This window comes from Frigidibacter sp. ROC022 (genome assembly GCF_024723735.1).
In the GTDB taxonomy this organism is placed as follows: domain Bacteria; phylum Pseudomonadota; class Alphaproteobacteria; order Rhodobacterales; family Rhodobacteraceae; genus SLM-1.
The window spans coordinates 337,748-394,547 of the sequence record NZ_JANQDU010000004.1; the positions used below are offsets into that span (position 1 = coordinate 337,748).

At 65.7% G+C, this 56,800-nt stretch carries 52 protein-coding genes (2 of these 52 cut by a window edge); 34 read left to right on the top strand and 18 right to left on the bottom strand.

The window, feature by feature from the left end:
* The 5 genes from NUW50_RS17610 to NUW50_RS17630 form a co-directional block, all read left to right on the top strand.
* Positions 1-807 carry the 3' portion of an ABC transporter substrate-binding protein gene (locus tag NUW50_RS17610; protein ID WP_258290475.1) on the top strand. The gene continues 432 nt to the left of window position 1, outside the view, so only the last 807 of its 1,239 coding nucleotides appear in the window; its start codon lies beyond the left edge, outside the window; it ends in the stop codon at positions 805-807.
* 62 nt (positions 808-869) lie between these two features.
* Positions 870-1,799 (top strand): carbohydrate ABC transporter permease, encoded by a 930-nt coding sequence (locus NUW50_RS17615; protein WP_258290476.1) that lies wholly within the window; start codon positions 870-872, stop codon positions 1,797-1,799.
* Entirely contained in the window at positions 1,796-2,668 is an 873-nt protein-coding gene (locus tag NUW50_RS17620) for a carbohydrate ABC transporter permease (protein ID WP_258290477.1), read from the top strand. Before NUW50_RS17615 ends, NUW50_RS17620 begins: the two co-directional genes overlap by 4 nt.
* Positions 2,669-2,698: 30 nt before the next feature.
* Positions 2,699-4,228, top strand: coding sequence for a DUF5060 domain-containing protein (locus NUW50_RS17625; protein WP_258290478.1), 1,530 nt, complete (start codon positions 2,699-2,701; stop codon positions 4,226-4,228).
* Between the two features lie 10 nt (positions 4,229-4,238).
* Positions 4,239-5,339 (top strand): ABC transporter ATP-binding protein, encoded by a 1,101-nt coding sequence (locus NUW50_RS17630; RefSeq protein ID WP_258290479.1) that lies wholly within the window; start codon positions 4,239-4,241, stop codon positions 5,337-5,339.
* Between the two features lie 2 nt (positions 5,340-5,341).
* Here the strand turns inward: NUW50_RS17630 and NUW50_RS17635 are convergent, their stop codons facing one another.
* The 4 genes from NUW50_RS17635 to NUW50_RS17650 are packed head-to-tail and all read right to left on the bottom strand — an operon-like array spanning position 5,342 to position 10,092.
* Positions 5,342-6,808, bottom strand: coding sequence for an FGGY-family carbohydrate kinase (locus NUW50_RS17635; RefSeq protein WP_258290480.1), 1,467 nt, complete (start codon positions 6,806-6,808; stop codon positions 5,342-5,344).
* A gap of 1 nt (position 6,809) precedes the next feature.
* The gene (locus NUW50_RS17640) at positions 6,810-7,766 is read right to left on the bottom strand and encodes a transketolase family protein (RefSeq protein WP_258290481.1); all 957 of its coding nucleotides are present in this window, start codon (positions 7,764-7,766) and stop codon (positions 6,810-6,812) included.
* Positions 7,766-8,611, bottom strand: coding sequence for a transketolase (locus NUW50_RS17645; protein ID WP_258290482.1), 846 nt, complete (start codon positions 8,609-8,611; stop codon positions 7,766-7,768). Before NUW50_RS17645 ends, NUW50_RS17640 begins: the two co-directional genes overlap by 1 nt.
* 14 nt (positions 8,612-8,625) lie before the next feature.
* Entirely contained in the window at positions 8,626-10,092 is a 1,467-nt protein-coding gene (locus tag NUW50_RS17650; RefSeq protein ID WP_258290483.1) for an L-fucose/L-arabinose isomerase family protein, read from the bottom strand.
* Positions 10,093-10,440: 348 nt separating this feature from the next.
* On the opposite strand from NUW50_RS17650, the gene NUW50_RS17655 reads away from it, so the two are divergent.
* The 5 genes from NUW50_RS17655 to NUW50_RS17675 all read left to right on the top strand — a co-directional run bounded on the left by NUW50_RS17655 (position 10,441) and on the right by NUW50_RS17675 (position 15,591).
* Positions 10,441-11,382, top strand: a complete 942-nt coding sequence (locus NUW50_RS17655) for a D-ribose ABC transporter substrate-binding protein (RefSeq protein ID WP_258290626.1) — start codon at positions 10,441-10,443, stop codon at positions 11,380-11,382.
* A 62-nt stretch (positions 11,383-11,444) separates the two neighbouring features.
* Positions 11,445-12,092 (top strand): DUF2291 family protein, encoded by a 648-nt coding sequence (locus NUW50_RS17660; RefSeq protein ID WP_258290484.1) that lies wholly within the window; start codon positions 11,445-11,447, stop codon positions 12,090-12,092.
* Entirely contained in the window at positions 12,089-13,618 is a 1,530-nt protein-coding gene (locus tag NUW50_RS17665; protein WP_258290485.1) for a sugar ABC transporter ATP-binding protein, read from the top strand. The genes NUW50_RS17660 and NUW50_RS17665 overlap by 4 nt, the downstream gene beginning before the upstream one ends.
* Positions 13,618-14,673 carry an ABC transporter permease gene (locus NUW50_RS17670; protein ID WP_258290486.1) on the top strand — a complete coding sequence of 352 codons (1,056 nt, stop codon included), beginning with the start codon at positions 13,618-13,620 and terminating at the stop codon, positions 14,671-14,673. The genes NUW50_RS17665 and NUW50_RS17670 overlap by 1 nt, the downstream gene beginning before the upstream one ends.
* 108 nt (positions 14,674-14,781) lie before the next feature.
* Positions 14,782-15,591, top strand: a complete 810-nt coding sequence (locus tag NUW50_RS17675) for a DeoR/GlpR family DNA-binding transcription regulator (RefSeq protein WP_258290487.1) — start codon at positions 14,782-14,784, stop codon at positions 15,589-15,591.
* A 22-nt stretch (positions 15,592-15,613) separates the two neighbouring features.
* Here the strand turns inward: NUW50_RS17675 and NUW50_RS17680 are convergent, their stop codons facing one another.
* Together NUW50_RS17680 and NUW50_RS17685 are read right to left on the bottom strand one after the other, a co-directional pair.
* Positions 15,614-16,249, bottom strand: coding sequence for a ChrR family anti-sigma-E factor (locus tag NUW50_RS17680; RefSeq protein ID WP_258290488.1), 636 nt, complete (start codon positions 16,247-16,249; stop codon positions 15,614-15,616).
* Position 16,250: 1 nt separating this feature from the next.
* Positions 16,251-16,817 (bottom strand): sigma-70 family RNA polymerase sigma factor, encoded by a 567-nt coding sequence (locus NUW50_RS17685; RefSeq protein ID WP_258290489.1) that lies wholly within the window; start codon positions 16,815-16,817, stop codon positions 16,251-16,253.
* A 160-nt stretch (positions 16,818-16,977) separates the two neighbouring features.
* Here NUW50_RS17685 and NUW50_RS17690 point away from each other — a divergent pair, with 160 nt between their 5' ends.
* The 10 genes from NUW50_RS17690 to NUW50_RS17735 all read left to right on the top strand — a co-directional run bounded on the left by NUW50_RS17690 (position 16,978) and on the right by NUW50_RS17735 (position 25,622).
* A complete protein-coding gene (locus tag NUW50_RS17690; protein WP_258290490.1) occupies positions 16,978-18,258 on the top strand; it encodes an NAD(P)/FAD-dependent oxidoreductase in 1,281 nt (426 codons plus the stop codon).
* Positions 18,255-19,010: a DUF1365 domain-containing protein gene (locus tag NUW50_RS17695; protein WP_258290491.1), complete on the top strand. Its 756-nt coding sequence runs from the start codon at positions 18,255-18,257 to the stop codon at positions 19,008-19,010. The genes NUW50_RS17690 and NUW50_RS17695 overlap by 4 nt, the downstream gene beginning before the upstream one ends.
* Positions 19,010-20,167: an SAM-dependent methyltransferase gene (locus NUW50_RS17700; protein WP_258290492.1), complete on the top strand. Its 1,158-nt coding sequence runs from the start codon at positions 19,010-19,012 to the stop codon at positions 20,165-20,167. The genes NUW50_RS17695 and NUW50_RS17700 overlap by 1 nt, the downstream gene beginning before the upstream one ends.
* Positions 20,160-20,897: an SDR family NAD(P)-dependent oxidoreductase gene (locus NUW50_RS17705; protein ID WP_258290493.1), complete on the top strand. Its 738-nt coding sequence runs from the start codon at positions 20,160-20,162 to the stop codon at positions 20,895-20,897. Before NUW50_RS17700 ends, NUW50_RS17705 begins: the two co-directional genes overlap by 8 nt.
* Before the next feature lie 34 nt (positions 20,898-20,931).
* A complete protein-coding gene (locus tag NUW50_RS17710; RefSeq protein WP_258290494.1) occupies positions 20,932-21,330 on the top strand; it encodes a DUF2177 family protein in 399 nt (132 codons plus the stop codon).
* A gap of 98 nt (positions 21,331-21,428) precedes the next feature.
* The gene (locus NUW50_RS17715) at positions 21,429-21,824 is read left to right on the top strand and encodes an Hpt domain-containing protein (RefSeq protein ID WP_258290495.1); all 396 of its coding nucleotides are present in this window, start codon (positions 21,429-21,431) and stop codon (positions 21,822-21,824) included.
* A 96-nt stretch (positions 21,825-21,920) separates the two neighbouring features.
* The gene (locus tag NUW50_RS17720) at positions 21,921-22,595 is read left to right on the top strand and encodes a CerR family C-terminal domain-containing protein (protein WP_258290496.1); all 675 of its coding nucleotides are present in this window, start codon (positions 21,921-21,923) and stop codon (positions 22,593-22,595) included.
* Complete coding sequence (locus NUW50_RS17725) at positions 22,592-23,560, top strand: HlyD family secretion protein (RefSeq protein WP_258290497.1); 969 nt, start codon at positions 22,592-22,594, stop codon at positions 23,558-23,560. The genes NUW50_RS17720 and NUW50_RS17725 overlap by 4 nt, the downstream gene beginning before the upstream one ends.
* The gene (locus tag NUW50_RS17730) at positions 23,557-24,489 is read left to right on the top strand and encodes an ABC transporter ATP-binding protein (protein ID WP_258290498.1); all 933 of its coding nucleotides are present in this window, start codon (positions 23,557-23,559) and stop codon (positions 24,487-24,489) included. Before NUW50_RS17725 ends, NUW50_RS17730 begins: the two co-directional genes overlap by 4 nt.
* Positions 24,486-25,622: an ABC transporter permease gene (locus tag NUW50_RS17735; RefSeq protein ID WP_258290499.1), complete on the top strand. Its 1,137-nt coding sequence runs from the start codon at positions 24,486-24,488 to the stop codon at positions 25,620-25,622. The genes NUW50_RS17730 and NUW50_RS17735 overlap by 4 nt, the downstream gene beginning before the upstream one ends.
* A 148-nt stretch (positions 25,623-25,770) precedes the next feature.
* Here the strand turns inward: NUW50_RS17735 and NUW50_RS17740 are convergent, their stop codons facing one another.
* From NUW50_RS17740 to glpD, 7 genes are all read right to left on the bottom strand, one after another.
* Entirely contained in the window at positions 25,771-27,504 is a 1,734-nt protein-coding gene (locus tag NUW50_RS17740; RefSeq protein WP_258290500.1) for an ABC transporter substrate-binding protein, read from the bottom strand.
* Positions 27,505-27,584: 80 nt separating this feature from the next.
* Positions 27,585-27,857, bottom strand: coding sequence for a DUF2160 domain-containing protein (locus tag NUW50_RS17745; protein WP_258290501.1), 273 nt, complete (start codon positions 27,855-27,857; stop codon positions 27,585-27,587).
* Positions 27,858-27,859: 2 nt separating this feature from the next.
* On the bottom strand, positions 27,860-28,636 hold the full coding sequence (locus NUW50_RS17750; protein WP_258290627.1) for a carbohydrate ABC transporter permease: 777 nt from the start codon (positions 28,634-28,636) through the stop codon (positions 27,860-27,862).
* 71 nt (positions 28,637-28,707) lie between these two features.
* Complete coding sequence (locus tag NUW50_RS17755) at positions 28,708-29,580, bottom strand: carbohydrate ABC transporter permease (protein WP_258290502.1); 873 nt, start codon at positions 29,578-29,580, stop codon at positions 28,708-28,710.
* Positions 29,580-30,656, bottom strand: a complete 1,077-nt coding sequence (locus NUW50_RS17760) for an ABC transporter ATP-binding protein (RefSeq protein ID WP_258290503.1) — start codon at positions 30,654-30,656, stop codon at positions 29,580-29,582. Before NUW50_RS17760 ends, NUW50_RS17755 begins: the two co-directional genes overlap by 1 nt.
* Before the next feature lie 13 nt (positions 30,657-30,669).
* Positions 30,670-31,758: an ABC transporter ATP-binding protein gene (locus tag NUW50_RS17765; RefSeq protein WP_258290504.1), complete on the bottom strand. Its 1,089-nt coding sequence runs from the start codon at positions 31,756-31,758 to the stop codon at positions 30,670-30,672.
* Positions 31,759-31,776: 18 nt separating this feature from the next.
* A complete protein-coding gene (gene glpD, locus NUW50_RS17770; RefSeq protein ID WP_258290505.1) occupies positions 31,777-33,363 on the bottom strand; it encodes a glycerol-3-phosphate dehydrogenase in 1,587 nt (528 codons plus the stop codon).
* Positions 33,364-33,525: 162 nt separating this feature from the next.
* Between glpD and NUW50_RS17775 the strand changes: the two genes are divergently transcribed.
* Positions 33,526-34,293, top strand: coding sequence for a DeoR/GlpR family DNA-binding transcription regulator (locus NUW50_RS17775; RefSeq protein ID WP_258290506.1), 768 nt, complete (start codon positions 33,526-33,528; stop codon positions 34,291-34,293).
* Between the two features lie 226 nt (positions 34,294-34,519).
* Complete coding sequence (locus NUW50_RS17780) at positions 34,520-35,356, top strand: IclR family transcriptional regulator (protein ID WP_258290507.1); 837 nt, start codon at positions 34,520-34,522, stop codon at positions 35,354-35,356.
* 85 nt (positions 35,357-35,441) lie between these two features.
* On the opposite strand, the gene NUW50_RS17785 is transcribed toward NUW50_RS17780, so the two are convergent.
* Positions 35,442-36,365, bottom strand: coding sequence for a D-amino acid aminotransferase (locus tag NUW50_RS17785; RefSeq protein ID WP_258290508.1), 924 nt, complete (start codon positions 36,363-36,365; stop codon positions 35,442-35,444).
* Between the two features lie 320 nt (positions 36,366-36,685).
* Here NUW50_RS17785 and NUW50_RS17790 point away from each other — a divergent pair, with 320 nt between their 5' ends.
* The 7 genes from NUW50_RS17790 to NUW50_RS17820 all read left to right on the top strand — a co-directional run bounded on the left by NUW50_RS17790 (position 36,686) and on the right by NUW50_RS17820 (position 46,653).
* Complete coding sequence (locus tag NUW50_RS17790; RefSeq protein WP_258290509.1) at positions 36,686-38,176, top strand: SulP family inorganic anion transporter; 1,491 nt, start codon at positions 36,686-36,688, stop codon at positions 38,174-38,176.
* Between the two features lie 28 nt (positions 38,177-38,204).
* Entirely contained in the window at positions 38,205-39,056 is an 852-nt protein-coding gene (locus NUW50_RS17795) for a universal stress protein (RefSeq protein WP_258290510.1), read from the top strand.
* Between the two features lie 208 nt (positions 39,057-39,264).
* A complete protein-coding gene (locus NUW50_RS17800) occupies positions 39,265-40,221 on the top strand; it encodes an ABC transporter substrate-binding protein (RefSeq protein ID WP_258290511.1) in 957 nt (318 codons plus the stop codon).
* Positions 40,222-40,295: 74 nt separating this feature from the next.
* Complete coding sequence (locus tag NUW50_RS17805; RefSeq protein WP_258290512.1) at positions 40,296-41,324, top strand: quaternary amine ABC transporter ATP-binding protein; 1,029 nt, start codon at positions 40,296-40,298, stop codon at positions 41,322-41,324.
* Between the two features lie 3 nt (positions 41,325-41,327).
* Positions 41,328-43,343 carry an ABC transporter permease gene (locus NUW50_RS17810; protein ID WP_258290513.1) on the top strand — a complete coding sequence of 672 codons (2,016 nt, stop codon included), beginning with the start codon at positions 41,328-41,330 and terminating at the stop codon, positions 43,341-43,343.
* Complete coding sequence (locus tag NUW50_RS17815; RefSeq protein ID WP_258290514.1) at positions 43,340-44,218, top strand: phosphotransferase; 879 nt, start codon at positions 43,340-43,342, stop codon at positions 44,216-44,218. Before NUW50_RS17810 ends, NUW50_RS17815 begins: the two co-directional genes overlap by 4 nt.
* Positions 44,215-46,653 (top strand): GcvT family protein, encoded by a 2,439-nt coding sequence (locus tag NUW50_RS17820; RefSeq protein ID WP_258290515.1) that lies wholly within the window; start codon positions 44,215-44,217, stop codon positions 46,651-46,653. The genes NUW50_RS17815 and NUW50_RS17820 overlap by 4 nt, the downstream gene beginning before the upstream one ends.
* 9 nt (positions 46,654-46,662) lie before the next feature.
* Here NUW50_RS17820 and NUW50_RS17825 read toward each other — a convergent pair whose 3' ends face one another.
* The gene (locus tag NUW50_RS17825) at positions 46,663-47,325 is read right to left on the bottom strand and encodes a class I SAM-dependent DNA methyltransferase (RefSeq protein ID WP_258290516.1); all 663 of its coding nucleotides are present in this window, start codon (positions 47,323-47,325) and stop codon (positions 46,663-46,665) included.
* A gap of 94 nt (positions 47,326-47,419) precedes the next feature.
* Here NUW50_RS17825 and NUW50_RS17830 point away from each other — a divergent pair, with 94 nt between their 5' ends.
* Positions 47,420-48,331, top strand: a complete 912-nt coding sequence (locus tag NUW50_RS17830) for a choline/ethanolamine kinase family protein (protein ID WP_258290517.1) — start codon at positions 47,420-47,422, stop codon at positions 48,329-48,331.
* Between the two features lie 10 nt (positions 48,332-48,341).
* Here NUW50_RS17830 and NUW50_RS17835 read toward each other — a convergent pair whose 3' ends face one another.
* A complete protein-coding gene (locus NUW50_RS17835) occupies positions 48,342-48,728 on the bottom strand; it encodes a DUF302 domain-containing protein (protein WP_258290518.1) in 387 nt (128 codons plus the stop codon).
* 203 nt (positions 48,729-48,931) lie between these two features.
* On the opposite strand from NUW50_RS17835, the gene NUW50_RS17840 reads away from it, so the two are divergent.
* Positions 48,932-49,873 carry a 2-hydroxyacid dehydrogenase gene (locus NUW50_RS17840; protein WP_258290519.1) on the top strand — a complete coding sequence of 314 codons (942 nt, stop codon included), beginning with the start codon at positions 48,932-48,934 and terminating at the stop codon, positions 49,871-49,873.
* A 19-nt stretch (positions 49,874-49,892) separates the two neighbouring features.
* Here NUW50_RS17840 and rhaI read toward each other — a convergent pair whose 3' ends face one another.
* A complete protein-coding gene (rhaI, locus tag NUW50_RS17845; RefSeq protein WP_258290520.1) occupies positions 49,893-51,167 on the bottom strand; it encodes an L-rhamnose catabolism isomerase in 1,275 nt (424 codons plus the stop codon).
* Positions 51,168-51,190: 23 nt separating this feature from the next.
* Positions 51,191-53,293: a bifunctional rhamnulose-1-phosphate aldolase/short-chain dehydrogenase gene (locus tag NUW50_RS17850; protein ID WP_258290521.1), complete on the bottom strand. Its 2,103-nt coding sequence runs from the start codon at positions 53,291-53,293 to the stop codon at positions 51,191-51,193.
* Positions 53,294-53,479: 186 nt separating this feature from the next.
* Between NUW50_RS17850 and NUW50_RS17855 the strand changes: the two genes are divergently transcribed.
* The 3 genes from NUW50_RS17855 to NUW50_RS17865 form a co-directional block, all read left to right on the top strand.
* Entirely contained in the window at positions 53,480-54,283 is an 804-nt protein-coding gene (locus NUW50_RS17855; RefSeq protein ID WP_258290522.1) for a DeoR/GlpR family DNA-binding transcription regulator, read from the top strand.
* A gap of 58 nt (positions 54,284-54,341) precedes the next feature.
* Positions 54,342-55,331: a rhamnose ABC transporter substrate-binding protein gene (gene rhaS, locus NUW50_RS17860; protein ID WP_258290523.1), complete on the top strand. Its 990-nt coding sequence runs from the start codon at positions 54,342-54,344 to the stop codon at positions 55,329-55,331.
* A 74-nt stretch (positions 55,332-55,405) separates the two neighbouring features.
* Positions 55,406-56,800 carry the 5' portion of a sugar ABC transporter ATP-binding protein gene (locus NUW50_RS17865; RefSeq protein ID WP_258290524.1) on the top strand. Its footprint extends 144 nt past the window's final position, so the window shows 1,395 of its 1,539 coding nt (coding positions 1-1,395); it begins with the start codon at positions 55,406-55,408; its stop codon lies off the right edge, out of view.

Consider the following 56,800-nt stretch of genomic DNA (forward strand, 5'->3'; position numbering starts at 1 on the left):
GCCGTCTACTACAACAAGTCGCTCTACGAGAAAGCCGGCATCACCTCGGAACCGCAGACCTATGAAGAACTGGTGGCGGCTGCGGAAAAGCTGAAGGAGGCGGGGATCCCGGCCTTTACCTTCGGCGGTACCGTCAACTGGCATGTCATGCGCCTGATGGATGTGCTGCTGGAAACCACCTGCGGTGCCGAAACGCATGATGCCCTGACCGGCATGACGCTCGACTGGAGCACCACGCCCTGCGCGACGGAAGCCTTCCAGGAACTCAAGATGTGGTCGGAGAACTACATTCTGTCGCCCTTCATGGGCATCGACAATCGCCAGTCCACCAGCCTGTTCCTGTCGGGCCGCGCGGCGATGATGCTGGAAGGCGACTGGCAGGTGAATGTCATCAAGGAAGGCGCCAATCTCGACGACTTTGCCGTCTATCCCTTCCCGACCGGGACGGGGCGGCTCTATGGCTTTGCCGAGTATCTCTACATCTCGACCAAATCGAAGAACCCCGATCTGGCGGCGGAGTTCCTGGACATGTTCAGTTCGACCGAGTTCCAGGAAGAGATCAAGGGGGCCTTCGGCGCGCTTTCGGTCAACAAGTCGGTGGAACTGGGCGACGACGTTCCGGATCTCTACAAGACCTGGAAAGAGATCTTCGCCACGGCCAACGGTACCTTCGTCAATGGCGATCAGGCCTTCCCGCTGGATGTCACCACGGAATATTTCCGGATCATCAACGAGGTGGCTTCGGGCAACATGGAGCCGCAGGCGGCTGCGACGGCCATGCAGGTCTTCATCAGCAATCGCTCCTGACCTGAACGAGGCCCGCGGCCATCTTTGGCTCGCGGGCCACTCTCCGACAAGGCTGTCTGCCGATGCGCAGCGCCACTGCCCAGGCTCGTCACATGTCGCGGATATCGCACCTGCAATCTCCGAGGGCTCAGGCCCTCATTCTGCTGGCGCCTGCCATTGGCATCTACACGATCTTCGCGATCTGGCCGATGATCGAGGTCGTGATCCTCAGCTTCCAGCGCTGGAACGGATTGGACGCGGACCGGGTCTGGGCCGGCCTCGAGAACTACAGATACATTTTCGCCGATGATCCGGTCTACTGGATCGCGTTCAAGAACACGGTGATCTGGACGGTGCTGTCGGTGATCTTTCCGCCCCTGGTCGGGCTGCTGCTGGCACTGGGACTGAACGAGAAGATGTTCGCGCGCGGCGCTATGCGGGCGATCTACTATCTGCCCGTCATCATCGCCCCGATCGCCGTCGCGACGATGTGGCGCTGGATGTATGACCCTTTCTTCGGTCTCTTCAACCAGATCATGACCGGCATGGGGCTGCAGGGTTGGATTCAGGACTGGCTCGGCGACCGTGACGTGGCCCTCTACTCGATGTTCATCGCCTACATCTGGCAGCATGTCGGGTTTTCGATGGTGCTGTTCCTGGCCGGGCTGCAGGGCGTCGACCGAAGCCTGGTCGAGGCAGCCCGGATCGACGGCGCAAGCCGTTGGCAGGTGTTCCGCTATGTCACGCTGCCGGCGCTGCAGGTGACGATGACCATCGTCATCGTGCTGTCCACGATTTCCTCTCTCAAGGCCTTCGACATCGTCTATGGCATGACCGGCGGGGGCCCGGCGCAATCGACCCAGATGCTGGCGATGTGGGCCTTTACCCAATCCATGCAGATATTCGACTTTGGCCGCGGTTCCGCGATTTCGGTGACCCTGCTGCTGATCACCCTGGCGGTCGTCGTGCCCTACCTGCGCTGGTCGCAGAAACGCGAGGATGCTGCCCGATGAGCGCCACGACCACCTTTGAAGAGGACAACATCACCCCGGCGCGTCGTCGCGACCCGCTGCTGGTCGTTCTCTGGGTCGCGCTGGTGACGGTGGCGGCGATCTGGGTCGCCCCCTTCGTCTTCATCACTTTCACGGCGATGAAGTCCAATAGCGACGTGATGACCACATCGGCCTTCTCGCCGCCCACCGATATCGCCTGGGAGAACTTCTCGGGGGCCTGGAAGAAAGGCAACTTTTCCAACACCTTTCTCAACAGCGTCATCATCACCGCCGTCAAGGTTCCACTGGGGTTGCTGATTTCGGCGATGGCGGCCTATGCGCTGGCCCGGATCCGGCTTCGCTGGGGCAGGTTCCTGCTGGTCTTCGTCCTGTTCGGCGCGATGATCCCGTTCCAGGTCATGCTGGCGCCTCTGTTCACCTTGGTTAACAGTCTGGGCCTGATCGATACCTATATCGGCGTGATCCTGCCCTACCTGGCCTTCGGCGTGCCTTATCAGGTCTTCATCCTGCACGGCTTCTTCCGCGCCGTCCCGAAAGAGCTGAGCGAGGCCGCGCTGATCGATGGCGCGTCGCATTTCACCGTATTCCGGCGCATCTTCCTGCCGATTTCGCTGCCGGTCCTGGCGGCGCTGCTGATCCTCGACTTCGTGGCCACCTGGAACGAATTCGCAATGGCCCTGGTGCTGCTGCAGAACAAGAACATGTGGACGCTGCCGCTGGGGCTGATGTCCTTTCAGGGCCAGTTCTCGAACAGCTACGGGCAACTCAACGCCGCCATCGTGATGACCGTCCTGCCGGCCGTCATCGTTTACCTGATCTTCCAGAGGTATTTCGTGAGCGGCCTGACGTCGGGCGCGGTGAAGGGCTAATTGTGTTAACAAAACCAAGGAGATAAACGGATGAGCCGTCAGACAATAGCGTGCTGGGACATCTATGAATTCAGCGCCCAGGGCCCGTCAGGAGGCAATCCGTTTCTTGATGTGAGCTTCGACGCCGAGTTCAGTCTGGGAAACCGGCGCATCAAGGTGCCGGGCTTCTATGACGGGGATGGCACCTACCGCGTGCGCTTTTGCCCGGACACGACGGGCGACTGGGACATGCGCACTTACTCGGATGCCGAGGAACTGGACGGGTTGACCGACGGCTTCACGGTGACCGAGGCGCGGAAAGGTGTTCACGGGCCGGTCCGGGTCCGCAACCGGTACCACTTCGCCTATGCCGATGGCACAGCCTACAAGCCCTTCGGCACCACCTGCTATGCGTGGACCCATCAGCCGCTGGAGATGCAGGCAGAGACTCTGAAGACGCTGGAAACCGCCGGCTTCAACAAGATCCGAATGGGCGTGTTTCCGAAGAGCTATCCCTACAACGCCAACCCCGCGCTGCATGCCATTTTCGAGAAGACGGGCCCGGGCGAGGCCGAGATGGACTTTGACCGGCCCAATCCCGAAGCTTTCCGCCATTTCGAGACCCAGATCGGCAAGTTGGCCGAGATGGGCATCGAGGCCGATGTCATCCTGTTCCACCCCTATGACCGCTGGGGCTATGCCGACATGTCGGCTGAACAGGATTGCCGGTTTCTCAAGTATCTGGCCGCCCGGATTTCGGCCTATCGCAACGTCTGGTGGTCGCTGGCAAACGAATATGACTTCCTGCTGAACACCAAGCCGATGGAGCTTTGGCATCGGTTCTTCCATGTTCTGGAAGAGAACGATCACCTTCAGCACCTGCGCTCGATCCACAACGGCAATCCAGCGCTGAACTACGATCACCGCCTGCCCTGGGTGACCCATGTCTGCATTCAGCATTGGGACGTGAAGCAGACCCCGCTGTGGCGTGATGCCTATGGCAAGCCGGTCATCAACGACGAGCCCGAATATGAAGGCAATCTGTACCAGAGCTGGGGGAACATATCCGCCGAAGAGCTGACCCATCGGTTCTGGATCACCACGGTTCGGGGCGGTTATGCCGGGCATGGCGAGACCTACAACGACCCCGATGACCTGATCTGGTGGGCGAAGGGCGGCAAGCTGCATGGCGAGGCCTGGAAACGGATCAAGTTCCTGCGCGAGTTGCTGGAACAGGATGTCGAACACGGGCTGGAGCCCATGGGATCATACTACGCGTTCCCATTCGGTCGTATCTCGGCGGGTATGGACGGGGAGAACGGCACCCGGTTCATCTATTTCGGCGAGCATCAGCCGGCGCGTTGGACCACCGGCCTGCCGGCCGATGGCGGAGAATACGATGTCGATCTGATTGACACCTGGGCCATGACCATCGAGCCGGCCAAGATCGTCGAAGCGCATGTGCCGCCGCCGACCCGGCATGGCAACGTCACCCGCGGTGGCGTCGCCGATGCCGATTTCGGTGTGGAACTGCCGGGCCGCCCGCGGCTCGCGCTGCGCATTCGTCCGCGTCAAACCTAGGGAGATCGCGATGGCGACGGTTCAGGTCCGGGACCTCAAGAAATCCTATGGTGCCGCCGAGGTCATCCATGGGGTCTCGATGGATATCTCGCATGGCGAGTTTGTCATACTCGTCGGCCCTTCGGGCTGCGGAAAATCCACGTTGTTGCGAATGATCGCAGGGCTGGAGGATATCTCGGGCGGCACTGTTTCGATCGGCGACCGGGTGGTCAACGCCCTGTCGCCGAAAGAACGCAACATCGCGATGGTGTTTCAGAACTACGCGCTCTATCCGCAGATGACCGTGGCGCAGAACCTGGGCTTCTCGCTGGAAATCTCAAGCGTTCCCAAGGCCACGATCCGCCAGAAGGTCGCCGATGCCGCCGAAATCCTGGGATTGACGTCCTTGCTCGACCGCAAGCCGTCGCAGCTGTCGGGCGGGCAGCGGCAGCGTGTCGCCATGGGCCGCGCCATCGTCCGTGACCCGGATGTGTTTCTGTTCGATGAACCGCTGTCGAATCTCGACGCAAAACTCCGGGTCAGGATGCGCGCCGAAATCAAGGCCCTGCATCAGCGTCTTGGCACGACCGTCGTCTATGTCACGCATGACCAGGTCGAAGCGATGACCATGGCCGACCGCATCGTGGTGCTGCGGGCCGGAAGCATCGAGCAGGTCGGGGCGCCTCTGGACCTCTATGACGAACCGGCGAACATGTTTGTTGCCGGATTCCTTGGGTCCCCGTCGATGAATTTCCTCAAGGGAGAGCTGGTGCCCGGCTCGGCGGCTCGGATGCAGCTCGAGTCCGGCGAAACGCTGGCGCTGGCGGCGCGGCCGGAAGGCGTGGTTTCAGATGTTGTTCTGGGCCTTCGGCCGCAGGACATGGCGATCGACCCCGAAAGGGGCACCCCCGCGAAGGTCATGGTCGTTGAACCGACGGGAAGCGACACGCATGTTCTGGCGATGATCGGCGATACCGAAATCGCCTGTGTCCTGGACGGGCGGCCCGGGATCGCCGCCGGCGAGATGGTGCCGCTGTCATTCGCGTCCGACAAGGTGCATTTCTTCGACCCGAAGACCGAGGCGCGCCTGACGACAACCGGCCTGAGCCGGGCCGGGGCAGGCCCGGCCTGAGCTCAGGCGCGCAGCGCCCGCCGGATTGCCGCCTGCCATTGCTCCAGGATCGCGCTGCGGTTCTCGGGCGCGCGGGGGTCGAACCGGTCCTCGTGGGTGTCCGGGTCCGGGGACAGGGCGTGGCCGATCGTCTCGAAGGCCATTGCCGCCGCGCCCATCGCCCCGATCTCGGCCAGGTCGCGGCGCAGCACGCGCCGGTCCAGCAGGTCGGCCTGCAATTGCATCAGGAATGGGTTGGCCGAGGCGCCGCCATCGGCGCGCAGCTCGTCCAGCGTCCGGCCGATGTCCCGTTCCATCGCGGTGAAGACATCCGCGACCTGCAGGGCAATCGCCTCGAAGGTCGCGCGGGCCAGATGTGCCGGCTTGCTGCCCAGCGTCAGCCCCTCGACCGATCCGGTGGCGCGGTCGTTCCAGTGCGGCGCGCCGAGGCCGGCCAGCGCCGGAACGAATGTCACGCCGCCGGAGTCCGGCACCGTTTCGGCCAGGTCCGACAGGGCGCGGGCATCGTCCAATCCCATCATCGTCGCCATGTAGGCCGCGGCCTGGGCAGAGACGGTGATGTTGCCTTCGATCGCGTGGGCGGTCCCGGCCCGCGTCGTCCAGGCGATCGTCCCCGACAATCCGTGCCGCGAGGCGATGCGCTCGGGCGTCAGGGTCATCAGGGACGAGCCGGTGCCATAGGTGGCCTTGACGATGCCGGGACCGCGAACACCGTGCCCGTAGAGCGCGGCATGGCTGTCGCCCAGCATCGCCAGGATCGGCACGCCGGCGGGAAGGGCGCAGGCGTCTTCGTCCGTCTCGCCGAAGCGGCTGTCCGAGGCCATCGGGCGCGGCAGAACCTCCAGCGGTGCGCCGAAGATGCGGCCCAACTCGGCGTCCCATTCCAGCGTCTCGGTATTGAACAGCTGGGTGCGCGAGGCGTTCGAATGGTCGGTGGCGAAACTCTTGCCGCCGGTCAGGTTCCACAGCAGCCAGGAGTCGACGGTGCCGGCACGCAGCTTTCCCGCCTGAAGCAGGGCCGCGGCCTCGGGGACTTCCCGCACCACCCATGCCAGCTTGCTGGCCGGAAACAGCGGGTTGATCGCCAGGCCGGTGGCGGCCTCGACCACCGGGTTCATTCCGCCCGAATGCAGCGCGGCGCAGGCTTCGGCGGTGCGGCGGCATTGCCAGAGGATCGCGGGGGCGGCCGGGGCGCCGGTCTCGGCATCCCAGGTCACCAATGTCTCGCGCTGGTTGGCAATCGCGATCCCGGCAACCTCGACCCCGGGTTGCTGGCGCAGGAGATCCGCGATGACCGTCTGCACGCTCTGCCAGATCTCCAGCGCCGATTGCTGGGCCCAGCCCGGTGCCGGGTAGTCCGAGGCCAGCGGTGCCGAGGCGCGGGCCAGAACCGTTCCATCGGCCGAGACCAGCAATGCCTTCGAGTTCGTGGTCCCCTGGTCGATGGCCAGAATGCAGGGGCTGCCCATGTCAGGCCTTCCGGGACAGGGCGCGGCGGGCGGCGGCGGCAATGCCGCTGGCGCTCAACCCGAAATGGTCGAACAGCCATTCGACCGATCCGGTCGGCACAAAGCCCGGAAAACCGACCATCTCGATCGGCACCGGTTGGTTGCGGCTGGTCAGCTCGGCCACCGCGCCGCCCAGGCCGCCGCGCACGCTGGCTTCTTCGACGGTGACGATTGCGCCGGTCTTGGCAGCCGCCAGCACGGCCTCTTCATCCAGCGGGTTGATCGTGGCCATGTTCAGAACCCGCGCCTCGATCCCTTCACCGGCCAGCGCCTCGGCTGCCGCCAGTGCCAGGTGGACGGTGGTTCCGCAGGCGATGATCGCGACATGGCCGCCGGTCCGCAGGGTTTCGGCCTTGCCGACCCGGAACTCGCGGTTCGGCCGGGACAGTTCCGGCACCGGCATCCGGCTGACGCGGATGAAGACCGGCCCTTCATGCGCCGCCGCCCAACGCACCGCCTCGGAGGTTTCCCAGGGGTCGGAGGGCACGATCAGTGTCAGGTTGTTGAGCACCCGCAGCCAGGCCAGATCCTCGATCGAGTGATGCGTCGGGCCGAGCTCGCCATAGGCGATCCCCGAGGATTGGCCGACCAGCTTCACATTGTAGTTGGAATAGGCCACATCCGCCTTGATCTGCTCCAGCGCCCGCCCGGTCAGAAAGCAGGAGGCACCCGAGACAAAGGGGATGCGCCCGCCGTTCGCCAACCCGGCGCCGACGCCGACCATGGTCTGTTCGGCGATGCCGACATTGATCAGCCGGTCGGGAAAGGCCTTCTGGAACCCGCCCAGCTTGGACGAGCCGACCGAGTCGTTGACCACCGCGACGATCCGCGGATCGGCGGCGGCCAGCTCCTCGAGCGTCTGCACGAATGCATTGCGACAGTCGAAGGTGGCGGCTGGTTTGGGTGCGGGGTCGGCCATCAGACCAGCTCCTCCATCGCGATGTTGAACTGCTCGGTATTGGGAATGCCGTGGTGCCATGACGCCTGGTTCTCCATGAAGGACACGCCCTTTCCCTTGACGGTATTGGCGATCACGCAAAGCGGCTTTTCCCGGGCCCCCACGGGCGCGCCCAACACATCCAGAAGCGCGGCATGGTCGTGACCATCCACCATTTCGACATGCCAGCCAAAGGCGCGGAACTTGTCGTCCAGCGGGTCCAGGCCGTTGGTTGCCTCGGTCTCGGCGCCCTGCTGCAGCCGGTTGCGATCGACGATCAGGGTCAGGTTGCGCAGCTTGCGGTGCCCGGCGGTCATCGCGGATTCCCAGTTCGAGCCTTCCTGCAATTCGCCGTCCCCGGTCAGCACATAGGTCCGATAGCCGGCGCCGGTGACCTGGCCCGCGATCGCGATTCCGGTGGCCACCGGCACGCCGTGCCCCAACGGGCCGGTATTGGTCTCGACCCCCGGCAGGTAGTTGCGGTTCGGGTGCCCGTTCAGCATCGATTCCGGTTGCATGTAGCTGTTCAGCCAGTCCTCGGGAAAATAGCCCGCCGCTGCCAGCGCCGTGTAGAGCGCCCCGGTGGCATGGCCTTTCGACATGATGAAGCGGTCGCGCCCTTCCCAGGCAGGCTGGGCCGGATCGTAGCGCAGAACCCCGAAATACAGCGTTGCCAATGTGTCGATGGCCGAGAAGTCGCCGCCGGGGTGGCCCAGTCGCGCCTCATAGACCATGCGAAAGGCCCGGCGGCGCATCCAGAGCGCCTTTTCCCGGATCATCGGCAGCGGATCGTTCGGATGCGTCACGGTCGAATGTTGAGACGTCATGGCATTATCCCTCATCAGAACCGACGCGGCATGGTCAACTCGGGGTCCGGTTCGATGCCATGGGCATAGATCGGCCAGCCGAGATAGCGGGTCACGGCCTCGTTGACGACATCGGCATGATGTCCGCGCACCATGGCGACGTGATGCTCGAACCCGTTTTGCGTGATGAAGCGCATCAACTGGCGCAGGCGGTCCACCTTGGTGACGGCGATACCACCATCCATCGGGAAGGGATCGTCGGTGAACTCACCCTCTCCCAGATAGCATTTGAGGGCGCCGGCCCGGTCGTCGGAGGACAGCCGGAAGTAGGTCATCGGACCCGACTTCACCTTGCCCTTGACCGCGCCGAAGCATTTCGAGCGCCCGATGGTCTCGCCCAGCACGTCCAGTTCGCCGATTTCGGGCGAGTCACCGATGAAGCTCTTCGGGAAGTTGCCGCAATGGGTGCAGACGCATTTGTCGGCGTCGCTGCCGTAGTTGTTGTTCCAGTCCAGGATCGCCGGCGGTGCGCCCGAGGCCAGGGCCAGCGCATACATCGAGACGGCGCCCATGATATCGACCTCGCAGGCCGAGGGCATCAGTTCCTCACCCATCATCGACATCGTGACGCAGGTAGCGCAGCCGAAGTTGTCCTGAAGGCTGCGCCAGCACTGGATCGCACTTGCGTCGCATTCGTTCTCTTCGATCCAGCGATTCACCGCGAGGGTCCATTTCGCCTGGCGCGTGATCTGCTCGGGCTGGATATGGGCCGGGATCGTTCCATAGGCCTTGATCCGTTCCATCTTCTCGATCATCGCCGGGTCGGTATCGGAAATCGCCTCGGCCGCCCCCATCATTTCTGACAGGTCCACCGTCACCACGGTGATCCCGGCCGCCTGCAGCAGCTTCTCGCTGTAACGCATGGTCTGGAACGCGCCGGTCCGCGCCCCGATCGCGCCGAGCCGCGCCCCGGTCAGCCCGCGCACGGTGCGGCAGACCCTTGCAAACCGCTCCAGATCGGCGCCGAATTCGGCGCTGTCGGTGTCGCAGGTGTGGTTGGTCGTCTCGGTGAACGGGACCCCGTATTGCCAGAAATTGTTGCTGACCGACAGCTTGCCGCAGAAGGCGTCGCGGCGTTCGTGCACCGAGACCTTGTCGATCTCGTCATTGCTGGCCTGCAGCAGGATCGGCACGTTCAGCTTGGCGCGATTGACCAGTTCGGCCACCGCGATCTCGTCGCCGAAATTCGGCAGGCAGATCACCAGCCCGTCGATTCGGTCACGATGCGCCTTGAAGTGGTCTGCATAGAGCTGTGCGTCAGGGATCGACTGCACGGCGCCGTTGACCGTCGCTTCGAAGGGGAGCGTCACGGCGTCGATTCCCAGTCTCTCGAGATGGGCAAGAACATCCTCGCGCGCCTGGCGGCATGGTGCGCCGTTGAAAAAGGCACGGCTGCCGATAACCACACCCAATGTGACTTTGCGGCGAATGGTCAGCGCCATAGGTCCTCCCTCCCTGGATAGGCGAAACATTCGGTCAGGCTTGGCGCTGCCAAAGTTCCGTTCGTTTTCGTATATTATCGTATATAGAGGTTTTTTCGGACAGGCAACCACCTCATCGCGGCCGATTTGTCACCCGGAAATCACGGGCCATGTCGCGGGCCGAGCTGCTACGAAGCTTTGTTTTATTGGCCGTTTCGGGAGCCGGCGCCCGGGGACGGGGGGAATCAAACCGATTTGGAAGTTTCCCTGACAAAGCGAATTTACTTGACACCAAACGAAAGTGCTCGCCAACATATGGCCGGAGGAACCGTGCCCAATCCGAGCACGGCCACGATCTGGGAGGATTTCATGAATTTCAAGCGCCGCCTACTTCTGTCTGCAATCGCGGTGACCGTATCGGGCGCGATGCCCCTGATGGCCAGTGCCGCAGACCTGATCGCAATCATCACCCCCGGCCATGACAACCCGTTCTTCAAGGCCGAGGCCGACGGTGCCGATGCCCGCGCCAAGGAGCTGGGCTACGAAACGCTGGTTCTGGTGCATGACGATGACGCCAACAAGCAGGCCGAACTGATCGACAGCGCCATCGCTGCCGGGGCCAAGGCGATCATCCTGGACAACGCCGGTGCCGACGCTTCGGTCGCCGCGGTCCAGAAGGCCAAGGATGCCGGCATCCCGTCGTTCCTGATCGACCGCGAGATCACCAAGAGCGGTGTCGCGGTCAGCCAGATCGTCTCGAACAACTATCAGGGCGCACAGCTGGGCGCCGAAGAGTTCGTCAAGCTGATGGGTGAAGAGGGCGAATACGCCGAACTGGTCGGCAAGGAATCGGATACCAACGCCAAGATCCGCTCGTCCGGCTATCACGACATCATCGACCAGTATCCGGACCTCAAGATGGTCGCCCAGCAATCGGCGAACTGGTCGCAGACCGAAGCCTACACGATCATGGAAACGGTCCTGCAGGCCAATCCCAACATCAAGGGGGTGATCTCGGGCAATGACACGATGGCGATGGGCGCTTGGGCCGCGCTGGAGGCCGCGGGCCGGACCGATGTGATCGTCGTCGGATTTGACGGATCGAACGACGTGCGCGATTCGATCCTGAAGGGCGGCATCAAGGCGACGGTGTTGCAGCCCGCCTATCGGCAGGCCCAGTTGGCGGTCGAACAGGCCGACCAATACATCAAGACCGGCTCGACCGGGCTTGAGGAAAAGCAACTCATGGACTGCGTTCTGGTAAATGGTGACAACGCCGGGAAGCTCGAAACTTTCGCGTTGAGCGAGTAAGCGCAGAAGGTCGGACCCGCACTTGCTCCCTTGTGCGGGTCCGATACTGCAAAGGCCATGACATGATACGAACCCTGGTGCTTTCGATTTGCCTGGCAGCAACGCTGACCGGGCTGTCTGCCTGCAAGATCGTCAAGAACGACACCGGCGCCGAAGGCGCCATTCCGCCCGGGCCGGAAGGTGATGCGGCACGGATCGCGGCGCTTCTGGAAGAGACCTATGAAGCCAGGCTGGTGCCGCATGTCACCGACACGGCGACCGATATTTCGGCGCTGCGCAGTGCTCTGGCGGGCGGGCTGGATGCGGCAGGGGAGGCACATGGGGTGCGCGCCACCGGCGAGGGCAGCGCCTGGAGCTTTGCGGTCAAGGGCAGCGGCACCGTGGTCGAGCAGAACCGGAAGAGCCGCGCCGCGACCCTGGGGCTGGATACCGATGCCGACGGCAAGCCGGATACCACGCTGCAACTGGGGCCGGTGGTCAAGGGCACCGCGCTGCGCGATGTCGCGCCCTTCTATGTCTTCACGGATTTCCGCGATCAGATCGAATTCGCCCGGCTGGCCCGGGCGCTGAACGACAGGGCGGTCGGCGACCTGTCCCTGCCCGAAGGCGATCTGACCGGGCGCAGCGTGACCTTCCTCGGTGCCTTCGCGGCACGCTCGGCCAGCGATCCGATCCTGGTCGTGCCCCTGTCGATCGAGGTGAGTCCGTGACCGAGACCCATCCGATCGGTCTGTCCATTCGTGGCGGCACCAAGGTGTATCCCGGGACGCGGGCGCTGAAAGCGGTCGATTTCGATCTCCGCATGGGGGCCGTCAACGTGCTGGTCGGCGAGAATGGCGCCGGCAAGTCCACGATGATGAAGGTCATCGCCGGGGTCGAGTCGCTGACCGAGGGCAGCATCGAGATGGACGGCAAGCCCGTCCGGTTCCGCGACAAGGCGGATGCGGTGCGGCATGGCATCGGCATCGTGTTTCAGGAACTGAACCTGTTTCCGAACATGACGGTTGCCGAGAACATCTTCATCGCGCGCGAGAAGACCCGCGGCGGGATCGACATTGACCGTCAGGCGCAGAACCGGAAGACCCGGGAGCTGATGGAGCGTCTGGAGCAGAAGATCGATCCCGACACGCCGGTCGGTGAGTTGCGGATCGGGCAGCAGCAGATCGTCGAGATCGCCAAGAGCCTGGCGCAGGACGCCCGCATCCTGATCCTGGACGAACCGACCTCGGCCCTGTCCTCGACCGAGGTCGAGGTGCTGTTCCGGGTCATCGCCGATCTCAAGGCGCATGGGGTCGGGATCGTCTATATCTCGCACCGGCTGGAAGAGCTGATCCGGGTCGGCGACTACATCACCGTGCTGCGTGACGGGGTGGTGACGGGATCGCGGCCGATGAAGGGCGTCGATCTGGACTGGATCGTCCGCAACATGATCGGCGCGGCGTCCAAGGACTTCCCGCGGGCCGAGGCGACCCGGTTCGGAGAGGAGGTCTTTCGGGCCGAGGACGTGACGCTGCCCCGGGTCGGCGGCGGCTTCGCGGTCAACCATCTCTCGCTGTCGCTGCGGGCCGGGGAAATCCTGGGCCTCTACGGGTTGATGGGGGCAGGGCGGAGCGAGTTCCTCGAATGCATCATGACCCAGCACCCCGAGGCGACGGGGCGCTATTACATCGACGGAGAGCTTCTGCCGGACCGGGGCGTCGCCGGCCGGATTCAGCAGGGAATCGCGCTGATCCCCGAGGACCGCAAGCGGGACGGACTGATCCAGATCATGGCGATCCGCGAGAACATCACCCTGTCCTCGCTGCGTGATTTCACCCGGGTGTTCGATCTGAACCTGCGGGCGGAAGCCGCGGGCGCGATGGAGTTCGTCCGCCGTCTTGCGATCAAGATCGGCTCGCCGGAAAACCCCGTCTCCAGCCTCTCGGGCGGCAACCAGCAGAAGGTGGTGATCGGCAAGGCGCTGATGACCCGGCCGAAGGTGCTGCTGATGGACGAGCCGTCGCGCGGCATCGACATCGGCGCCAAGGCCGAGGTGTTCCGGATGATGCGCCGTCTTGCCGCCGAGGGTCTGGGGATCATCTTCGTGACCTCGGACCTGGATGAAGTCATGGCCCTGTCGGACCGGATCATCGTGATGGCCAATGGCCGCGCGATCGAGACATTCGACGGAATCGAAGCAGACCCGGCTCGGGTCATTGCCGCCGCGGCGCCCAAGCGCGCAAAGGAAACCATCTGATGACCGTGACCCTCTCGACCCCGAAGACCTTCAACGGCTCCGCCGCACTGCTGACCTTTCTGCAACTCAGAACCTTCGTGGCCCTCGGGCTGGTCTTTGCCTTCTTCGCGCTGGCGGCGCCGAATTTCCTGTCGGCCGCCAATGTCGTGATCATGTCCAAGCATGTGGCGCTGAACGCCTTCCTGGCCATCGGCATGACCTTCGTCATCATCACCGGGGGAATCGACCTGTCGGTCGGTTCGATCGTCGGGCTTTGCGCCATGGTCGCGGGCTGGCTGGTCCTGTACGGGATCGACCCGGGCTACGGCTGGTCGATCCAGTTCAACACGATCGAGATCTGCCTGATCGTCATGGCGGTCGGGATCGGGGTCGGGCTGATCAACGGGATACTGATCACCCAGCTGGCCGTCGCGCCGTTCATCGCGACGCTTGGCACGCTCTACATCGCGCGCGGGGCGGCGCTGCTGCTGTCCGGCGGCAGCACCTTTCCCAACCTCGTCGGCAACCCGGAATACGGGTCCGACACCTTCGGCCAGCTGGGGGCGGGCAGCATGCTGGGTATCCCGGTCTCGATCTGGCTGATGATCGCGGTTGTCCTGGCGGCCTCCTATGTCGCCAAGCGCACGCCCCTGGGGCGGCACATCTATGCGGTCGGCGGCAACGAGCGCGGCGCCGCCCTGTCGGGGGTCAAGGTCACCCGGGTCAAGATCGCGGTCTACATGTTCTCGGGGTTCTGCGCCGCCCTGGTCGGGCTGATCATCGCCTCGCAGCTTCAGGCCGCGCATCCTGCGACCGGCGAGACCTTCGAACTGAACGCGATTGCCGCCGCGGTGCTGGGCGGAACCTCGATGTCCGGCGGCCGCGGCAAGATACTCGGAACCGTGGTCGGCGCCTTCGTGATCGGCATCCTGTCCGACGGGCTGGTGATGATGGGGGTCTCGTCCTTCTGGCAGACCGTCATCAAGGGACTGGTCATCATCGCCGCGGTCGTCATCGACCAGGCACAACAGAAACTCCAGGCACGGGTCGTCCTGCAACAACAGGCCGCAGGCTAGGCATCGAACGGTGGGTCTTTCCGGCCTGAAGTTCTTCCTTTAGGAGAGCACTATGCGTGAGTTGCCTTCGGTTGTTTCTTAAGATTTGGGTTGCAAAGGATCAGGTGCTTGGAGACGAAACCAAACGAACATCGCGGCGAAGCACTGACAGGACTTCTGTCCGAGCCGCGGCGCCGGCGCATTCTGGAGTGGCTCCAGGAAGAGGGCAGCGCCCGGGTACGCGAACTGGCTGCGGCGTTCCAGGTGTCCGAGGCGACGATCCGCCAGGATCTGGAGAAGCTGGAAGGCGAGGGGTTCATCACCCGCGAACATGGCGGCGCCTTCCTGAACACCGTGCCGTCGCAGGTCGGGGCGATGACCCTGCACCATACCGAGAACATGGATCTGAAGCGCAAGATCGGCGCCTGCGCCGCAGCGCTGGTCGAGAATGGCGAGACGATCATCCTGGATGCCGGCACCACGACGACCGAAGTCGCCACCCGGCTGGTCAACCGCAAGAACCTGACGGTCATCACCAACGCGCTGAACATCGCGATGATCCTCGGCGCGGTGCCGGGCTTTGCCGTCCATATGCCGGGGGGGCAGTTCAAGGCGCCGACGCTGTCGCTTTCGGGGGACAAGTCGGTCGAGTACTTCCGCAACATCTTCGCCGGCAAGCTCTTTCTTGCGACCGCGGGCGTGGCGATCGACGCCGGGCTGACCTATCCCAGCTTCGCCGATCTGCAACTCAAGGAAGCGATGATCAAGGCTGCCAGCCATGTCTATCTGGTGGCGGATTCGACCAAGATCAACCGATCCTCCTTTACCCGGCTCGGTGCGCTGGAAGTGGTGAACACCTTCATCACGGATGACGGGATCAGCGACCGCGACGCCAAGGAGTTCGAACGCCGCGGCATCGCGATCCTGATCGCGAAATAGGCGGCGCGGCGACCCCCGACGCTCAGATCCGGAACAACGGCTGCAGCAGGCGCGGGATCAGCGCGTTGAACCGCAGCGGTGCGTCGGTGGCGGCCAGGCAGATGCAGGCCGGGCCGGGCTCGGCGATCGGTGTGTGCTCCAGTGACTGATCGGCAACCTCGACATCGCCAACCGCAAACCGCCCGGTTTCGTCGCGGAAGCTTCCCTCCAGCACCAGGGTCAGTTCCAGCCCGTTGTGGCTGTGATCCGGTACGGCCTGGCCGGGCGGAATCGACAGCAACCGGACCGAGCCGTCGCGATCCGCCGCCAGGATGCTTTGCCGGACCCCCAGGCCGAGCGATTTCCAGCGGGGCGGCTTGCCCTTCAGGGCTTCGACCACCGGGCCGGGGAAGACGCCCGAGCGCTGGAAACGCGGCTCCGGCACGAAGGGGGCATCGAGCAGATCGAGAACGCCGGACTTCAGCCGATCCGAGACCGGCTCGGCGCCGACCGAGTCCAGGACCACGCCGCCGGCGGCCTGATGTGCCTCGACGGTGGCCCGGCAGTCGAGGCACAGCGACACATGCGCCGCCACGACCAGTGAATAGGCCTGCGGCAGGTTGCCCGTGGCATAGGCCGCCAGCAGGGCGTCCGGGATATGATGGGTGATCGCGGTCATCTCAGCGCAGTTCCTTCAACTCGTGCCGCAGGCGGTCCAGGCCCAGCCGGATGCGGGATTTTATCGTGCCCAGCGGCAGGCCGGTCTGGCTGCTGATCTCCTGATGGGTCAACTCGCCCAGATAGGCTTTCTCGATCATCTCGCGCTGGTTCGGTTTCAGCCGGGTCAGCGCCTGTTTCAACTGGCCGGCTTCCTGTTCGACCGCCAGCATCTGGCCGGGATCGGGCCCGGTCTCCGGGTCTTGGTCCAGTTCTTCGGGCCGGGGCCGCCGATCTTTGCGGATCATGTCGATCTGGCGGTTTCGGGTGATCTGATAGATCCAGGCCGACACCTGCGCCCGGGCCGGGTCGAACTGGCCGGCCTTGCGCCAGATGGTCAACATGACCTCCTGCACGATTTCCTCGGCCTGCGCCGGGCTGGTCCCCGAGCGCATCACGAAGCCCTTCAGGCGCGGCGCGAAATGGTCGAACAGCGCCGCGAAGGCCGCCCGGTCGCGCTGGTCGCGCACCGCCAGCATCAAGAGCGTCTCCGGCGAGATCTGGACGGAAGGGTCTGTCACCTGTTCCATGTCCTTTCGAGACCGCGGCGCGGGGCGGCAGAGGGGCGGGTCGGTATCTTCGCTTGCAATCAACATAGCCACGATACGGGGCCCGAGGTAAGTCGGATCATAAATTGATCCGATTTCCCGACCCGCGCGTAACAGGTGCGTATCTCAAGCCGGAGCCAGAATGTCCCGCGACGCCATGCCCATCCGCCCGCAACGCATCGCCATCATCGGCGGTGGCGTTTCCGGGCTCGCCGCGGCCTATCTTCTGGCGCCGCACCATGCGGTGACGCTTTTCGAGGCGGCGCCGACCCTTGGTGGCCATGCGCGCACGGTTCTGGCCGGTCGGCATGGCGAGCAGCCGGTCGATACCGGGTTCATCGTCTTCAACTATGCCAACTATCCGCATCTGACGCGGATGTTTCAGGACCTTGATGTTCCGGTGGCGCGAAGCGACATGAGCTTCGGTGCCTCGATCAATGGCGGGCAGATCGAATACGGGCTGGGCAGCCTGCGCGCCCTGACCGCCCAGAAAGGCAACCTCGCCCGCCCCGGCTTTGTCCGGATGGTCCGCGACATCCTGCGCTTCAACGCCCGGGCCGAAGGGCTTGCCACCGACGACGGCACAACGATCGGCGAGGTGATGGAGGTCCTGCGCCTCGGGCGCTGGTTCCAGGATTTCTACCTGATGCCGCTCTGCGGAGCGATCTGGTCCAGCACGCCGGACCAGATCCGGGCCTTCCCGGCCCGTGCCCTGATCCAGTTCTTCCGCAACCACGCCCTGCTGAGCGCCACGGGGCAGCACCCGTGGTGGACGGTGGCGGGCGGCAGCGTCGAATATGTCCGGCGGCTGGAGCACCATCTGCGCGGGCGCGGCGTCGCGATCCGCGCCGCGACCCCGGTGGACAGCGTCACCCGCGATGGCCGCAAGAGCCGCATACACAGCAGCGCCGGCACGCTGGAGGCTTTCGACCAGGTGATCTTCGCCTGCCATTCCGATCAGGCGCTGCGGCTGCTCGCCGCGCCGACGCCGGAAGAACGCCGCGCCCTCTCGGCGATCCGGTTCCAGGACAACCAGATGATCCTGCACTGCGACGCCAGCCAGATGCCGCGCCGCCGCGCGGTCTGGTCAAGCTGGGTCTACAAGACCGACACCACCCGGCCCGACCCCGCCATCGGCGTCACCTACTGGATGAACCGCCTGCAGAACATCCCCGAAAGTGACCCTCTGTTCGCGTCGCTGAACCCGTCGCGGGAAGTGCCGGACCACCTGATCTACGACCAGAAGACCTTTCGCCACCCGGTGTTCGATGCCGGAGCCCTGGCGGCGCAGCGGCAACTCTCCGCGCTTCAGGGCCGGCACAACACTTGGTTCGCCGGGGCCTACACCCGGCACGGGTTCCACGAAGACGGATTTGCCAGCGCCGCCCGGATCGTGCGACTGATGGATCGGCAAATCGCATGACGGGTGGTCCGGAACATATCATCGGCGTAACCACGCACAGCCGACGGGGGGCGATCCGGCACCGGTTTCGCTATGGCGTCGACTATGTGCTGATCGATCCCGAAGCCTCGGCCCGCGGCCCGCTGCTGTTCTCGCGCAGCCGCTTCAACCTGGCGGCGGTTCAGGATCGCGACCACGGCGGCCCGATCGGCGCCGGTCGCGGCCCGGTCTGGGCCCGCGAGGTTCTGGCTGCGGCCGGGCTGACGGACCCGGGCCTGACCCTGATGTTGCTGACCCAGCCCCGGTTTCTGGGCTTTGGCTTCAACCCGGTGAGCTTCTGGCTGGCTTGCGATGGTGCGGCGCTGATCGCGGTGATCGCCGAGGTCTCGACCCCTTTCGGCGACCGCCATTCCTACCTCTGCCACCGTCCCGGCTTTGCACCGATCGGCGCCGACAGCCGGATCACCGCCCCGAAGGCGCTGCATGTCTCGCCCTTCCAGCAGATCGCGGGCAGCTACGAATTCGGCTTCGACCTGACGCCTGACCGCATCGCGATCCGGATCCTGCACCGGAACGGCGACGAGGGCGTCATTGCAACGCTCTCCGGCCCGCGCGCGACGCTGACCAATGCCGGACTGCTGCGCGCCGCCCTGCGTCGCCCGCTGGGCGCGCTCCGCACCCTTGCGCTGATCTACTGGCAGGCCCTGCGCCTGAAACTGAAAGGCGCCCGATATCGGACCCGACCGACCCCACCAAAATCCGAGGTGACCTGATGCTGTTCCTGACCAACCGCGTGAAGCATGACTTTCTGGAGACCTGTGCAAGGATCAGAACCGGCAGCCTGCGTCTGCGCACGCCCGAGGGCGAGACCTACGATTTCGGTCAGGGCAGCCCCGCAGCCGAGATGGAGATCCGCGACTGGTCGGTGGTCACCGCGCTTGCGGCCCGCGGCGATATCGGGCTGGGCGAAACCTATGTCGCCGGTCTGTGGGAGACCCCGTCGATCGCGGACCTGACCGCCGTTGCGCTCGGCAATCTCGAACAGTTTCGCGGCTATGCCTACGCCGGGTTCTGGAACAGTCTGAAATTCCGCTTCGTCAACCGGCTGATGCGGGCCAATACCCGGCGCGGCGCGGCCCGGAACATCCGCAGCCATTACGATGTGGGCAACGAGTTCTACCAGCTCTGGCTCGACGAAAGCATGACCTATTCCTCGGCCATCTTCGCGCCGGACGATGACGACCTGCACCGGGCCCAGACCCGAAAATACGACCGGATTCTGCAACGTCTCGGCGAAGGCGAGGGCGTGCTGGAAATCGGCTGCGGCTGGGGCGGGTTCGCCGAACGGGCCGCGAACTCGGGGCGCAGGGTCACCGGGCTGACGATCTCGCCCAGCCAGAAGGGCTATGCCGATGCGCGTCTGGACGGGCGCGCCGACATCCGGTTGCAGGACTACCGCGAGACGACCGGGACATTCGACAATATCGTTTCGATCGAGATGATCGAGGCCGTCGGCCAGGCCTATTGGCCGACCTATTTCGCCACGCTCAAGGCGCGGCTGGCCGAACATGGGCGGGCAATGATCCAGGCGATCACGGTGCCCGACAGCTATTTCGACACCTATCGGCGCAGCTCCGACTATATTCGCCACTACACCTTTCCCGGCGGCATGCTGCTGTCGCAAGGGGTGATCGCGGATCAGGCCCGCCGCGCCGGTCTGGCTGTCCGGAACGTCCACGCTTTCGGGGCCGACTATTCCCGCACCTGCGCCTTGTGGAACGCAAGGCTGGACGGCGCGGCGGACCGCATCAGGCGGCTTGGCCATGACAGCGGCTTCCTGCGCAACTGGCGCTTCTACCTGGGCATCTGCACGGCCTCCTTCGCCGTGGGCCAGACCGATGTGGTCCAGGTCGAGCTGGCCCATGCCTGAACCGGAGCGGATCTGGATCATCGGCGCAAGCGAGGGCATCGGTGCCGCCCTGGCGCGGGCATGGGCGGGGCAGGGGGCGCGGCTGATCCTGTCGGCCCGCTCGTCCGGTCGTCTCGACGAGCTCTCCGCCGAGTTCGGGCCGGGCCATGTCGCGCTGCCGCTCGACGTCGGGGATCGCGGCAGCATCGACGCGGCCGTCGAGCGCATCGCGGCGACCGGGCCTCTGGACCGGGTGGTCCATCTCGCGGCGCTCTATGATCCGGGCCGGGTCGAGGAGCTTGACCCCGAGCGGGCGGCGCGGATCGTCACGGTCAACCTGACCGGCAGCTTCCATGTCGCGCAGGTCGCGCCGCGACTGCTGCGGCGCGGCGGACAACTGGCGCTCTGCGGCTCGGTCGCGGGCTATATCGGTCTGCCGCAGGGCCAGATCTATTCCGCAACAAAGGCCGGGGTGATCAATCTGGCCGAATCCCTGCACGTCGAGCAGGCCGGCCGCCTCGACGTGCGGCTGATCTCGCCGGGTTTCGTCGATACAAGGCTGACGCGGCGCAACGACTTCGACATGCCCGGAATCGTCTCTGCCGAAACGGCCGCCCGGGCGATCATCGCGGGGTTGAACCGGCGCCGGTTCGAGGTGCATTTCCCGCGCCGCCTGACATTCGGGCTCAAGCTGCTTGCCGCCATGCCCTATTGGGCCTGCTTGCCACTTACCCGCAGGCTGGTCCGTTGATCCTCGGCGCGTCCGCCGCACAGGAGACAATCCCATGCAGATCCTGATCCTCTACGGTGTCACCGCCGTGTTCTTCTTTGCGCTGGATGCGGCCGGTCTTCGGCTGCTGATCAAACCGGTTTTCGAGCGCCACGTCTCGCATCTCTTCGCCGAGCCGTTTCGCGTGGTGCCCGCCGCGCTGTTCTATCTGGGCTATGTCGCGGGCCTGTTGTGGTTCGTTTCGCTGCCCGCATTGCGTGCCGGTGATCCCCTGGCGGCGCTGCTCGGCGGTGTGGCCCTCGGGCTTCTCGCCTATGGCACCTACGAGTTCACCAACTACGCCACGCTTCGTGACTGGTCGGTCGAACAACTGGTCGTCGACACGATCTGGGGCGGCGTCCTGACCGGGGTGTCGGCCTGGGCGGGGGTCCTGCTGGTCCGCGCCCTGGGCTGAAGAGAACCCGCCAAGGTTGCAAGTTCTGGCCGCACTTCCGCCCGATTCGGTGACCAGACTGGCGTCACCTGTCCCCGACGCGAGCGATTGGATTTCAGATGGATGCCCTGGCGAGAAACGACGATCCGACCCTTCCGGTCCGGTCGCCGCACGCCATGGCCGTCCACAGCCCGGAACTCGCCGGTTTGGAAAAGGTCCGCGCCCGATTCCTTGAATCGCATTACGATCACCACGACCGGCTGGAAATCCTGCTGGAACGGGTGAGCCGGGGCGAGGATGTCGCCACGCATCTGAGCGAGGCGAAGGGCATGTTGCACCGGATCGCCGGAACCGCCGGAATGCTGGGCTATGGACGGCTGGGCACCGAAGCCCGCGAAGTCGAATACCTGCTCGACACCGAACTGGCCAATGCGGTGGAACAGCCGGATCGGGCGATCCTGGCCATCGACCGGTTCCTCGACACGTCGATGGCGGTCTGCGTCCCCGATCCCTGAGAAGCCGGCAGCGTCATGGGCAGTCGTCCTGCCTGCGACAGTTCAGCCCTTGATTCAATCAATCGATTGATTAAAGTGGGGCGCAAGGAGTTGCAGATGCCCGAGTCGCACGTGCCCCGACCGCAGCCAGCGCAGGACAGCGAGGTTCCGACCGGAACCCGTGCCGCGCTTCTGGATGCAGGGCTGCACCTGTTCGGCAAGAAGGGCTTCGATGCCACCTCGACCCGTGAACTGGCCGAACGGGCGGGCACCAATGTCGCCTCGATCGCCTATCATTTCGGCGGCAAGGACGGGCTGCATCTGGCCTGCGGCGCCGAGCTGGTGCGCCGGTTCAAGGCGGTGATCGGCAGCCACCCCCTGCCGGTGCCCGAGACGGCCGAGGCCGCACGCGCGCTTCTTGAGAGGATACTCCGCCAGTTCACCGGGTTCCTGCTGGCCGGCTCGCAGGTCAGCGATCTGGTCGGTTTCATGCTGCGCGAGGTGAGCAGCAACGGCCCGGTGCTGAGCCTCGTCTACAGCAACATGATCGAACCGAAGCATCGCGAGCTTTGTGCGATCTGGGCCAGGGCCAGCGGCGAGCCGGTCGAGTCCGAAGCCCTGCGGCTGCGGGTCTTCTCCTTGCTGGGCCAGGTGCTCTATTTCCGGATCGGCCACTCGATCGTCGCGCGTCGCATGGACTGGGAGGCATTCGGCCCCGCCGAGGTCGATCAGATCACCCAAATCCTGATTGAGAATCTGCACAGACTTCTGACCCCGGAGGACATCAAATGAGCGCCTTGGTCTGCTCGATCCCGTTGCTTTCGGCCCTGTTCACCTCCTGCCTGCCGCCGCTGCCCTATGCCTCGGGCTATGTCGAAGGCGAATATGTGCTGGTCGCCCCGGTGGCGACGGCGCAGATCACCCGCCTGTTGGTCGATCGCGGTGACAGGGTGGCCGCCGGAGAGCCCTTGGTCGACATGGAGCGCCGCGACGCGGTGATCGCGCTGGCCTCGGCCGAGGCGGCGCTGGCCCAGGCCGAGGCCAATCTGGCGAACCTTCTGGAAGGGGCCAGGCCGGAAGAGATCAAGGCGATCGAAGCCTCGCTGACCTCGGCAAAGGCGCAGGCCGACGAGGCCGCGCGGACCGCCGAGCGCAACCGGTCGCTGGCCGAGCGCGGGGTGATCACCGCGACACAGCGCGACGACGCCCAGACCGCCGCCGAAGTGGCCCGCGCCAAGGTGGCCGAGATCGAGGCCAACCTCGCCGCGGCGCAGCTTCCGGCCCGGCCGCAGCTGATCGCCGCCGCCCGCGCCGCGCTGGACGGCGCCCGCGCCGCCCGCGACAAGGCGCGATGGAACCTTGACCAGCGGCAACTGTCCGCCGCCACGCCGGGGACCATCTTCGACATCATCCGCAGCCCCGGAGAACTGGCCGGCCCCTCGGCGCCGGTGCTGTCGATGCTGCCGGACGGGGCGGTGAAGCTGCGGCTCTATGTCCCCGAGGACGTGGTCTCGGAGATTCATCCGGGCAGCCGGCTGAGCGTGCATTGCGACGGCTGCCAGCCCGGCCTGACCGCGACGGTCAACTATGTCTCGGATGCGCCCGAGTTCACCCCGCCGGTGATCTATTCGCTGGAGAACCGGCAGAAGCTGGTGTTCCTGATCGAGGCCCGCCCGGACAGCGACTCGGGCGCGTTGAAGCCGGGCCAGATTGTCGATGTCGATCTGGCCGACCTACCGGAGACGCCCGCCGAATGACGCCCGAGAACGCCATATCGGTGCAGGGCCTGGTCAAGCGCTTCGGCAACCGCACCGTGGTCGATCAGGTCTCGCTCGACGTGGCGGCGGGTGAGATCGCCGGCTTCCTGGGTCCGAACGGGTCGGGCAAGACCACGACGATCCGGCTGATGTGCGGCCTGCTGACCCCCGATGCCGGCTCCGGCACCGTGCTGGGCCGCGACATCCTCAGCGAAGGCGCGGCGATCAAGCGCGAGGTCGGCTACATGACCCAGCGGTTCTCGTTCTACGAGGACCTGTCGATCGAGGAGAACCTCAACTTCGTCGCCGGGCTCTACCGGTTGCGCCCGGCGCGGCGCTATGTGCGTGACACGCTGGAAGACCTCGGGCTGACCTCGCGCCGCCATCAACTGGCGGGGTCGCTGTCGGGCGGCTGGAAACAGCGGCTGGCGCTGGCCGCCTGCATCATGCACAAGCCGCGCCTGCTGATGCTGGACGAGCCGACCGCGGGCGTCGATCCCAAGGCGCGGCGCGAGTTCTGGGATGAAATCCATACCCGGGCCGCGGAAGGTCTGACGGTGCTGGTCTCGACCCATTACATGGACGAGGCCGAGCGGTGCCACCGGATCAATTACATCGCCTATGGCAGGCTGGTGGCGCGCGGCACCGTGGACGAGGTGGTGGCGGGCGCCGGTCTGACGACGCTGGTGCTGAACGGCACGGCCGCGGCCACCGCGGCGGCGGCAAAGCAACTGCGCGGCGCGCCGGGCGTGGCACAGGTGGCGCCCTTCGGCACCACGCTGCATGTGGTCGGCCATGACGCGGCGGCGTTGCGCGCCTCGGCCGAGGCGGCGGCAAAATCCACCGGGTCGAGCCTGCATGACAGCGAGACCTCTCTCGAGGACGTGTTCATCCAGCTGATGGGCGCCGCGCAGGACAACATGCAATGAGCCGCTGGTTTTCGGTCCGCCGTCTCTGGACGCTGCTGGTGAAGGAAGTGATCCAGATGCGGCGCGACAGGGTCACCTTCGCGATGATGCTGGGCGTGCCGCTGATGCAGTTGCTGCTGTTCGGCTTCGCGATCAATTCCGATCCCAAGAACCTGCCCGCGGCGCTGGTCGCCCCGACCCAGGACCGGTTCACCCGCGCCATCGTCACGGCGCTGGAACTGACGAATTACTATCGCTTTTCCTACGCCGGGGTTTCCGCCGCCGAGGCCGAGGCGCTGCTGGTCCGGGGCGATGTCTCTTTCGTCGTCACCGTGCCGTCCGACTTCGGCCGCCGGGTCGAGCGTGGAGATCATCCGACGATCCTGGTCGAGGCCGATGCCACCGACCCCTCGGTCGCCTCGGGCGCGATCTCGACACTCAGCACCGTCGCCGCCGAGGCGCTTCTGCGTGAACTGGGAACCGAAGCGCAGGCCGAAGCCCAGGCCGAGACCCAGCTGCAGGTGGTGGTCCACAAGCGCTACAACCCCGAAGGCATCACGCAATACAACATCGTGCCCGGACTGCTGGGGGTGATCCTGCAGATGACCATGGTGATGATGACCTCGATGGCACTGACCCGCGAGATCGAGCGCGGGACGATGGAGAACCTGCTGGCGATGCCGGCCTCTCCGATCGAAATCATGCTGGGCAAGGTGCTGCCCTATCTCGGTGTCGGTTCGGTGCAGGTGGTGGTGGTCCTGCTGGCGGCCAAGCTGATCTTCGGTGTGCCCTTCGTCGGCGGCTTGCCGTTGCTGCTGACCGGGGTGTTCATCTTTGTCCTGTCGCTGGTGATCCTCGGCTATCTGATCTCGACGGCGGCGCGGACCCAGATGCAGGCGATGCAGCTGACGTTTTTCTTCTTCCTGCCGTCGCTGATGCTCTCGGGATTCATGTTTCCGTTCCGGGGAATGCCGGTCTGGGCGCAGAAGCTGGGCGAGATCTTCCCGTTGACGCATTTCCTGCGGATGATCCGGGCGGTGATGCTGAAAGGCTCGGACTATGCCGGGGTCGCCCAGCCGCTGGCGGCGATGGGCGTCTTCGTGCTGATCTTCTCGATCCTTGCGCTGTTGCGCTTCCGCCGGACGCTGGACTGAGACAACGGGCCGCGCGGCCTGCGCGGGGGCAGGGGCGAACCGGCGGCCGCGGCCATGGCCTTTCCCCCGATACACCATGGGGGCGCGGCTTGCGCCGCGCCCCCAGGCACTCGCTACCCTTCCGGACCAGGGGTCCGGACAATCGGACCTACTGCCAGGACTTGATCAACTCGTCGTAGCTGATGGTCTGGGGCGTGTCCTTTTCGTTCTCGATCTTCAGCTGCGGGGCCAGGTTGCCCTTGGCGACCGCATCCGCGTTCCAGTAGGCAAGGTCATGCTCTTCGGCCAGCTTCGGGCCGATGTCGCCCTGGATGCCGGCCCGCTCGAGCCGTGCCAGAACCTTCTCCTGCTCGGCACAGAGGCTGTCCATCGCCTCCTGAGCGGTCTTGGCCCCCGAGGACGCATCCCCGATCGCCTGCCACCAGAGCTGCGCCAGCTTCGGATAGTCCGGAACGTTGGTGCCGGTGGGCGACCACTGGACCCGCGCCGGCGACCGGTAGAACTCGATCAGCCCGCCCAGTTCCGGCGCACGCTTGGTGAAGCTCTCGTCCTGGATCGAGCTTTCCCGGATCAGGGTCAGGCCGACATGGGACTTCTTCAGGTCCACGGTCTTCGAGACGACGAACTGGGCATAGAGCCAGGCCGCCTTGGCGCGATCGTCCGGGGTCGATTTCAGCAGGGTCCAGGAACCCACGTCCTGGTAGCCCAGCTTCATCCCGTCCTTCCAGTAGACACCGTGCGGCGAGGGGGCCATGCGCCATTTCGGCGTGCCGTCCTCGTTCATCACCGGCAGGCCGGGCTTGACCATGTCGGCGGTGAAGGCGGTGTACCAGAACATCTGCTGGGCAATCTCGCCCTGCGCCGGGACCGGGCCGGCCTCGCCGAAGGTCATGCCCTGGGCGGCGGGCGGCGTGTATTTGGCCAGCCACTCCAGATATTTCTCGATCGCGTAGACAGATGCCGGGCCGTTGGTGTCGCCACCACGGGCCACGCAGGAGCCGACCGGGCGGTCGTTCTCGTCGACCTTGATGCCCCATTCGTCGACCGGCTTGCCGTTCGGCAGGCCCTTGTCGCCGTTTCCGGCCATCGACAACCAGGCATCGGTGAACCGCCAGCCGAGGCTCGGGTCCTTCTTGCCGTAGTCCATGTTGCCGTAGACCGATTTCGGGCCGCCCATATAGGACATGTCGCGACCGGTGAAGAATTCGGCGATGTCCTCATAGGCCGACCAGTTGATCGGCACGCCGAGCTCGTAGCCGTATTTCGCCTTGAAGTCGGCCTTGGTCTTCTCGTCGTTGAACCAGTCGTAGCGGAACCAGTAGAGGTTGGCGAATTGCTGGTCGGGAAGCTGATACAGCTCGCCGTCCGGCGCGGTGGTGAAATCGGTCCCGATGAAGTCGTCGAGGTCCAGCATCGGGTCGGTGACATCCTTGCCGACGCCGGCCATCCAGTCGGTCAGGCTGCGGGCCTGCTGATAGCGCCAGTGGGTGCCGATCAGGTCCGAGTCGTTGACATAGGCATCATAGATGTTCTCGCCCGACTGCATCTGCGTTTGCAGCTTCTCGACCACATCGCCTTCGCCGATCAGATCATGGGTGACCTTGATGCCGGTGATCGCGGTGAAGGCAGGGGCCAGCACCTTGGACTCATACTCATGCGTGGTGATGGTTTCCGAAACCACCTTGATCTCCATCCCGGCAAAGGGCTTGGCGGCGTCGATGAACCACTGCATCTGCTTTTCCTGATCGGCCCGGTCCAGCACCGAGAGATCGCCGATCTCGGAATCGAGGAACGCTTTCGCGGCCTCCATATCGGCCCAACTCGGGCCGGTCAGCGCGCACATCGCCAGGGCGATGGCGGTTGCAGAGTAACGTAGTCTCATGGTCTTCCTCCCGTCGTGTTGATTCTTCTCAGTTCAGTGGTCTTCCCCGGCACGGGCTCCTCTCCGTCCGGCATTCTGTGTCAGACCCAGCGGAACACCGCCGCGGCCCAGATCAGGCAGACGGCCAGCGCCCACCAGAGATTGGTCGAGATCAGCCCCAGCCAGGCCAGGCAGATGAAGGCCGAGCCGAGGAGCGAAATGAACAGCCGGTCGCCGCGCGTGGTCTCGATGCGCAGCACCCCGACGCGGGGCGTTTCCGGGTAGCGGATCGCCAGCACCGTCATGATGATCAGCAGCAGGGCGATGACGCCGAAGAAGATCGCGGTCGGCCAGGTCCATGCCATCCAGGCCATGATCATACCCTCCCCAGGGCAAAGCCCTTGGCGATGTAGTTGCGGACGAACCAGATGACCAAGGCACCCGGAATGATGGTCAGTACCCCCGCCGCCGCCAGCACGCCCCAGTCCATGCCGCTGGCCGAGACCGTGCGGGTCATGGTGGCCGCGATCGGCTTGGCATTGACGCTGGTCAGGGTGCGGCTCAGCAGCAGCTCGACCCAGGAGAACATGAAGCAGAAGAAGGCGGCCACGCCGATCCCGCTGGCGATCAGCGGCATGAAGATGCGGATGAAGAAGCGCGGGAAGGAATAGCCGTCGATATAGGCGGTCTCGTCGATCTCGCGCGGGACGCCGCGCATGAAGCCTTCCAGGATCCAGACCGCCAGCGGCACGTTGAACAGGCAATGCGCCAGCGCCACCGCGATATGGGTGTCGAAGAGACCGATCGAGGAATAGAGCTGGAAGAAGGGCAGCGCGAAGACCGCCGGCGGCGCCATGCGGTTGGTCAGCAGCCAGAAGAACAGGTGCTTGTCACCCATGAAGCGGTAACGGCTGAAGGCATAGGCCGCCGGCAGCGCCACCACGATCGAGATCACCGTGTTCTCGACCACATAGATGATCGAGTTGATGTAGCCCCAGTACCAGGCCGGATCGGTGAAGATGACCGCGTAGTTGTGAAAGGTCAGCTCGCGCGGGAACAGCGAGAAGACGCTTAGGATCTCCTCGTTGTTCTTCAGGCTCATGTTCACCAGCCAGTATATCGGCAGCAGCAGGAAGACGATGTAGACCGTCATCACGATCGGGCTGGTCAGCCCGCGCCGGGCCGCGCGGCGCCGCGCCGGAGCAGCAGAGAGGGTGGCGTCGGTCATTGTCCGTCCTCCCGGTCGAGATTGGTCATCACGGTGTAGAACACCCAGGAGATCAGCAGGATCACCACGAAGTACATCAGGCTGAACGCCGCCGCCGGACCCAGGTCGAACTGGCCGATGGCCATCTTCACCAGGTCGATCGACAGGAAGGTCGTGGCATTGCCCGGCCCGCCTCCGGTGACGACGAAGGGCTCGGTATAGATCATGAAGCTGTCCATGAAGCGCAGCAGGATGGCGATCAGCAGCACGCCCTGCATCTTCGGCAGCTCGATGTAGCGGAACACGCTCCAGCGTCCGGCCTGGTCGATCTTGGCGGCCTGGTAATAGGCATCCGGGATCGACCGCAGCCCGGCATAGGCCAGCAGCGCGACCAGCGAGGTCCAGTGCCAGACATCCATCACGATCACGGTGACCCATGCGTCCAGCACGTCATTGGTATAGTTGTAGTCGATCCCGATCGCGGCCAGCGAATGGCCCAGCAGCCCGATATCCACGCGGCCGAAGATCTGCCAGATCGTGCCGACGACATTCCACGGGATCAGCAGCGGCAGCGACATCAGCACCAGGCAGACCGAGGCCCAGACGCCCTTCTTCGGCATGTTCAGCGCGATGAAGATGCCCAGCGGCACCTCGATCAGCAGGATGATGGTCGAGAACAGCGCCTGCCGCCCGAGTGCATTCCACAGCCGGTCCGAATGCACCATCTCGTCGAACCACTCCAGCCCGGCCCAGAAGAACTGGTTGTTGCCGAAGGTGTCCTGCACCGAATAGTTGACAACTGTCATCAGCGGGATGACGGCCGAGAAGGCGACCAGAAGCAGGACCGGAAGGACCAGGAACCAGGCTTTCTGATTGGTGGGCTTGTCCATCACGCGGCCTCCCCGTTCAGACGCCAGTCATCGGCATAGACGCCGATCTTCTCGCGGGCGAAGGCCAGCCGGGTCATGTCGGCCGAGACCGGCCAGCCTTCGGGGGCGATGGCGTTGATTTCATGGCCGAAGAAATCGGCGCGGACGATCCGGTGCCGGCCGACGTCCTCGATCCGGCGGACCTTGACCGGCAGGCCCTCGTCGGCGTTCAGCGTCACGAATTCCGGGCGGATGCCGATCTGCACCCGGCCCTGCGGTGCGCCGTAGCCGCGATCCAGCGCGAGCTCGGTTCCCTCGACATAGGCCTTGCTGCCCTCGACCCTGGCGTCGATCAGATTCATCCCCGGCGAGCCGATGAAATAGCCGACGAAGGTATGCGCCGGGGTCTCGAACAGCTCTTCCGGCGTGCCCATCTGCACCACCCGGCCCTCGTGCATCACCACCACCTTGTCGGCGAAGGTCAGGGCCTCGGTCTGATCATGGGTGACATAGATCATCGTATGACCGAACTCGCGATGCAGCGACTTGAGCTGGGTCCGGAGCTCCCATTTCATATGCGGGTCGATGACCGTCAGCGGCTCGTCGAACAGGATGGCGTTCACATCGGCCCGGACCATGCCGCGGCCGAGGCTGATCTTCTGCTTGGCATCGGCGGTCAGCCCGCGCGCCTTGCGGCCCAGAACCGGGGTCATGCCGATCATCCCGGCGATCTCCTCGACCCGGGCGGCGATCTCGGCGGCGGGCAGGCCGCGGTTCTTCAGCGGGAAGGCCAGGTTGTCGCGCACCGTCATGGTGTCGTAGACGACCGGGAACTGGAACACCTGCGCGATGTTGCGCGCCGCGGTCGGCGCCATGGTCACGTCCTTGTCGCCGAACAGCACCCGGCCTTCCGACGGGGTCAGCAGGCCCGAGATGATGTTGAGCAGGGTCGTCTTGCCGCAGCCCGACGCGCCCAGAAGCGCATAGGCGCCGCCGTCCTCCCAGACGTGATCCATGGTCTTCAGTGCATAGTCTTCCTCGCCCCCGGGGTGGGGAAGATAGCTGTGCGCCAGACCCGATAGCGTGATGCGTGCCATGTGCTTGCCCCCCTCAGGCTGCCGCCGCCGTGGCGGCCAGGGCCACGAAAGTGCCGGCTTCGTCGAAGACATAGACCTGGTCCGGGTTCAGCCAGACCGGCAGTTCGTCGCCGGACGACAGGTGGTGAACGCCCTCGGCCAGCGCGATCCAGCGGTCGCTGCCGTGGTCCAGATGCACGAAGGTTTCCGAGCCGGTGATCTCGGTCACCGCCACCTTGCCGTGAAACTGCAGTGCCATGTCGGAATGCCGGCCCAGCCGCAGGTGAGAGGCGCGGAACCCGGCCGTGAAACGGCCATCGGGCAGTGCCGCGAGCGGCCCCGAGGCCTCGACCGTCTGGCCCTCTCCGAACATCAACCTGTGCCCGGCCTTCGAAATCGTCAGGAAATTCATCGGCGGGTCCGAGAATACCCGCGCCGTGATGCGGTCCTTCGGGTGCCGGTAGACCTCGGGTGTCGGGCCGAACTGGGTGACGCGGCCCTGCCAGAGCGTCGCGGTATTGCCGCCCAGCAGCAGCGCCTCTTCCGGTTCGGTCGTGGCATAGACGAAGACCGCGCCCTGTTCGGCGAAGATGCGCGGGATCTCGGCGCGGAGCTCTTCGCGCAGCTTGTAGTCGAGATTGGCCAGTGGCTCGTCCAGCAGCACCAGCCCGGCGCCCTTGACCAGCGCCCGGGCCAGGGCGCAGCGCTGTTGCTGGCCGCCCGACAGTTCCAGCGGCCGGCGGTCGAGATAGGGCCCGAGCTTCAGCATCTCGGCGACCTTGCCGACCTCGCGGTCGATCTCGGCCTTGCTGCGGCCCAGAAGTTTCAGGGGAGAAGCGATGTTGTCGCGGACGCTCAGCGTCGGGTAGTTGATGAACTGCTGATAGACCATCGCCACCTCGCGGTCCTGGACCCGAACCCCGGTGACATCCCTGTCGTTCCACAGAACCCGCCCCGCGGTCGGCTGGTCCAGTCCCGCCATCAACCGCATCAGCGAGGTCTTGCCCGAGAGGGTCGGCCCCAGCAGCACGTTCATCGAGCCGGCTTCCAGCCGCAGGTCGGTCGGATGGATATGGGTCTGGCCGGCCACGACCTTGGCCACTCCCGCGAATTCCAGCGCCATGTTCCTCCCTCCCTTCGTTCAGACCGCGGCCCGCAGCCCCTCCGGCTTGGCCTCGGCCATGAAGTCATCCAGTGCGGCGATCTGCTCTGCCGTCATCCGCAGGCCCAGCTTGGACCGCCGCCAGACCACGTCCTCGGCGGTGCGGGCATATTCGTGATGCATCAGCCAGCGCACTTCCGCCTCGGACAGGGTCCCGCCGAAATCGCGGCCCAGGGCCTCGGGGCTGTCGGCGCCGCCCAGAACCTCGGTCGCTTCGGTGCCATAGGCGCGGATCAGCCGTCCCGCCCAGTAGTCATCCAGCCAGGGGTAGGCGTCGCGCAGACGGGCCGTCAGATCGGCGACCCCGTCCACCGGGAAGTCGCCCCCCGGCAGCGGCACGCCGGCCGTCCAGGCAGGTTCCTTCAGCCCCAGATGCGGCGCCAGCTTGTCCAGCGCGGCCTCGGCCAGCCGCCGGTATGTGGTGATCTTGCCGCCAAATACGTTCAGCAGCGGCGCCCCCCGGGTGTCGAGTAACAGCACATAGTCCCGCGTCGCCGCCGTCGCGGACTTGGCGCCGTCGTCGTAGAGCGGGCGCACCCCCGAATAGGTCCAGACGATCTGATCGCGGGTCACGGGCTTGGCGAAATACTGGCTGGCGAAGGCGCAGAGGTAGTCCTGCTCCTCCTCGGTGCAGACGGCCGTTCCGGGTGCGCCGTCATGATCATGGTCGGTGGTGCCGATCAGGGTGAAGTCCTGTTCATAGGGGATCGCGAAGATGATCCGCCCGTCGCTGCCCTGGAAGAAATAGCAGCGGTCGTGATCGAACAGGCGGGCGGTCACGATATGGCTGCCCCGGACCAGCCGCACGCCTTCGCTCGAGTCGATCCCCAACGTCCCGCGCAGAACCTGCTCGACCCAGGGTCCACCGGCATTGACCACGGCGCGGGCCGTCACCTCGGCCGATTTGCCATCCCGTTCCACCGTGATCTGCCAGAGATCGCCCTGGCGCCGCGCCTCGGTCACCTTGGCGCGGGTCAGGACCGTGGCGCCGCGCGCCTCGGCATCGCGGGCGTTCAGAACGACCAGCCGCGAATCCTCGACCCAGCAGTCGGAGTATTCGAAGGCCTTCCGGAATTTCGGGTTCAGCGGTCGTCCCGCAGGATCGGTCGTCAGGTCCAGCGTCCGGGTCGCGGGCAGGATCTTGCGGCCGCCGAGATGGTCATAGAGGAACAGGCCGAACCGGATCAGCCATGCCGGCCGCCGGCCCCGGGTCCAGGGCATCACCACCGAGAGCAGCCGCGAGGTGGGCGTCTGCCCCTCGAACCGCATGCTCTTGTGATAGGGCAGCACGAAACGCATCGGCCAGGAGATGTGCGGCATCGCCTTCAGCAGCGTTTCGCGTTCGACCAGGGCCTCGCGGACCAGCCGGAACTCGAAATACTCCAGATAGCGCAGCCCGCCGTGGAACAGCTTGGTCGAGGAAGAGGATGTCGCCTGCGCCAGGTCGCCCATCTCGGCGAGGCAGACCTTGAGTCCCCGGCCGGCGGCGTCGCGGGCGATGCCGCAGCCGTTGATGCCGCCACCGATGACGAACAGGTCGTAGGGGCTGTCTTCGCCGAGTCGCACGTCGTCTCCCAAGCCGGTTTCGCCGCGAAGGAACCACGCAACGCGGATTCACGCAAGTGTGAAATCTTCGTTTTCTTTCATTTTGCGCTGCGGCATCTTCATTTTGCATCGCGGCGAAGAAATCCGATTGCGATCCGCCGCGCATTTCGGGAAGGTGAGCAAATGGCGCAAAGCTTTAGAAAACCGCAGATTCTCGACATCGCCAGGATCGAAGGCCGGGTTCTGGTCGATGATCTGGCCGCCCGGATGGGGGTCACGGCACAGACCATCCGCAAGGACCTGAGCGAGTTGGCCGACGCCGGAAAACTGGAGCGGGTGCATGGCGGTGCGGTCCTGCCCTCGGGCACTTCGAACATCGCCTACGAGCAGCGCCGGGTGCTTCAAGGCAGCGCCAAGGCCGCGATCGGACGGGCGGTGGCGGCGGATATTCCGGCCAATGCCTCGCTCTTTCTCAACATCGGCACCACGACCGAAGCGGTAGCCCGCGAGTTGCTGGGGCATCAGAACCTGCTGGTGGTGACCAACAACATGAATGTGGCCAACATCCTGCTGGCCAACCCGGAATGCGAGATCATCCTGGCGGGCGGCAGGGTTCGGCGCTCGGACGGCGGGCTGGTCGGCAATCTGACCGTCTCGGTCATCGAACAGTTCAAGTTTGATTTCGCGGTGATCGGCTGTTCCGCGATGGACGACGACGGCGATCTTCTGGACTTCGACCTGCAGGAAGTCGGCGTCAGCCAGACCATCCTGCGGCATTCCCGCAGCGCCTTCCTTGTCTCGGATCACAGCAAGCTCCTGCGCTCGGCGCCGGTGCGGATCAGTTCGCTGTCCGCGATCGACACATTCTACACCGACCGTGCACTGCCCGAGGGGCTGGCCCGGAAATGCCGGGACTGGAAAACCGAAGTCCGGCTCTGCGGCAGCGACTAGGCTGCCGCCGGCGCCAAGACCCGGACTTCACTCTGCTGACCGCTGACGAATTCGTGTGCGGGGCGCCCTGCAATTGCCCGGCGCCGGTCCCCATTTCCGATGCCATATGCTTGCGGCCCCGAACCGGTCCGCGAATTGACATGCCCCCGAGTGGGAATTAGTTATCAATCCGATAAATGAAACCGTGTTTCATACAATGAAACAAGAGCGGCGAGGGACCACCTGAATGCACCAGGGGAGCACGACCGACCGAAATGGCGGCACGGGCTCGACGGATGGTCCGACCTACAAGGTCAACGTTCTGGAGCGCGCGATCTCCATCTTGCAGGCGTTTTCATCGGAAACGCCAAGGATGAGCCTGTCCGAGATCGCGCGGGCCACGGGTCTGCACCGGTCCACCGCCCTGCGGCTGCTCTCGACGCTGACTCATGCGGGCATGGTGAACCGCGATGCCGTCACGGGGCGCTATGCGCTCGGCTACGAGGTCATCGCCATGGCGGAAGTGGCCCGCATCGGGACCGGTATTGTCGATTGCGCGCGGCCGGTGATTCGGGAGATGTCCGAACGATTGAACGAAACCGTGGTGTTGTCGGTCCGGTCGGGTGACTTCCGGGTGAATGTCGAGCAGGTCATCGGCAATCAGGTGGTCCGGAGCGTTGTGGAACTGGGCAACCAGAAGCCGCTGACCATCGGCGTGCCCTCGCTGCTCATCCTGTCCAGCCTGCCGACCGAGGAGGTCCATGCCATTGCCGAGCGGGTCATGCCGCTGACCCTGGCGCAGGACCCTGAGTTCTCGCTCGAGAAGCTGGACCGGCGCCTCACGCAGATCCGCAGCGACGGCTACTACATGAACATGACGCATTTCCGCCCGGATGGCACACCCGGCTCGTCCGCGATCGCGGCTCCGATCAGGGCGCGGCGCGGAGAGGTGGTCGCGACGATCAGCGTCTCGCTTCCGATCGGCCGGATGACCGAGGCGACACAGGCCGAGGCCATTGCCGAAGCACTGCGCGGCGCGGAAGAGGTCTCTGCCCGGCTGGGTCAGGCGGGGCACGCGGTATAGCGACCGGCCCGGCATCCCGAAGGCCCGGCCAGCATGCTGTCGGGGGCGGGTATGGCGCCAGTTCTCGCTGCCCGGACGCGCGGCGCTACTTCGTGTCAGCTTCCACCAAAGCCTTGTAAAGGCATCTGATCCGGTCGAAGACCGGCCCGCGGCCACCCTGCGTGCCGACCGGCTTGCCGTCGATCTCGGCCACCGGGGTCTGGGCGCCGAAGCTGCCGGTGAGGAAGGCTTCGTCGGCGCCATAGGCTTCGTAGAGCGAGAAATTCTTCTGGAACACGGGAATGCCGTTGGCCTGGCAGAGCTGGATCACCTTGGCGCGGGTGACGCCGTTCATGCAGTAGTCGCCGGTCGAGGTCCAAACCTCGCCGCGCCGGACGATGAAGAAATTGCAGGCATTGGTGGTGTTCACGAATCCATGCGGGTCGAGCATCAGCGCTTCGTCGGCCCCGGCCTGTTCGGCCTGCAGGCAGGCGATCACGCAGTTCAGCTTGGAATGCGAGTTGAATTTCGGGTCCTGGCTGTTCGGCAGGCCCCGGACCTGCGGCACGGTCGCCAGGCGGATGCCCTTGGCCTGCAGGGCCTCCACCGGTTTCGAATGCTCCATGATGATGACCACGGTCGGTCCGCTCTGCGACAGTTTCGGATGCTGGAACGGCCGGCTCTTGGGCCCCCGCGTCACCATCAGGCGGCAGTGCACATCGTGGGTCATGCCGTTGGCCTCGGCGGTGCGGCGCAGCGCTTCGGCCACTCCGGCACGATCCATGCCGATGTCGAGGTTCACCGCCTTGCAGCTGTCGAACAGCCGGTTCATGTGGTCCTCGAAAAAGGCCCATTTCCCGTTGTAGAGCCGCATCCCTTCCCACATCCCGTCGCCCAGCAGAAAACCGGAATCGTAGACCGAGACCTTGGCCTCGTCGCGCGGCACCAGCTCGCCGTTCACATAGATCAGGATATCGCGGTTGCGGGGGTCGTCTTCGGCGGAATGGGTGGTTTCGGCGTGGTCGGTCATGGCGGGCTCCGAAGCATGGGCGTTCGGATAGGCTTCTAGGCCCTGGCATTGGCCACTCCAAGCCCTGCCGGAGCCCGAACCCGTCGGACCGCGGAATGCAGGGACCACCCGGGGCCGGGGCGCCGATTGCCGCTTGACGTGGACTCCCGCCGGGCGTGGTGTTTTGACTTCCTGTCTGCACCCGGTTACAGGACCGGCGCGCCATGCCGGGCAGGGAACTCTGTTTGCACCGGCGGGCCTGTGGCGCATGTTGCAACGCATGAAACAGCCGGGATCGTAGCAGGCAGGGGCCGCCGCTTCGACCGGGAATGGATTTTCGGATGATCTCACTGGACGCGCTGCGCAGCCAATGGCTGGGCAATATTCGCGGTGACCTCATGTCGGGCCTCGTCGTGGCACTGGCGCTGATCCCCGAGGCAATCGCCTTTTCGATCATCGCGGGGGTCGATCCCAAGGTCGGGCTCTATGCCAGTTTCTCGATCGCGGTCATCACCGCGATCACCGGTGGCCGCCCCGCGATGATCTCGGCCGCGACCGCCGCCACGGCGGTGCTGATGGTGACCCTGGTCCGCGACCACGGGCTGCAATACCTGCTGGCCACCACGGTCCTGGCCGGGCTTCTGCAGATCGGCGCCGGGCTGATGCGGCTGGGCCATGTCATGCGCTTCGTCTCGAAATCGGTGATGACCGGCTTCGTCAACGCTCTGGCGATCCTGATCTTTCTGGCCCAGGTGCCCGAGCTTGATCCGCGTCTCGTGCCCTGGTTCACCTATGTGCTGGTCGCGGCTGGTCTGGCGATCATCTACCTGTTCCCGCTGTTGACCCGCGCCGTGCCCTCGCCGCTGGTGACGATCGTCGTGCTGACCTCGCTGACCTTCGTCTTCGGCTGGGACGTCCGTACCGTCGGCGACATGGGCGAGCTGCCGGATTCCTTCCCGGTCTTCCTGATCCCCGACATTCCGCTGAATTTCGACACCCTGCGGATCATCTTCCCCTATGCGCTGGCCGTCGCGGTCGTGGGCCTTCTGGAAAGCCTGATGACGCAGAATCTGGTCGATGAGCTGACCGACACCACCTCGGACCGCAATCAGGAATGCATCGGCCAGGGCATCGCCAACACCTGCACCGGCTTCATCGGCGGCATGGCGGGCTGCGCGATGATCGGCCAGTCGATGATCAACGTGAAGTCCGGCGGCCGCGGGCGGTTGTCCTGTTTCACCGCCGGCGTCGTGCTGCTCTTCATGGTCGTGGTGCTGGGCGATCTGGTGTCGAGGATTCCGATGGCGGCGCTGGTCGCGATCATGATCATGGTCTCGATCGGCACCTTTTCCTGGTCCTCGATCAAGGCGCTGCGGCTGCATCCGACCAGTTCCTCGATCGTGATGCTGGCCACGGTCGCCTTCGTGGTCTGGACCCACAACCTGGCGATCGGGGTCGTGGTCGGGGTGCTGCTCTCGGGCATCTTCTTCGCCGGCAAGATCGCGCAGCTGTTCCGGGTCACTTCCACCGCCTCGGCCGATGGGCGCGAGCGGACCTATCGGATCGAGGGGCAGCTGTTCTATGCCTCGGTCGAGGACTTCATGAAGGCCTTCGATTTCCGCGAGGCGCTGGACAGGGTCACCATCGACGTGTCCGAGGCGCATATCTGGGACATCTCCTCGGTGCAGGCGCTGGACATGGCGGTGCTGAAGTTCCGCCGCGACGGGGCCGAGGTGCGGATCGTCGGGATGAACGAGGCGTCGGAGACCATCGTGGACCGGCTGGCGATACACGACAAGCCCGGGGCGATGGACAAACTGGTGGCGCATTGACCATGCTGGGGACAGATGGGGGAGAGCGGTGATGGACAAGATACTGGCACTGGTGGACGGCTCGATCTATGCGGCCTCGGTCTGCGATCATGCGGCCTGGCTGGCCGGACGCCTCGGCGCCCCGGTCGAACTGCTGCATGTTCTCGGGCGGCGCGAGGCCCCGGGGGAAAAGGACCTTTCCGGCGCAGTGGGCCTGGGCGCCCGGTCGAGCATCCTGGAAAAACTGGCGACGCTGGACGAGGAACGCTCGAAACTGGTGGCCGAGCGGGGCCGGGCGATCCTGGACGACGCAAGGGCGCTGATCGAGAAATCCGGGCTGGAAGGCGTCACAACGCGGCTTCGCCATGGCGACCTGATCGAGGAGGTCGCGGCGCAGGAAGGTGCGGCCAGCCTGATCGTGATCGGCAAGCGCGGCGCAGCGGCGGATTTCGCGCATGGCCATCTCGGGTCGAATCTCGAACGGATCGTGCGGGCCAGCCATCGGCCGGTGGTGGTCGCCTCGCGCGCCTTCCGGCCGATCGCCAAGGTGCTGATCGCCTATGACGGCGGCGCCTCGGCCGCGCGGATCATCGACCATGTGGCCACGTCGCCGATCTATGCCGGGCTGCCGGTTCGGCTGGTGACGGTCGGCGGCGGGGCCGAGGTGCTGGCCGGTCTCGAGTCGGCAGGCGAACGGTTGCGCGCGGCCGGGCTGGAGGCAGAGACCCTGCAGGTCCAGGGGCAGCCCGACAAGGCCTTGGGCGCGATGGTCGAGGCCGAGCATTTCGACATGCTGGTGATGGGCGCCTACGGTCACAGCCGGGTGCGCAGCCTGATCATCGGTTCGACCACGACCGAAATGGTGCGATCCTGCAAGGTTCCGGTGGTGCTGCTGCGCTAGGGGCGGATTTCCGGTAACGGATGTTTGCACAAATTTCCCCCGAAATCAGCCGCTTGGGTATGGCACGGCACGCAACGCAATTGACACCGGGGCTTCAGCCGCGTGTTATTCGGCGCCAAGGGCCAGGGGGATCGGGGCAAAAAGCTCTCGGGCGTCGCTATGGCGCACCGTCCTCGGTCCGGCACCGAAACTGCCTAGGGAGCTTGTAATGACATCATTCAAATCTTTTGGACGCCTCGCCCTGACCGGCGCGGCCCTGGCCATGGCGCTGCCTGCGCTGGCCGAGGATTCGCCCGACCCGATCAAGCTGACGCTGCACGACTGGACCGGCCAGCTCATCACCACCAATATCATGGGTGAAGTCCTGAAAGCCGCCGGCAACAACGTGGAATACGTTCAGGCCGACTACCTGGCGCAGTTCGCGGGTCTGGAAACCGGCGATCTCGATGTGGCGATGGAGATGTGGGAAACCACCGGCCGCGAGGCGATGGATGCCGCCATCGCCACCGGCAATGTCGAGAACTTCGGCCCGACCGGGATGAAGGCCAAGGAAGAGTGGTGGTATCCGCTCTACATGAAGGACAAATGCCCCGGCCTGCCCGATTGGCACGCGCTGCTGGAACCGGCTTGTGCCGAGGCCTTCTCGACCGCCGAAACGGCCCCGAAAGGCCGCTATCTGGGCGGCCCGGTGACCTGGGGCGGGTTCGATGACGAACGTGTCGAGGCGCTGGACCTGCCGTTCGAGGTGATCCATGCCGGCACCGACGCGGCGCTGTTCGCCGAGCTGGAGAGCGCCTATCAGCGTCAGGCGCCGATCATGCTCTGGATCTACGCGCCGCACTGGGCTCCGGCCAAGTATGAAGGCGAATGGGTCGAGTTTCCGACCTATTCCCCCGAGTGCTACAACGACCCGTCGGTCGGCGTGAACCCGGACATGGCCTATGACTGCGGCAAGCCCTTCGGCGAAATCTGGAAGGTCGGCTGGGTCGGCGTCAAGGACAAGTGGCCGGGCGCCTATGCCGCGATCAAGGCGTTCCATATCGAGAACGACGAGATGGGCAAGATGATCACCGAGGTCGATCTCGAGGGCAAGACCGTCGAAGAGGTCACGGCCGAGTGGATGGCGGCCAACGAAACCCGCTGGAAGGCCTGGATCGGCCAGTAACCGGCCCGACGGCTCACCCATGAAAGGCGCTGCCCGGATGCCGGGCGGCGCATGTCTCTACGATCAGGAATTCCATGTCCGACCAAGCGGCACCGCAGGCCAAGCTCGTCTGTCGCAATCTCTGGAAACTCTTCGGAGCCCGCGCCCCCGAGGCGCTCGACCGCCTCGGCAGCGAGGTCTCGGCCCGGGACCTGGCCGAGGCCGGGCTGGTGGCCGCGGTCCGGTCCGTCGATCTGGCGGTGCAGCCGGGCGAGGTCTTCGTCATCATGGGCCTGTCGGGCTCGGGCAAGTCCACCCTGGTCCGGCTGATGTCGCGGCTGATCGAGCCGACCTCGGGCGAAGTGCTGCTCGACGGGCAGAACCTGCTGGCGATCTCGAAATCCGAGATGACCCGGATCCGGCGGCACCGGATGGGCATGGTGTTCCAGCATTTCGCGCTGCTGCCGCATCTGAGCGTGCTCGACAACGTCGCCTTTCCGCTGGCGGTGCAGGGGCTGAACCGCGCCGAACGGCTGAAACGTGCAAGCGCCATGGTCGAACTGGTCGGGTTGGCGGGCCGCGAGGACGCGATGCCGCGGCAGCTGTCGGGCGGCCAGCAGCAACGTGTCGGCATTGCCCGCAGCCTGGCGGTGGAGCCGGAACTCTGGTTCCTGGACGAACCCTTCTCGGCGCTCGATCCGCTGATCCGCCGCGAAATGCAGGACGAGCTGATGCGCCTGCAGCAGGTGCTGAAGAAGACCATCGTGTTCATCACCCATGACTTCGACGAGGCGATCCGTCTGGCCGACCGGATCGCGATCATGAAGGACGGCGAGATCGTGCAATGCGACACGCCCGAGCAGGTGGTGCTGAACCCGGCCACCGATTATGTCCGCGAGTTCTCCCGCGCCGTGCCGCGCGCCAAGGTGATGCGGGTGACCTCCGCGATGGAACCCGGTGCCGGCGGCGCCGATCTGGCAGAGGTGGCCGGCAGCGCCACGGTGGCCGAGGCGGCGCCCGCCTTTCTGCAGGGCGCCGAGGCGCTTCAGGTCACCGGCCCGGATGGCGCGAAGCTGGGCGTGCTGCGCCGCGACGCCGTGATCCGGCTGATGCTGGAAGGCTGAGCGATGGCCAGTCTCAGCCCCGCCACGCAGGCACCCGCCCCGAAGTTCCGTCAGGTCTCGGTGGTCCTCTGGATCGCCGCGCTAGGGCTCTTCTGGCTGTTCTGGAAACACGGCGCCGGGCTGGCGCCCTGGGCCTTCGACTATCCCCGCGCCTGGACCGTGCCGGTGGCGCGCTGGATCAGCCAGGCGATGAAATGGCTGCTGAACGACGCCACCTTCGGCCTGTTCACCTTCGAGCAGGCGACCCGTTTCATCGCGGCGGTGATCGAGGTTCCCTATCAGGTCGCGCTCAGCCTTCTGTCGACCGGCTTTCTCGAGGGCCAGGGCTCGACCGCAACGCAGATCCTTCCGCCATTGTCCTGGCTGGCGGTGATCGCGGTCTTTGCGCTGATCGGGCATCGGGCGGGCGGCGTCCGGCTGGCGGCGCTGGTGGTCGGCTGCCTCGGCTTCGTGGCCGTCTTCGGCCAGTGGACCAGCGCCATGGTCACGCTGGCCTCGATCCTGGTCGCGGTGCCGCTGGGCGTTGTCGGCGGCCTGTTGCTGGGCATCGCCGCCTATCGCTGGCTCTGGGTCGAGCGGGTCCTGCGGCCGATCCTCGACCTGATGCAGACGATCCCGGTCTTTGCCTATCTGGTGCCGGTGTTGATCCTGTTCGGCTTCGGACCGACGGCGGCGATCGTGGCGACACTGATCTATGCGATGCCGCCGATGACCAGGATCACCCTGCTGGCGCTGCGCCGGGTGCCGTCGGAACTGCACGATCTGGGCCAGATGGTCGGCTGCACCCGGCGCCAGCTGACCTGGAAGGTGCTTGTGCCCTCGGCCCGCGATCCGCTGATGGTCGGGGTCAACCAGGTCATCATGCTGTCGCTGAACATGGTCATCATCGCCTCGATGATCGGCGCCGGCGGGCTGGGGTTCGACGTGCTGGCGGCGCTGCGCAAGCTGGATTTCGGGGCCGGGCTCGAGGCCGGCTTCGCCATCGTCGCGCTGGCGCTGGTGCTGGACCAGCTCAGCCAGGCCTTCGCCCGCAAGAGCTGGGGCCAGCCGGTGCAGGGCAGCTGGGCGCATCGGCATCCCTACCTTCTGGCGGCGCTGGCCACGGTGGCGCTTGCGGCGCTGCTGGGGCTGGTCGTGCCGGCAGTGCAGAGCTACCCCAAGACGCTGGAGATCTCGACCGGCACCTTCTGGTCCAACGTCGTCAAATGGATCAACGTCAACTATTTCGACACGCTGGAGGCGATCAAGAACGCGCTTCTGCTGAACCTCCTGATCCCGTTCAAGCGGTTCCTGCTGTCCTTGCCCTGGGCCGGGGTGGTGGCGTTGCTGGCCTTCGCGGGCTGGCGCCTGGGCGGCTGGCGGCTGGCGGTGCTGACCGCGTTTCTGGCGCTGTTCATCGCCGCCACCGGCCAGTGGGAAAAGGCCATGACGACGGTCTATCTCTGCGGCATCTCGACAATGATCGCGATGCTGATCGGCGTTCCGGTCGGAATCGCGGCGGCCGAGAAGGCCGGACTCTGGAGGTGGGTGCAGGTGGTGATCGACACGCTGCAGACACTTCCGAGCTTCGTCTATCTGATGCCCGCCGTGATGCTGTTCCGGGTCGGTGACTTCACCGCGATGATTGCCGTGGTGGCTTTCGCCGTGGCGCCGGCGATCCGTTACACCGCGCTCGGCCTGCGCGGCGTCGATCCGCGGCTGATCGAGGCCGGCCGGGCAATGGGCTGCACGAGATCGCAGATGCTGACCCGGATCAAGCTGCGGCTGGCGCTGCCCGAGATCCTTCTGGGGCTCAACCAGACCGTCATGTTCGCGCTGTCGATGCTGGTGATCACCGCGCTGGTCGGCACCCGCGACCTGGGGCAGGAGGTCTATATCGCGCTGACCAAGGCCGATCCGGGGCGCGGCCTTGTCGCCGGCCTGGCGGTGGCCTGCATCGCGATCATCGCCGACCGGATGCTCCACGCCGGCGCCCGCAACGCACGGGCCCGGCTTGGTCTGGCAGAGGTGCAGGAATGATCCCCGAACGCCTGCGTGCATTGCCCTGCTGGCAGGGGGACATTCGGGCCGAACGGCTCAGCGGCGGGCTGTCGAACGAGATCTGGAAGGTCACCGACGGTGCCGGTGCCCATGTCGTGCGGTTCGGCGAGGACTACCCGTTCCACCATGTCTCGCGCAGCCGCGAACTGATGGCGGCCCGCGCCGCCGCCGAAGCGGGCTTTGGTCCGGCGGTGACCTATGCCGAACCCGGGGTGATGGTGACGGCCTTCCTCGAAGCCCGGACCTGGACCGAGGCCGATGTCACAGCCGCGCCCGAACGGCTGGCGGCGCTGCTGTCCGAGTTCCACCGCAGGATGTCGGCCCATGTCTCGGGCGAGGGGTATTGCTTCTGGGTGTTCCACGTCATCCGCGACTATGCCCGCAACCTCGCCTCGGCCCCGGTGGCGCCGCAGCTTCCCGCCTATCTGGAGATCGCCGAAGAGATGGAGGCCGCCCAGGTGCCGCTGCCGATCGTCTTCGGCCATCATGACCTGTTGCCGGCCAACATCCTCGACGACGGGCAGCGGCTCTGGCTGATCGACTTCGAATATGCCGGCTTCGGCACCGCGATGTTCGACCTGGCCGGCGCGGCGTCGAATTCCGGGATGACGGAAGACCAGTCCGGGCGGTTTCTGAGCGCCTATTTCGGCGCCGCGCCCGATGCCGCCCTGCGCCGGGCCTTTGACGCGATGCAATGCGCCTCGCTGCTGCGCGAGATGCTCTGGGCCCATGTCTCGGGCCTGCATCTGGCGACCGAAGGCGTCGATTTCGCGGCCTATGCTGCCGAGAACAAGACCCGTTTCGAGACCGCGCTCGCGCGATATCGCACTCTATATGGAAAGCCCAGGACATGACCCTTCCGGACAAAGCACAAGTTGTGGTGATCGGCGGCGGCATCATCGGATGCTCGACCGCCTACCATCTGGCCCGCGACCACAAGGCCGATGTCGTGCTGCTCGAGCAGGGTCGGCTGACATCCGGCTCGACCTGGCACGCCGCCGGGCTGGTCGGGCAGCTTCGCTCTTCGGCCTCGATCACCCGGGTGCTGAAATACTCGGTCGAACTCTACCGGACCCTGGCCGAGGAGACCGGGCTCGAAACCGGCTGGAAGATGACCGGCTGCCTGCGGCTGGCCACCAACGAGGATCGGTGGATCGAATACCGGCGCCTGGCCACGACCGCGCGGAGCTTCGGGATGGACATGCACCTGATCTCGCCGGAAGAAGTCAAACGTATGTGGCCGCTGATGGATGTAAGCGACCTGATTGGCGCAAGTTGGTTGCCGACTGATGGTCAGGCGAGTCCGGCCGATATCACCCAGTCGCTTGCCAAGGGCGCCCGGATGCATGGCGCGAAGATTCACGAAGGGGTCCGGGTTACCGGCTTCGGGATGCGGGACGGGCGGATCACCTCGGTCAAGACCACGGGCGGCGAGATCGCCTGCGAAACCGTGGTCAACTGCGCCGGCCAATGGGCGCGGCAGGTCGGCGCCATGGCCGGGATCAACGTGCCGCTGCAACCAGTCAAGCACCAGTACATCGTCACCGACCGGATCGAGGGGCTGGCCGCCGACGCGCCGACCCTGCGCGACCCGGACCGGCGCACCTATTTCAAGGAAGAGGTCGGCGGGCTGGTCATGGGCGGCTACGAGCCGAACCCGCAGCCATGGACCACCGGCGACATTCCCGACGACTGGGAATTCGCTCTGTTCGATGACGACTACGACCATTTCGGCCAGCATCTGGAACAGGCCGTCGCCCGCGTCCCGGCGCTGGCGGAAACCGGCGTCAAGCAGATGATCAACGGCTCGGAAAGCTTCACCCCGGACGGCAATTTCATCCTCGGTCCGGCACCGGAATGCGCCAACATGTTCGTCGGCGCAGGGTTCAACGCCTTCGGCATCGCCAGCGGCGGCGGTGCCGGCTGGGTGCTGGCGGAATGGGCGATGACCGGACAGGCGCCGATGGACCTCTGGGTGGTGGACATCCGGCGTTTCGGCGAGATGCATCGCGACCGCGACTATGTCCGCGACCGCACGCTGGAAGCCTATGGCAAGCATTACGCGATCGGCTTTCCGCATGAGGAATACACCTCGGGCCGGCCGCGCCTGACCTCGCCGCTCTACGACCGGCTGAAGGCACAGGGCGCCGTCTTCGGGTCGAAATTCGGCTGGGAAAGGGCGAACTGGTTCGCCCCGCCGGGTGTCGAGCCGGTGGATATCCCCTCGATGGGGCGGCAGAACTGGTTCGATGCGGTAGGCGAGGAACATGCCCATGTGCGGCAGGCGGTCGGGGTTTTCGACCAGTCGTCCTTCTCGAAATACGAACTGACCGGCAAGGATGCCGGCAAGGCGCTGGACTGGCTCTGCGCCGGGGATGTCTCGAAGCCGCCGGGGCGGCTGACCTATACCCAGATGCTGAACGCCCGTGGCGGGATCGAGTGCGATCTGACCGTGGCGCGCCTGTCCGAGGATCGCTTCTATATCGTCACCGGCACCGGCTTCCGCAGCCATGACGCCGGCTGGATCCGCGACCACATGCCAGAGGGAGAGGCGCAGCTGCTCGACGTGACCGAGGACTGGGGCACGCTGTCGCTGATGGGGCCCGAGGCGCGGCGCGTCCTGGAGCAGGTGACCGATGCCGATGTCAGCAACGAGGGCTTCCCCTTCGGCCATATCAGGGAGCTTACGATTGCCGGATCACGCCTGCGGGCCCTGCGCGTCACCTATGTCGGCGAGCTGGGCTGGGAGCTGCATATGCCGATTGCCGATACCGCAAGGGTCTACGACGCGCTGATGCAGGCGGGAGAGGCCCATGGCATCCGGCCGGTCGGCTATCGGGCGCTGGAAAGCCTGCGGCTGGAAAAGGGCTATCGGGCCTGGTCATCCGACATCACGCCCGGCGACACGCCGCAGGAGGCGGGCCTTGGCTGGGCGGTCAAACTGCGCCGCGAGACGCCGTTTCTGGGCCGCGCCGCGCTGGAGGCGGCCGCGGGGAAACCGCTGGCCAAGCGCTTCGCCGGCTTTGTCCTGGACGACCCCGAGGCCGTGCTGCTGGGCCGCGAGACGATCCTGCGCGACGGCGCCGAAGTCGGCTATCTGACCTCGGGTGGCTATGGCTATAGCGTGCAGAGCCCGATCGGCTATGGCTATGTGCGCAACCCGGAAGGGGTCAGCACCGATTGGCTGAACTCGGGAGAATATGCGCTGGTGGTCGCGGGCGAGACCCTGCCTGCAAGGCTGAGCCTGCGCCCGTTCTACGACCCCGAGAACCTGAAGGTGAAATCCTAGGCCGCGGCGCTATCCGGCCAGCTGCAGCACGATCCCCCGCCCGGGAGAGGTTCCCTCCTCACCCGGCATCGAGACATAGGGGGCGGTCTCCTCGATCAGGCGCAGCACGCCGGCGGCTTGCATCTCGGCCACCTTGGCCGAGAACCCGCCGTCCCAGACCGTGTCCTTCACGGTGATCGCCATGACCCCGCCGGGCCGCGTCACCCGCGCCAACTCGTCCAGCGCCTCGCCGCCGACATGGCCGGTGGTGAAGACCCCGGTTGACACCACCGCCGCGAATTCCCCGTCGGTAAAGGGCAGCGGCCCGCCCAGGGCGGCGCGATGCAGAGAGGCATAGACACCCTTGCGCGCCGCCACAGCCAGCATCCCCTCGGACAGGTCCAGCGCCACCGCCTGCGGATAGCCGACGATCCCCAGCCACTCGCCGACCAGCCCGGTCCCGGCCCCCGCGTCCAGCACCGGCCCTTCGCCCTTCGGGAGATGCCGGGTCAGCAACGCCAGGCAGACCGAGGGGTGCCGATAGCCCGCACTGGCCATGTAGCCGTCATAGGTCTCGGCCCAGGCGTCATAGCGCTTGGCGACTTCTTCCGGCGAGCTGGCGGCATAGACCGCCCCCAGATGTCCCTCGTGCTGATCGCCGTCCTGCTGCGTCTTGTCTGCGGTATCGCCCATTCTGTCCTCGGCCTTGCTTCGGTTGCGCGGAACATAGCCATGCCGGTGGAATTGTGAAACCTTGGCGTGAGACAACAGCCAGAAGAGGGTCCGGATGAGTGAAGTTGAGACAGCCCGCGCAGCAATGAAGCAGATCGAGGCCCTGTCCGGCTACGATGGTCCGCTCGAGCGGATGGGGGGGCTGACCAATCTGGTCTATCGCGCCGGGGATGTCGTGCTGCGCCTGCCCGGGGCCGGGACCGAGACCTATATCGACCGCGCCAACGAAGCCGTGGCGGCAAGGCTGGCCGCGCTGGCCGGGGTCAGCCCGGAAGTCCTGCATGCCGACCCGGCCACGGGATTGATGGCGACACGCTTCGTCGATGGGGCCGTGACCATGACGCCCGAGGGATTCCGGCAGCGCCCCGGCGCCGCGGCCCGGGCCGGAGAGGCCTTTCGCCAGTTGCACCGGTCCGGCGCCAGCTTCGCGTTCCGTTTCGAACTCTTCGCGATGATCGACGACTATCTCTCGCTGCTGGCGACCAAGGATGTCGCGCTGCCCGAGGGCTACCATGACGTGGTGGCCGAGGCGTCGGCGATCCGCGAGGCGCTGGCCGCGCATCCGCTGCCGCTGGCGCCCTGCCATTGCGATCCCCTCTGCGAGAATTTCCTCGATACCGGAGAGCGGATGTGGATCGTCGACTGGGAATATTCCGGGATGAACGATCCGATGTGGGATCTGGGCGATCTCTCGGTCGAGGCCGAGTTCGACGCGGCGCTGGAGGCCGAGATGCTCACCGCCTATTTCGGTGGCGAGCCGACACCGCATGATCTGGGCCGGATGGTGATCTACAAGGCGATGTGCGACCTGCTCTGGACCCTCTGGGGGCTGATCCAGCTGGCCGACGGCAACCCGGCCGAGGATTTCCGGGCCTATGCCGACAACCGTTTCGCCCGCTGCAAGGCGCTGATGGGGCAGCCGGACTTCGCCCGCCATCTGGCCGCGATCCGGCGCGGCCCGGGCTGAGCCGCGGCGTTCAGATCGCCGCGACCGCCTCGGCCAGCATGTCGCGGACCTGTTCGGCCAGCTTCAGCAGCTCGGGATTCGGGATCGAGGCCATCGAGGCCACCGGATCGACCGCCGAGACCTCGGTGTCGGCGCCGATCTGCCGCAGGATGACGTTGCAGGGCAGCATGGCGCCGACCCGCGGTTCGGTCTGGATCGCGCCATAGGCCAGCTTGGGGTTGCAGGCTCCGAGAATCCGGTAGCCGTCCAGCTCGGCGCCCAGCCTGGCCTTCATCACCGCCTGGACGTCGATTTCCGTCAGCACGCCAAAGCCCTTGTCGGCAAGGGCGGCGCGGGTCCGGCTCTCGGCCTCGTCGATGCCGGTCCCGGCGAGGGTCCTGTCGATCGTATAGCTCATCGGATCGCTGCCTTTCTTGAAATGGGGCAGAGAGATGCACTGCCCGACGCTGATATGGTGTCTAACGGAAGCGCTGCAACCGCGGCCTTGATCCATGTCACCGTGACGCTGGGTCAGCCCGGGCGGGGACCGGTTTGCACCGCGCCGCTTTCTGATGCAGGTTCGCGCAGATCCTTGCCCGCAAAACAACTGGAGAGCTCCCGATGAAGCCCGATGTCCTGGTGATGTCCGCGCCGGCCGCGCCGCAACTGGCACAGCTGGAAGCCGCCTACACGTTGCACCGTTACGACAAGGCCGAAGACAAGCCGGCGTTCCTCGCCGAGCATGGGCCGAAATGTGAAGCCATCGCCACCAGCGGGCACCAGCTGCTGAGCGCCGAGATGCTGGAGCATCTGCCGCGGCTCAAGATCGTCAGCTGCGTTTCGGCGGGCTACGAATACATCGACGCCGCGGCGCTCAAGGCGCATGGCGCGGTGCTGACGACCACCTCGCCGGCGCTGGCCGACGACGTGGCAGATACCGCGATCCTGCTGATGCTGGCGTCGCTGCGCAAGCTGGTCGATGCGCATGCCTATACCCGCTCGGGCGATTGGGCCAGGAAGGGACCGTTTCCGTTGCAGACTTCGGCCACGGGCAAGAACCTGGGGATCATCGGCATGGGTGCCATCGGCCGCACGATCGCGGCCCGGGCTTCGGCGATGCGGATGAACATCGCCTACCACAGCCGCAGCCCCAAGCCGGACGTGGCGCATGACTATCAGCCCGACCTGCTGGCGCTGGCCGACTGGGCCGATGTGCTGATCGCGATCCTGCCCGGCGGCGACGCGACCCGGCATATCATCGACGCGAAGGTGCTGGCGGCCCTCGGCCCCAAGGGCTGTTTCGTCAACGTGGCGCGCGGCTCGGTGGTCGACGAGGCGGCGCTGATCGCGGCTCTGAAGGATGGCACCATTGCCTGTGCCGGGCTGGATGTCTTCGCCTCCGAGCCCGATCCCGATCCGGCCCTGACCGGCCTGCCGAACGTCACCCTGCTGCCGCATGCCGGCTCGGCCACGGTCGAGACCCGCAACGCGATGGCGCAGATGGTCGTGGACAACCTGGCGGCCTATTTCGCCGGCAAGCCGCTGATCTCGCCGGTCAACTGATGCCACGGGCGCGGCGGGGTCAGACGATGCCGCCGCTGCCGCCTTCCACCGCCGGGCGCTCCCCGGCGACCCGGGTCCGGTAGCCCGAGGCGCGATAGGCCGCCACCGGGTCGACGGCTGCCCCCTTGCGCAGCCGTGCCATCGCCAGGATCGGTTCGACATCGGTCCGGAACGCCGCCTTCAGCACCCCGGTCGCCATCAGCGCGTCATTGGCGTCCTGAAACCCTTCCAGCGCCGCCCGGTCGACCAGCAACGCCTGGGCGTAGGCACGCTGCACCTCGCAGGCCGAGAGCATCAGGCTCTCGATCGGATCGGTGACATTGTGGCTCTGGTCCAGCATATGCGCCGGATCGAAGCCGGGGGTCGCCTCGGCCCCGACCAGTTCGTTGAACACCAGGAACAGCCGGAACGGGTCGATCGACCCGGCATCCAGATCGTCGTCGCCGTATTTCGAATCGTTGAAATGGAAGCCGCCCAGCTTGCCGGCTCGGATCAGCCGCGCCACGATCATCTCGATGTTCACGTTCGGCGCATGGTGGCCCAGATCGACCAGGCAGAAGGCCCGCTCACCCAGCGTCTGCGCGATCATGTAATTGGTGCCCCAGTCCTGCACCACCGTCGAATAGAAGGCCGGCTCGTACATCTTGTGTTCGGTGAACAGCCGCCAGTCGTCGGGCAGGGCGGCGTAGATTTCGGCCGCCGAGTCGAGATAGCGGTCGAACTGGCGGCTGAAATCGGTCTGGCCGGGGAAGTTCGACCCGTCGCCTACCCAGACCGTCAGCGCCTTCGAGCCGATGGCCCGGCCGATCTCGATGCATTCCAGGTTATGCGCCACCGCCTGCGCCCGCACCGCCCTGTCGGCATGGCTGAGCGAGCCGTATTTGTAGCTGAGCGGCTGGCCGGGGCTGTCCTGGAAGGTGTTGGAATTCATCGCGTCGAAGCCGAGGCCAAGCGCCTCGGCCCGGGCCAGAAGATCGGCGGCCGGGGCCTTGTCCCAGGGGATATGCAGCGAGACCTTCGGGGTGGCGCCGGTCAGCGCGTGGATCACCCCGCAATCGTCGAGCTTGTCGAAGATGTCGCGCGGCTCGCCGGGGCCGGGGAACCGGGCAAAGCGGGTGCCGCCGGTGCCGACGCCCCAGCTGGGCACCGCCACGCCGAATGCCGCCACCCGCGCCTCGATCTCCGCGATGTCGATCCCGCGCCGGGCCAGATGGGCGCCTAGCGCGTCGTAATCCTCGCGCAGCGCCGCCTCGCGACTGGCGTTCGACGCCTCGATGATGTCTTCGCCGATCATGGTCCTCTCCCCCCATCCGCGCCTCAGCGCGTGAATGCCTGCACATTGCCGGCATCGACATTGATGATGTTGCCGGTCGATTTTGCCGATTGCTCCGAGGCGAGGAAATAGGCCGCCTCGGCGATGTCCTCGGGGTAGACCGAGCGTTTCAGCAGGCTGCGCTGGCGGTACATTTCTTCCAGCCCGTCCTTGTCGGTCTTGTAGGTCGCGGCGCGCTGGTCCAGCCACTCGCCCGACCAGATGCGGCTGCCGCGCAGCACCGCGTCGGGATTGACCACATTGACCCGGATGCCATGCTCGGCCCCTTCCAGCGCCAGGCAGCGGGCCAGATGGATTTCGCTGGCCTTGGCGGTGCAATAGGCGCTGGCATTGGGCGAGGCCGCCAGCCCGTTCTTCGAGGCGACAAAGACCACCGCGCCGCCCAGCCCCTGCACCTTCATCAGCTTGAAGGCCTCGCGGCTGACCAGGAAATACCCGGTCGAGAGAATTGCCATGTTGCGGTTCCACATCTCCAGAGACGTGTCCTCGACCGGCGCCGACGAGGCGATGCCGGCATTCGAGACCAGGATGTCGACGCCGCCGAACTCCACCGCCGCGCTGGCATAGGCCGCGGCCACCGCGTCTTCATCGGTCACGTCCATGGTCACGGCGCGGACCTGATCTTCGCCGAACCGGCCCGCCAGCCCCTCGCGGGTCTCTTCCAGCGCATCCGCGACGATATCGGCCAGCACCACGCAGGCGCCCTCGGCCAGATAGCGTTCCGCCGTCGCGCTGCCGATCCCCCCGGCGGCCCCGGTGATCAGCGCCACCCGCCCGGCCAGCGACCGGGGCTTCGGCATGCGTTGCAGCTTGGCCTCTTCCAGGGCCCAGTATTCGATGTCGAAGGCTTCCTGCTCGGGCAGGCCGCAATAGGTCGAGACCGCCGAGGCGCCGCGCATCACGTTGATCGCGTTGACATAGAATTCGCCCGAGACCCGCGCCGTCGCCTTGTCCTTGGCGAAGGTGATCATGCCCACGCCGGGCACCAGCCAGACCACCGCATTGGGATCGCGCAGCGCCGGGCTGTCGGGGTGCTTGCAGCGCTCGTAATAGGCCACGTAGTCCTTGCGATAGGCCTCGACCTGCGCCGGCAGGGCGGCGAGGACCGCGTCCACATCCGGTTTCGCCGGGTCGAACTCCACCACCAGGGGGCGGATCTTCGTGCGCAGGAAATGGTCGGGGCAGGAGGTGCCCAGGGCCGCCAGCGGCCGCATCTGGGCGCTGTTGACGAAGTCCAGCACCGCCTCCTGATCGTCGAAATGCCCGACCATGTGCTGTCGGCCGCTGACCATTCCGCGGATTGCCGGCATCAGGCGCGCCGCCACCGCCCGGCGCTGGTCTGCGGACAGGCTCTGCACCGCCGCCCCGCCAAAGGCCGGCTTGCCCGCCGTCCTGGCGTCCAGCCAGCGGATCGCCTGGTTGATGACATCCAGCGTCGTCTCGTAGCAGGGTTTCGCCTCGTCGGCCCAGGTGAACAGCCCGTGACTGCCCAGGATCACCCCGTCGGCCTCGGGGTTCTCCTCGCAGAACCGTTCCAGCCACAGGCCCAGCTCATAGCCGGGCCGCTTCCAGGGCAGCCAGCCGATCCGGTCGCCGAAAATCTCCCGCGTCAGCGCCTCGCCGTTCTCGGCCGCCGCGATGGCGATGATCGCATCGGCATGCATGTGATCGACGTGGCGGCGCGGCACATAGGCGTGCAGCGGCGTGTCGATGCTGGCCGCTCTCGGGTTCAGGTTGAAGGTGCAATGCGGCAGCAGGCCGACCATCTCGTCCTCGAAGGCGACGCCGCGATACAGCCCCTTCAGCGCCCGCAGTTTGTCCATGTAGAGCGTCGCGAACCCGTCCTTCTTCATCGAGCCGACATCGCCGCCCGATCCCTTGACCCAGAGCACCTCGACCATCTCGCCCGACAGCGGGTCGCGTTCCATCACCTTGGCGCTGGTGTTGCCGCCGCCGTAGTTGGTGATCCGTTTGTCCGACCCCAGAAGGTTCGAGCGATAGAGCAGCAGGTCCGATTCGCTCATCGCCTCGGTCCGGGCGTCGTCCCACAGGCTTTCAAGCAGCGGACTGGGCGCGGTTTTCAACATTTTGGGGTCTCCCGGACATCATGCGCGAATGTGGCTGTTGTCCCGAGCCTGCGCGTCGGAGCCGATAAAGTCAATCAAGACCAGTCAAAAACAATCATGCTGCATCGCAGAATTGTGGTTTGTGAGCGTTAATGATTGACAATGATTGAAGCGCACCGCAGGCTTCGGGGGAAGTGGAGGGCTTTCATGCACGAAAGCGAACGTCATGGCGTGATCTTGTCGGCGGTCCAGGACCGGCCGGTGGCCACGGTCGCCGATCTCTGCCAGTTGACCGGCGCCTCCGAGGCGACGGTGCGGCGCGACATCGCGGCCCTGCACCTGAAGAAGAAGCTGCGCCGGGTGCGCGGCGGCGCCGAATCGATCAACCCGCCGCAATTCGTCGGCCTGGCCGGGCGCCCCTTCGCGCTGAACGAATCCAGCCATGTCGCGCAGAAACGCGCCATCGCCCTTGCCGCGGCCGAGCTTTGCGAGGAGGGCGAGCCGATCATCATCAACGGCGGCACCACGACCTTCCAGATGGTGCACCCGCTGGCCTCGCGCCGCCTGCAGGTCTTCACCAACTCGTTCCCGATCGCCGAACATCTGCTGCGCAATTCGAAGAACACGATCATGCTGTCGGGCGGCACGATCTATCGCGAGCAGAACATCATCCTGTCGCCCTTCGACAATGACGTGACCCGCAATTTCTATGCCCGGCGGATGTTCATGGGCGCGCAGGGCATCGGCGCGATCGGGCTTATGGAGGCCGATCCGCTGCTGATCCAGGCCGAGACCAAGCTGATCGGTCAGGCCGACGAGCTGGTGGTGCTGGCCGACAGTTCCAAGTTCAGGAACCGCTCCAGCCTGGTGCTCTGCCCGCTGGCCCGGATCGACGTTCTGGTGACCGACGAAGGCATATCCGACAAGACCGCGGCGATGCTGGAAGGCGAGGGGGTGCGGCTGATCGTGGCCCCGGTCGCCGCCGCGACGAAGGCCGGGAAAAGGGCATGAAACCCGCGGCACGGCCCGAAGCAACGACACGTTAGGAACGGCTCACAGGGAGGACAAGATGAGCATTCTGAAAAAGACGGTGGCCGCAATGGCCACGGCAGCGACGATGGTCGCGGGCGCGGCGCATGCGGAAGACGTCCGCATCGCGCTGGTGGTCAAGGCGCTCGGCATCGGCTTCTTCGAAGCCGCGGCCAAGGGCGCCGAGGAAGCGGCCAAGGAACTCGGCGATGTCGAGATCATCTATACCGGCCCGACCGACACCACGGCCGAAGGCCAGATCGAGGTGATCAACGCCCTGATCGCGCAGAAGGTCGATGCGATTGCCATTTCGGCCAATGACGCCGACGCCCTGGTGCCGGCGCTGAAGAAGGCGATGGATCGCGGGATCAAGGTGATCTCGTGGGATTCCGGCGTCGCCGAGGCGGGGCGCATGGCCCATCTGAACCCCTCGTCCAACGCGCTGATCGGCAACATGATCATCAAGCTGGCCGCCGATCACATGCCGGATGGCGGCGAGGTGGCGATTCTCTCGGCCTCGGCCACCGCGACGAACCAGAACATCTGGATCGACGAGATGATGAAGGTGATGGACAACTATCCCGGCATCAAGGTGGTGGCGACGGTCTATGGCGATGACCTGGCCGACAAGTCCTATCGCGAGGCGCAGGGCCTGATGCAGAGCTACCCGGACCTGAAGGCGATCATCGCGCCGACCAGCGTCGGGATCGTGGCGGCGGCCCAGGCGGTGGCCGATGCCGGCAAGATCGGCCAGATCAACGTGACCGGTCTGGGCCTGCCGTCGGAAATGGCCGGCGCGATCGAATCCGGCGCTTCGAAGAGCTTCGCGATCTGGAACCCGATCGATCTGGGCTATTCGGCGACGATGATGGCCTATGATCTCGTGAAAGGGGCCGAGGGCGGCCCCGGCGCGACCCTGGATATGGGCCGCATGGGCGAGATCACCCTCGACGAGCATGGCGACGGCGCCATGGCGGATCCCTTCGTCTACGACAAGTCGAACATCGAAGAGTTCAAGTCGATCTTCTGATCGCCCGAACACAGGACCCGGTCCGGTGCCGCCCCGCGCGGCGCCGGACGCCCATCCCCCGGATTCAGGACATCATGACCGCCCAGCAAGCCCCACTGGCCGATGCCGCCATGCCGCAACCGCTGCTGGCGCTGGAGGATGTCACCAAGACCTTTCCCGGCGTGGTGGCGCTGGACGGCGTGCGGCTGGAACTCCACGCCGGTGAGGTGACCGCGCTGGTCGGAGAGAACGGCGCCGGCAAGTCTACGCTGGTCAAGGTGCTGACCGGCATCTACCAGCCCGACGGCGGCCGCATCCTGCTCGACGGCCGGCCGGTGGCATTCCGAACCGCGCATCACGCCGCCGCGGCCGGGATCACCGCGATCCATCAGGAAACCGTGCTGTTCGACGATCTGACGGTTGCCGAGAACATCTTCATCGGCCACGCGCCCCGCACCCGCTTCGGCCTGATCGATATCGGCGCCATGCAGGCCCGGGCCCGGGAACTGCTGGACGGCATCGGGGCCAGGATCGACCCCGCCGCCCGGCTGCGCGATCTGGGCATCGCCTCGAAACATCTGGTCGCCATCGCCCGGGCGCTGAGCATCGACGCCCGCGTCGTCATCATGGACGAGCCGACCGCCGCGCTCAGCCACAAGGAAATCGCCGAGCTCTACGAACTGGTCGAGCAGCTCAAGGCACAGGGCAAGGCGATCCTCTTCATCAGCCACAAGTTCGACGAAGTGTTCCGGATTTCGGACCGCTTCACGGTGTTCCGCGACGGCCAGTTCATCGCCGAGGGCCGGACCGCGGACGTGACCGAGGATGATCTGGTCCGGCTGATGGTCGGCCGCGCGGTCGATCAGATTTTCCCGAAGCGTCCGGCGGCGATCGGTGATCCGATCCTGACCGTCGCGGGCTACAGCCACCCGACCGAGTTCGAGGACATCGGTTTCTCGCTGCGCAGGGGCGAGATACTCGGCTTCTACGGATTGGTCGGTGCGGGCCGGTCCGAGGTGATGCAGGCGCTGTTCGGCATCACCCGGCCCGCGAAGGGCGCGGTGCGGATCGACGGCAAGGTCCGGGTGATCCGCTCTCCGGCCGAGGCCATCGCCCAGGGCATCGTCTATGTTCCCGAGGATCGCGGCAGCCAGGGCGCCATCATCGGCCTGCCGATCTTCCAGAATGTCACCCTGCCGTCGCTGGCCCGGACCTCGCGCCACGGCTTCCTGCGGCTGGCCCGCGAATTCGCCCTGACCCGGGAATACACCGGGCGGCTCGACCTGCGGGCGGCGGCGCTGGATCAGGATGTCGGCACGCTCTCGGGCGGCAACCAGCAGAAGGTGGTGATCGCCAAATGGCTGGCGACCCGGCCCAAGGTCATCATCCTGGACGAGCCGACCAAGGGCATCGACATCGGCTCGAAGGCGGCGGTGCATGCCTTCATGTCGGAACTGGCGGGGCAGGGGCTGAGCGTCATCATGGTGTCG

Bases quoted from the DNA above. Each gene is read 5' to 3' on its own strand.
- NUW50_RS17710 (WP_258290494.1), top strand. From the start codon at position 20,932: ATGCAGATCCTGATCCTCTACGGTGTCACCGCCGTGTTCTTCTTTGCG.
- NUW50_RS17740 (WP_258290500.1), bottom strand. From the start codon at position 27,504: ATGAGACTACGTTACTCTGCAACCGCCATCGCCCTGGCGATGTGCGCG.
- NUW50_RS17720 (WP_258290496.1), top strand. From the start codon at position 21,921: ATGCCCGAGTCGCACGTGCCCCGACCGCAGCCAGCGCAGGACAGCGAG.
- NUW50_RS17745 (WP_258290501.1), bottom strand. From the start codon at position 27,857: ATGGCCTGGATGGCATGGACCTGGCCGACCGCGATCTTCTTCGGCGTC.
- NUW50_RS17690 (WP_258290490.1), top strand. From the start codon at position 16,978: ATGTCCCGCGACGCCATGCCCATCCGCCCGCAACGCATCGCCATCATC.
- NUW50_RS17670 (WP_258290486.1), top strand. From the start codon at position 13,618: ATGACCGTGACCCTCTCGACCCCGAAGACCTTCAACGGCTCCGCCGCA.
- NUW50_RS17640 (WP_258290481.1), bottom strand. From the start codon at position 7,766: ATGGCCGACCCCGCACCCAAACCAGCCGCCACCTTCGACTGTCGCAAT.
- NUW50_RS17825 (WP_258290516.1), bottom strand. From the start codon at position 47,325: ATGGGCGATACCGCAGACAAGACGCAGCAGGACGGCGATCAGCACGAG.
- NUW50_RS17625 (WP_258290478.1), top strand. From the start codon at position 2,699: ATGAGCCGTCAGACAATAGCGTGCTGGGACATCTATGAATTCAGCGCC.
- rhaS (WP_258290523.1), top strand. From the start codon at position 54,342: ATGAGCATTCTGAAAAAGACGGTGGCCGCAATGGCCACGGCAGCGACG.
- NUW50_RS17830 (WP_258290517.1), top strand. From the start codon at position 47,420: ATGAGTGAAGTTGAGACAGCCCGCGCAGCAATGAAGCAGATCGAGGCC.
- NUW50_RS17800 (WP_258290511.1), top strand. From the start codon at position 39,265: ATGACATCATTCAAATCTTTTGGACGCCTCGCCCTGACCGGCGCGGCC.
- NUW50_RS17655 (WP_258290626.1), top strand. From the start codon at position 10,441: ATGAATTTCAAGCGCCGCCTACTTCTGTCTGCAATCGCGGTGACCGTA.
- NUW50_RS17645 (WP_258290482.1), bottom strand. From the start codon at position 8,611: ATGACGTCTCAACATTCGACCGTGACGCATCCGAACGATCCGCTGCCG.
- NUW50_RS17775 (WP_258290506.1), top strand. From the start codon at position 33,526: ATGGCGCAAAGCTTTAGAAAACCGCAGATTCTCGACATCGCCAGGATC.
- NUW50_RS17635 (WP_258290480.1), bottom strand. From the start codon at position 6,808: ATGGGCAGCCCCTGCATTCTGGCCATCGACCAGGGGACCACGAACTCG.
- NUW50_RS17785 (WP_258290508.1), bottom strand. From the start codon at position 36,365: ATGACCGACCACGCCGAAACCACCCATTCCGCCGAAGACGACCCCCGC.
- NUW50_RS17700 (WP_258290492.1), top strand. From the start codon at position 19,010: ATGCTGTTCCTGACCAACCGCGTGAAGCATGACTTTCTGGAGACCTGT.
- NUW50_RS17780 (WP_258290507.1), top strand. From the start codon at position 34,520: ATGCACCAGGGGAGCACGACCGACCGAAATGGCGGCACGGGCTCGACG.
- NUW50_RS17615 (WP_258290476.1), top strand. From the start codon at position 870: ATGCGCAGCGCCACTGCCCAGGCTCGTCACATGTCGCGGATATCGCAC.
- NUW50_RS17835 (WP_258290518.1), bottom strand. From the start codon at position 48,728: ATGAGCTATACGATCGACAGGACCCTCGCCGGGACCGGCATCGACGAG.
- NUW50_RS17790 (WP_258290509.1), top strand. From the start codon at position 36,686: ATGATCTCACTGGACGCGCTGCGCAGCCAATGGCTGGGCAATATTCGC.
- NUW50_RS17765 (WP_258290504.1), bottom strand. From the start codon at position 31,758: ATGGCGCTGGAATTCGCGGGAGTGGCCAAGGTCGTGGCCGGCCAGACC.
- NUW50_RS17685 (WP_258290489.1), bottom strand. From the start codon at position 16,817: ATGGAACAGGTGACAGACCCTTCCGTCCAGATCTCGCCGGAGACGCTC.
- NUW50_RS17850 (WP_258290521.1), bottom strand. From the start codon at position 53,293: ATGTTGAAAACCGCGCCCAGTCCGCTGCTTGAAAGCCTGTGGGACGAC.
- NUW50_RS17705 (WP_258290493.1), top strand. From the start codon at position 20,160: ATGCCTGAACCGGAGCGGATCTGGATCATCGGCGCAAGCGAGGGCATC.
- NUW50_RS17855 (WP_258290522.1), top strand. From the start codon at position 53,480: ATGCACGAAAGCGAACGTCATGGCGTGATCTTGTCGGCGGTCCAGGAC.
- NUW50_RS17805 (WP_258290512.1), top strand. From the start codon at position 40,296: ATGTCCGACCAAGCGGCACCGCAGGCCAAGCTCGTCTGTCGCAATCTC.
- NUW50_RS17680 (WP_258290488.1), bottom strand. From the start codon at position 16,249: ATGACCGCGATCACCCATCATATCCCGGACGCCCTGCTGGCGGCCTAT.
- NUW50_RS17725 (WP_258290497.1), top strand. From the start codon at position 22,592: ATGAGCGCCTTGGTCTGCTCGATCCCGTTGCTTTCGGCCCTGTTCACC.
- NUW50_RS17760 (WP_258290503.1), bottom strand. From the start codon at position 30,656: ATGGCACGCATCACGCTATCGGGTCTGGCGCACAGCTATCTTCCCCAC.
- NUW50_RS17840 (WP_258290519.1), top strand. From the start codon at position 48,932: ATGAAGCCCGATGTCCTGGTGATGTCCGCGCCGGCCGCGCCGCAACTG.
- NUW50_RS17715 (WP_258290495.1), top strand. From the start codon at position 21,429: ATGGATGCCCTGGCGAGAAACGACGATCCGACCCTTCCGGTCCGGTCG.
- NUW50_RS17735 (WP_258290499.1), top strand. From the start codon at position 24,486: ATGAGCCGCTGGTTTTCGGTCCGCCGTCTCTGGACGCTGCTGGTGAAG.
- NUW50_RS17750 (WP_258290627.1), bottom strand. From the start codon at position 28,636: ATGACGGTCTACATCGTCTTCCTGCTGCTGCCGATATACTGGCTGGTG.
- NUW50_RS17650 (WP_258290483.1), bottom strand. From the start codon at position 10,092: ATGGCGCTGACCATTCGCCGCAAAGTCACATTGGGTGTGGTTATCGGC.
- NUW50_RS17620 (WP_258290477.1), top strand. From the start codon at position 1,796: ATGAGCGCCACGACCACCTTTGAAGAGGACAACATCACCCCGGCGCGT.
- NUW50_RS17695 (WP_258290491.1), top strand. From the start codon at position 18,255: ATGACGGGTGGTCCGGAACATATCATCGGCGTAACCACGCACAGCCGA.
- NUW50_RS17755 (WP_258290502.1), bottom strand. From the start codon at position 29,580: ATGGACAAGCCCACCAATCAGAAAGCCTGGTTCCTGGTCCTTCCGGTC.
- NUW50_RS17820 (WP_258290515.1), top strand. From the start codon at position 44,215: ATGACCCTTCCGGACAAAGCACAAGTTGTGGTGATCGGCGGCGGCATC.
- NUW50_RS17730 (WP_258290498.1), top strand. From the start codon at position 23,557: ATGACGCCCGAGAACGCCATATCGGTGCAGGGCCTGGTCAAGCGCTTC.
- rhaI (WP_258290520.1), bottom strand. From the start codon at position 51,167: ATGATCGGCGAAGACATCATCGAGGCGTCGAACGCCAGTCGCGAGGCG.
- NUW50_RS17630 (WP_258290479.1), top strand. From the start codon at position 4,239: ATGGCGACGGTTCAGGTCCGGGACCTCAAGAAATCCTATGGTGCCGCC.
- NUW50_RS17810 (WP_258290513.1), top strand. From the start codon at position 41,328: ATGGCCAGTCTCAGCCCCGCCACGCAGGCACCCGCCCCGAAGTTCCGT.
- NUW50_RS17660 (WP_258290484.1), top strand. From the start codon at position 11,445: ATGATACGAACCCTGGTGCTTTCGATTTGCCTGGCAGCAACGCTGACC.
- NUW50_RS17815 (WP_258290514.1), top strand. From the start codon at position 43,340: ATGATCCCCGAACGCCTGCGTGCATTGCCCTGCTGGCAGGGGGACATT.